The organism is Terrabacter aeriphilus (assembly GCF_039542985.1).
Classification (GTDB): domain Bacteria; phylum Actinomycetota; class Actinomycetes; order Actinomycetales; family Dermatophilaceae; genus Terrabacter; species Terrabacter aeriphilus.
Window position 1 is genome coordinate 505,908 of the sequence record NZ_BAABIW010000006.1, and the last position, 54,795, is coordinate 560,702.

Consider the following 54,795-nt stretch of genomic DNA (forward strand, 5'->3'; position numbering starts at 1 on the left):
TGCTGCTGCAGCTCGCCGACGAGCCGGCTCCGCCGGGGGCCGGTGGGCTCGTCAGTTCCCTGACCCGGCTGTGCTCGGCGCTCGTGCGGCACCTGCCCGCGTCCGGATCGGGGATCAGTCTCGTCGGCGAGGGGCAGGGGTCGGCCGGGATCGCCGCGGCGGCCGGGCCGGAGAGCCGTCGCCTCGAGGAGCTGCAGTTCACGCTGGGGGAGGGCCCCTGCCTCGACGCGCACGCCGCCCGTCGCCCGATGCTCGAGCCCGACCTCGCCGGTGCGGGGTCGACGCGGTGGCCGGTCTACGGGCCACGGGCCGCACAGCTCGGCGTGGGCGCGGTGTTCGCGTTCCCGCTGCAGGTCGGGGCGGCCCGGGTCGGGGTGCTCGACATCTACCGCAAGCAGGCCGGACCGCTGTCCGACGAGGCGCTGGCGACCGGCTTCACCTTCGCCGAGGTGGCTCTGCGCCTGCTGCTGCAGGGGCAGGCGGAGGCCCCGGACGGGCAGGCGCCGGCGGCGTTGACCGATGCGCTGGCGTACCGGATGGAGGTCTACCAGGCGCAGGGGATCGTGATGGTGGACCTGCAGTGCGGCGCCGACGAGGCGTTGGCGCGCCTGCGTGGCCATGCCTTCGCCACCGGGCGGGACATCACCTCGGTCGCGCGCGACGTCATCGACGACACGCTGCACCTTCCCCGGGACGCCCCTCCGGAGCGCCACGCCACCGACGGACCCGGGAGCCGTCCATGACCGTCCACGACCGCCCGCCGGGGTCCACCGTCGGCATCACCTGGCCGCCACCGTCGACCCGCTTCCACCTCCACTGCCACCTCCACTGCCAAACCGCCGAGAGAGGCGCTGAGCGCTCATGATCGCCATCGACAAGCTGACCGACGTGTTCGTCGCCGTCGCCGACACCCTGGTCGCCGACTTCGACATCATCGAGTTCCTCGAGCTGGTCGCGCAGAAGGCCGCGACGATCAGCGCGGCCACCGCCGCAGGGATCGTGCTGGGTGACCCGACGGGCAGGCTGCAGTTCGTGGCCGCCTCGGAGGAGTCGGTCCGTCTGCTGGAGGTGATGGCGGTGCAGAGCGAGAGCGGGCCGTGCCAGGACTGTTTCCACGCCGGTGAACCGGTCATCAACCCCGACCTGCGCGAGGGCGAGGCGCGGCGTCGCTGGCCGGCGTTCGCCGACCTCGCCACCTCGATGGGATACCAGTCGGTGCACGCGCTGCCGTTGCGCCACCACGGGACGGCGATCGGGGCCCTCACGCTGCTCAGCGTCGGTCCCCACCCCCTCGAGGACGCCGACACCAAGGTCGTCCAGGCCATCGCCGACATCGCCACCATCGGCATCCTGCAGGAGCGCTCGCTCCGCGCGAGCAGCGTCCTCACCGAGCAGCTGCAGTTCGCCCTGGTCAGCCGGATCAGCATCGAACAGGCCAAGGGCATCCTCTCGCGCATCCACGCCACGAGCATCGACGAGGCGTTCACCATCCTGCGCTCCTACGCGCGACGATCGGGCCTCGGGCTGAGCGCCGTCGCCACCGACGTCGTCACCCACCCCGAGCGTCATCCGTCCATCACGAGGACGTCAGCGGCGCGCGGCGACCGGTGAGCCGGGCTCGCGCGAGCCCACCGGCCGCGGGGCCGAACGACCGCCGAGCGAGCCGGGGGTACAGAGGTCCATCGACAGTCACCCACGGGGACGCCGACCGCGTCGAGCAGGTGCAGGAGGCGGCGCGCCCCCCGGTCCGACGATGACCGAGCACGACCAGCTCATGACGCCCCAGGAGGTGGCGGTGGCCCTCCGGGTCGACCCGCGGACCGTGGCGCGCTGGGCGCGCACGGGTCTGCTGCACCCGGTGTTCACCCTCGGCGGTCATCGCCGCCACCGCGCGAGCGAGGTCCTCTGCCTCCTGGAGGAGGCCGGGCCCCCTCGTTCCACGTCTGAGGCAAAATTGGTTCGTACCAGTTGTCGGGATGCTCTGGACTCATCGACTCGCCTGGCCCTAGTCTCTCGATATTGGTCCGTACCACTTGAGGGAGAAGCGCATGAAGGCGAAAGCCACCGGGTTGGTGATGCTCACCGCGGTGGGCGTGGCGTTGGCCGGCTGCACGCCGAGCACGGGAGGCGGCGGCTCGAACGCTGCCGCCGGTGACGAGGGGAACGGGCAGGGCACCGTCAAGATGGTGCTGTGGCCCGGCCCCGAGGGTGACGCGATGAGCAAGGTCGTCGCCGCCTACAACGCCGGGCAGGGCCAGCAGGACAAGGTCAAGGTCGACATGACGCTCCTCTCGCGCCAGGACACCTTCTCCAAGGAGTCCACGCTGATGGCCGCCAAGTCGAGCCAGCAGGACATCTACTTCGTCGCGAGCTACAACGTCGGGCAGTTCTCCAACGCGCTCGAGCCGCTCGGCGACGTCGACGCGAGCAACTACTTCCCGGTGGCCGTCGACGGCCTCAAGTACGAGGGCAAGCAGTTCGCGCTGCCGCTCGACGTCAGCAACCACTTCCTGCTCTACCGCAAGGACCTGCTCGACACCTTGCTGTCGGACAAGGGCCAGTGGGGGGCGTATGCCGCGGTCGCCCAGAAGGCCCTCGGCGAGAAGCGCGACCCCAAGCCGGCCGAGCAGTGGGACTGGGACGACTACGTCGCCATGTCGGCGTGGTTCAGCAAGAACGCCAACCCGTCGTCGCCGACGCAGTACGGCACGATCCTGCAGGCCAAGAACCTGCTCTACAACACGATGATCTGGGACGACGTGCTCTGGGGCGAGGGTGGGGGCTGGACGGGCTCCGACGGCAAGGCCGCCCTCGACAGCGAGGCGGGACTCAAGGCCGTCAACGTCTACCGTTCGATCTACACGAACGGCTGGACCTCCAAGGACAGCTCGCAGGCCGAGTTCCCCGAGACGCAGGCGGCCCTCAAGGCCGGCAGCGCCGCGTTCGCCCTCCAGTGGTCGGCCGGCTTCGCCGAGCTCAACGACCCGGCGAAGTCGCCGAAGGTGGCCGGCAAGATCGCGATCGCGCCGGTGCCCGGGCAGAAGACCCACGTCCACGCCCTTGCCGTCGCGCTCAACAAGTACTCGGGCAACAAGGCCGCCGCCAAGAAGTTCCTCGGCTACCTCGCCACGACCGACGCGATGACCGCCTACGCCAAGGCCGGTGGCATCCCGCCCGTGCCGAGCGTGCTCAAGGCGAACGCGTCGATCAACCCCGCCTTCGACAAGATCTCCGAGTCGATCGAGAAGTACGGCTACTCCGTGCCCGTCTTCCCGAACACGTTCCAGGCCTACAGCAAGATCGCCGAGGCGCTGAGCGGCGCCTGGGTCGGCCAGGGTGACGCCAGGACCGCGCTGCAGACCGCGAACGCCGACCTGCAGAAGCTGCTGGGCTGACGGAGGCCGGTCGGGGCCCGTCCTCCGCGCGGCCCCGACCGGCCCCGATCGGCCTCGACCGGTCCTTGTCGACCCTCGAATCGGCCCATCCTCGAAGGAGATCCATTGTCATGGCTGCCACCACGGCCTCGCGCGGCGTTGCCGCGAAGTGGGTGCTCGGCGCGCCGCTCATCCTCTTCACCGCCGTCCTCGTCGCCTACCCGGTGTTCCAAGGCGTGCAGACCGGCTTCTTCGGGCTCTCGTTGCAGGACCCGGAGATCCCGTTCACCGGCCTCTCGAACTTCACCGAGGTGCTCACCGACCCGGGCTTCCTGTCCGCCGCCCGCTTCACGATCGTCTTCGCTCTGATCGTGACGGCACTCGAGACGGTGCTCGGCTTCGCCCTCGCGCTGCTGATGAACCGCCAGTTCCCCGGCAAGCGCGTCTTCTTCACGATGCTGCTCGTGCCGATCATGATCGCGCCCGCCCTCATGGGCGTCATGTTCCGCCTCCTGCTCAACGGCGACATCGGGCTCGTGCCCGAGCTGCTCCGCGGCGTCGGCCTCGACATCTCGCTCTTCGCGCCCGACACCGTCGTGCCGCTGCTCGTCGTGCTCGACGTGCTGCAGTGGACGCCGTTCACCTTCCTCATCATGTATGCCGGCCTGCAGTCCTTCCCGACGGACGTGCTCGAGGCGGCTCAGATCGACGGCGCCGGGCGCTGGCGCACGCTGCGCTCGATCGTGCTCCCGATCATGCGGCCGATCATCTTCGCGGCCGTCTTCCTACGGCTCATCGACGCCATCCGCACCTTCGACGTCATCTACGTCCTCACCGCCGGTGGGCCCGGCACGAGCACGACCACGATGAGCATCTACATCTACAAGACCGCTTTCGAGTCAGGTCAGTTCGGCCTCGCGGCCGCGGCCTCGACCATCGTCATGATCGCGCTGGTGCCGTTCGTGCCGCTCCTCGTCAAGCGCATCGTCACCTCCGGGAAGGAGGCCTCGTGACCGCCACCTCCCGCCCCCGGCTCTGGTGGACCACCGTGGCCGTCGGCATCGTCGCGGTCGTCGTCAACCTGCCGTGGTTCAACGCCCTCCTCGTCAGCGTCAAGTCCGACGGCGACATCTCGCGGGGCGCGCTCACGCTGGGCACGCCGACCGGCGACCACTACGCGAACGCGCTCGGCGCGGCCGGCTACGACTTCCCGCGCTTCTTCCTCAACTCCGGGCTCATCGCGCTCGGTGCCGTCGCGCTCGTCCTGGCCATCGCCGTGCCGAGCACGTATGCGGCCATCCGCCTCGGTTTCGGGGGCCGCTTCATCCTCAACGCGTCGAGCGCCCTCCGGCTGCTCCCGGCCATCTTCTTCGCCGTGCCGTACTTCCTGCTCATGTCCAACCTCGGCCTGCTCGACTCGGTCGTCGGGCTGATCCTGGCCAACACCTTCCTCAACCTGCCCCTCGCGATCATCCTGCTCGGTGCGGGCTTCCGCGACGTGCCGGTCGAGCTCGAGGAGGCCGCGGCCGTCGACGGCGCCAACACCTACCGCATCCTGTGGTCGGTGCTGCTGCCGATCCTCGCGCCGACGCTCGTCGCCGTCTCGGTGCTCGTCTTCATCTTCTCGTGGAACGACTACCTCTTCGCGCTCGTGCTCTCCTCGTCCGAGGCGACGCCGATCACGCTCGGTGCGGCCAACTTCGTGACGAGCACCGGCATCCGGTGGGGTGACATCTCGGCGACGACGATCCTCTCGACGCTCCCGCCGGTGCTCTTCGCGGTCTTCGCGCAGCGCTTCCTCGTGAGCGGGCTCTCGGCCGGGGCGGTGAAGGGATGACGATGGTCGAGGATGGCGCCATGACGCGTCCCAAGTACGAGCTCGTGGCCGACGAGCTGAGCCGCCGGGCCGGCGACCTCGCGGCCCACGACGCCCTGCCGTCCGAGCGTGAACTCATGCAGCAGCTCGGCGTCAGCCGCATGACGGTGCGACGGGCGATCGAGCAGCTCGTGCGCCGCGGCCTCGTCTACCAGGTGCAGGGCTCCGGCACGTTCGTCGCCGACCCGGCCGTCGTCACCAAGACGCTGCGCCTGACGAGCTTCACCGAGGACATGGAGCAGCGCGGCCTCACCCCGACGACGACCGTGCGGTCCACCGGCTCCACGGGTGCCTCCGCAGAGATCGCCCGTCGGCTCGGGATCGAGCCGGGGGAGGAGGTGTTCGTCCTCGAGCGCCTCCGACTCGCGGACGGCACCCCGATGGCGCTCGAGCGGGTTCACCTGCCCGCGCTCGGGATCGACTGGGCCTCGGTCGATCCCGGCACGTCGCTCTACGCGCAGATGGCGGCCGAGGGGTGGACGGTCGAGCGCGCGGCGCAGACGATCGAGGCCGTCAACCTCGACCGCGAGACCGCCCACGCCCTCGACCAGGCCGTCGGGGCGGCAGCGCTACGGGTCACCCGGGTCACCTACACCGAGGCCGGTCGACCGGTCGAGCACGCCATGACGATCTACCGCGGTGACCGCTACGGCTACGACCTCGTCATCAGCCGGGACGCCGGATGATGCTCGTCGCCGACATCGGCGGGACGAAGATCGCCGTCGCCAGGGCCGGTGACGACGGCGAGCTCTGCTCGGACGTGGTGTCGGTCCCCACGCCGGCGTCGCGGGGCGCGGCGGCCGTCGTGGCCGCGACCGTCACCGCCCTCCAGCAGGTGCGCGCCCCCGACGACACGGCGTTCGGCATCGCGACCGCAGGAGTCGTGGACACGGCGACCGGCACGGTGCTGGGCGCCACGAGCAGCATCGCGGGGTGGGCGGGGACGCCGCTCGCCGCGCAGGTGGGCCAGGCGCTCGGGCTGCCGGGGTGGGTCGTCGGCGACGGCAACGCCTTCGGCACCGCCCTCGCCGCGGAGCACGGGGCCCGGTCGCTCGTCGCGCTCGTGGCCGGCACCGGCATCGGCGGCAGCCTCGTCGTCGACGGCGTGCCGCTCACGGGTGCGCACCACGCCGGCGGCCACTTCGGGCACGTCGTCGCAGCCGAGGCGCACGGCCTGCCCTGCCCGTGCGGCGCGACCGGCCACCTCGAGGCGGTCGCCTCCGGCCACGGCATCCTCGCCTGGTACCGCGCGAACGGTGGCGACCCCGGCGTGGTGAGCGCGCACGAGCTGTCCCGGCGGCCGGACGACGCGGCCGCGGTCGCCGCGCTGACGACGGCCGGCGCGGCCCTCGGCGCCGCGGCGGCGTCGCTGGCGAACGCCCTCGACCCCGAGATCGTGGCCGTCTGCGGCAGCGTGACCCGGGCGGGCGCGGTGTGGGAGACCGCCCTGCGTGGTGCCTACGCGGACACCCTCATGCCCGCCTCGGCGGGCACTCCCGTCGTGATCGCCGACGCCGGCCCCAGGACGGCCCTGCGTGGCGCCGCCCTCCACGCACTGGGGAGGATGGCACCGTGACCACCCACCCCCTGCCCGACGTGCTCCGCGCGCTGGAGGGGCAGCTCGTCGTCTCGTGCCAGGCCTATCCCGGCGAACCGATGCGCTCGCCGCAGATCATGGCGGCCGTCGCGCTCGCCGTCGTCCAGGGCGGGGCACGCGCAGTGCGCGCCCAGGGCATCGACGACCTCCGAGCCATCCGGCCCCTCGTCGACGTCCCCCTCATCGGCCTCGTCAAGCGGGGCGACAGCGGCGTCTTCATCACCCCCACCGTCGACGACGCCGTCGCCTGCGCCGCGGCCGGCGCCGACGTCGTGGCCCTCGACGGCACCCCCCGTGACCGTCCCGACGGTCGGCCGCTGCGCGACAGCGTCGAGGCGGTTCACCGGGCGGGCGCCCTGGTGATGGCCGACTGCGGCAGCCTCGGCGACGCCCTGCACAGCGTGGCGGCCGGCGCCGACTGCGTCGGCACGACGCTGGCCGGCTACACCGGCGAGCGGCCGGCGACGGCGGGCCCGGACCTCGAGCTGCTCGCCCAGCTCGCCGCGACGCTCACCCTCCCGGTCATCGCCGAGGGCCGGGTGCGCCACCCCGACGACGCGGCCGCGTGCCTCGCCGCCGGTGCGTATGCCGTCGTCGTCGGAACGGCGATCACGCACCCGACGCGCATCACGAGGTCGTTCATCGACCACCTGGCCGCCGCACGCCGCCCGCACCGAGAGCCGGTCGACTCCGGCGCCGAGAACGCCTGAGGAGCGACACCATGGACGTCGGAATCGCCGGATCCGCCCGGGAGGCGGCAGTTCTGGCGGCGGACCTCGTCGCTGCCGCCGTCGTCGCCTCGGCGAGCCCGGTGCTGGGCGTCGCCACCGGGTCGAGCCCCATCGGCATCTACGACGAGCTGGCGGGTCGGGTGGAGCGGGGCGAGCTCTCGCTCGCGAGGGCATCCGCCTTCATGCTCGACGAGTACGTCGGACTGCCGGCCGGGCACCCGCAGGCCTATCGCGCCGTCATCGATGCGATCTTCACGCGCCAGGTCGACATCGACCCGTCACGGGTGCACGGCCCCGACGGCGGCGCGACGGACGTCGAGGGTGCCTGTGCCGCCTACGAGTCGGCGATCCGCGATGCGGGCGGCGTCGACGTGCAGATCCTGGGTGTCGGCACCGACGGCCACATCGCCTTCAACGAGCCCTCGTCGTCGCTGGCCTCGCGCACGCGGATCAAGACGCTGACCCGGCAGACGCGGCTCGACAACGCGCGCTTCTTCGGCGGCGACCTCGACGCGGTGCCCACGCACTGCCTGACGCAGGGCGTCGGCACCATCCTGGAGGCCCGCGAGATCGTCGTCGTCGCGACGGGCGCCGCCAAGGCGGAGGCGGCCCGGCAGATGGTCGAGGGCCCGGTGAGCGCTCGGTGGCCGGCGACCGCCCTCCAGCTGCACCCGCGCGTCACGGTGCTCCTCGACCCCGAGGCCGCCGCGCGCCTCGAGCTCGCGGACTACTACCGCGAGGTCTGGGCGAACAAGCCCGACTGGCAGCGCCCCTGACCCGAGGAGGTCGGACAGGCCCGACGGGGTCGGACCCGAGGCGCCACGGCGCGGAGGCCCGCAGCTCAGGCGTCGTCGCAGCGCAGCCAGTGCTCGAGGGTGCCGTCCTCGTGCCCGTCGACCGCCAGGGCCCACACCAGCACTCCGGCCGCGAACGGGCCGACCGGGGCCGAGCGCGCGACGGCGTCCCGGGCCGCCGCGAACCCCGGCGCGTCGCGCGGGCGGCGGTAGCGCAGCTGCGGCGAGTCGAGCACCAGGTCGCGAGCGGCCGCGGGAAGGGAGTCGACCGTCGCCGGACGCCGGCGAGCCACCTCGAGCCGGCGCCGCGCGCGCCGCAGACGGACGACGCCGCCGACGATCAGGCCGACGCCCCTGCCACCAGGACGACGACCGCCCCGAACGCGAGCCCGCCACCGGCGAACAGCCCAGCCCACCCGGACGCCACGAGGCGGCCACGGCCAGCGCGCCGGCCAGCAGCACGGCGGCCACGGCGAAGGGCCGGGCGAGCCGCCGACGGGACGCGTCGAGCCGCGCCCGCTCCTGCTCGTGGAGGCGGGCGGCCCACTCCCGCACGGCGTGCGAGGGGAAGGTGCTCGACGGGGGAGGGTCGCCGGTCGCCGGCGAGGCGTCGAGCGCCCCTGTCGCGGACGGGGTGCTGCGGTTAGCGTGGCGAGGGGTACGCATCCGTGGGTGGCGCAGCACCGCCCGCCCGGACCCGGCGTCCCGACGGCGACGCAGCACGCACGGTGCAGCCACCACGACCACTCACCACGACCACTCACCACGACCATCCACCACCCGGAGGAGAACCGCATGAGCCTCGACCGACCGGTCGCCCCCAACCCCTACGAGCTGCTGCCGGCGGTGGCGTCGTTCGACGTGACGAGCACCGACGTCACCGACGGCGCGCCGCTCGCCGACGCGCAGGTCGCCGACGCCGGCAACACCTCGCCGCAGCTGTCCTGGAGCGGCGCCCCGGAGGGGACCCAGAGCTACGTCGTCACGTGCTTCGACCCGGACGCGCCGACGCCGTCGGGCTTCTGGCACTGGGTGCTCGTCGACCTCCCGGCGGACGTCACGTCGCTCGACACCGGCGCCGGCGCGGAGTCGGGGTCCTTGCCCGGCAAGGCTTTCCACGTGCGCAACGACGGTGGCTCGTCGGGTTTCATGGGGGCTGCGCCGCCGGAGGGTGACATGCCGCACCGCTACTTCTTCGTCGTGCACGCGGTCTCGGAGCCGACGCTCGGCGTCGACGACTCGGCGTCGCCCGCCGTCGTCTCGTTCAACCTCGCCTTCAAGACGCTGGGCCGGGCCGTCCTGCACGGCACCTACCAGCACTGAGGCGCAGGCAGCGTCGAGCAGCCGGAGCAGGTGTGCCGTCAGCCCGGTAGCCGGAACCGGCCCGCCCGGGGCGTCCAGCCCACGGGCGGGTCCTCGCCGGTGACGCCGTCCACGGCCTCGCGGAGCAGGTCCGCGTGGCCGGCGTGCCGGCCGTACTCCTCGACGAGGTCGAGCAGCAGGCGTCGCAGGCTCGCGTGTCGCCCGTGCGCGCCCGCGTGCACGGGCTGCTCGAGGCCACCCGACGCGAGCACCGCGGCGAGCCGCGCGCGGGAGCGCTCCACGGCGGCGTCGTAGAGGTCGTAGAGGTGCTCGGGGGAGTCCCGGGCCGCCGACTCGAGGTCCCAGTCGGTCGACCCGTCCCAGCCGTAGCCGGCCCAGGGCTCCCCGAGCGGCTCACCCGTCAGCTTGACGGTGTGGTGGAAGTCCTCGGCGGCCGCCAGGTGCTTGAGCAGGCCGCCGAGGCTGAGGCTCGAGGCCCCGACCGTCGTGGTCAGGCCGGCCTCGTGGAGGGCGTCGGCCTTCCACCGGAAGGTCGTGCGCAGCCGTTCGAGCGCGCCGAGCACCTGCTCCGTCTCGGTGCCCGCCAGCGGCGGCTCCCACGGGGTGAGGTCGGGTGCGCCGTCTGCGCCCGGGTTCGTCGTCATGCGCCGAGCGTAGGAACGGTCCCGGACGGAGCGCGTCCGGGACCGTTCCTACGCCCCGCAGAGCCCGTCGAGCGGGCCCGTACGAGGGCCGTGCGGGGGGCGTGCGACCGGCGAACGACCGGGCTCAGGCCGTCATCAGCTGGGCGGAGCCGAGGTGTTCGCGCAGCTCGGCCAGCACCCGGCGCAGCAGCCGGCTCACCTGCATCGCGCTCAGCCCCATCGTGTCGGCGATCTCCGCCTGGGTCATGTCGTGGGTGAAGCGCAGCTCGACGATCCGGCGCTCACGGGCCGGGAGCCGCCCGAGGGCGGTGCGCACGACGATGTCGTCGTCGAGCTGGGGGTCGCCCTCGCGGTCGCCGTGGGCGTCGACGAGGTCGAGCACCGGGCGCCCGCCCTCGGTCGTCGCGTCGAGGGAGGCAGGGCGCAGGTTCGACGACGCCACCTGGGCCTCGCGCACCTGCTCGGGGGTCAGGTCGAGCGCGGCCGCGATGTCGGCGCAGTCGGGCTCGTGGCCGAGGGTCTGCTCGAGGAGGTTGCGTGCGTCGGTGACGAGCTGCCGCCGCTCCTGCAGCCCGCGGGGCGGGCGCACGAGCCAGCCGTGGTCGCGGAAGTGCCGCCGGATCTCACCGGTGATCGTCGGCGTCGCGTAGGCCCCGAACTCCGTGGTCTGCGCGAGGTCGAAGCGCTGGATCGCCTTGAGCAGGGCGAGGAAGGCCACCTGCTCGAGGTCGTCGCGGTCCAGGCCGCGGCCGGCGTAGCGGTGGGCGAGGGAGCGTGCCAGCGGCATGTGCAACCGGGTCACGGTCTCGAGGGCGATCGCCTTCTCGGTCTCGCTCGTGCAGGTGCGGATCGTGTCGAGAAGCTCTCGGGTGCGGGCATCCTTGCGCGGGCCGCGCGACGGGTCGGTCATGAGTCCTCCATCAAAGGTGGCGGCGCTTGCTTGACCGACGTGACAGACCTTAGACAAAGCATGGACAGCGCGCAAGTACAGGGTCTGTCCAACGTTGTGCAGCACCCGGTCGACGGGTGTCCGGGTCGAGCGGTTGGGGCCGCAGCGACCCGCGCGCACCCGCGTGCGGACCCCGCAGCGGACGCGGGGCTAGCCTGCTGGGATGAGTGAGAGCGAGCACCGGGCCCCTCGGCGGCCCGCCTTCTTCAGCGAGGCCGCGCTCGAGGCCCACGGGCCCGCCTACGACCCGACGGAGCAGATCCACGTCGCGCACGAGACGGCGCTCGCCCTCGTCCACGCGGGGCGGGCCGCCGCCGACCCCGCGGTCACGGGCAAGCTCGTCGCCCTCGTCGACGACATCGGCCTCTCGACGCTGGCCGAGCTGTGGTCGCAGCGGCCCGCCCGGTCGCTGCCCGGTGCGCTGTGGCGCCTCTACGTCCTGCGCGAGTGGGTGCACCGCGCCCCCGAGGAGGCGAGCCGTGACTACGCCGCCGGCATCCGGTTCACCGGCCCGAACCACGCCGTGGCCGGTGCGGCCGAACCACCCGGGCCGGCGGAGATGAGCCGCGTCATCGACGAGGTCTTGCGCGGGGTCTTCGAGGGCGACCTCGCCGTCGCCCTCGAGCGTGCGGCGGCCTTCTGCCGCGTCGTCTCGGCCGGCCGCGCCGACACCTCGACCGGGGACGAGAGCGCCGAGCGGGCCGCGAGCGTGCTCGCCATGGCGCAGGACCTCAGCGTGTGCGCCCACCTGTGGCGCACCGGGGCCCTGGGCTGAGCGACCCGACGCGCCGGCGACGGACTTCGCCGATCCCTTTGGCGATCCGCTGCGGCGCGTTTATCCTTGCTCGTGCGTCGGGTCGCGGTAGCCCCGGGTCCCAAATTTCGCCGCTCCGAGCGGCCCTGTGCCGAGAGGCGCTCCCGACCCGACGCGACCCCCTCGCCGGCAGCGGTCGGTCGCAGCCGGCACGCCACCTCCTTCCCGGAGCCACCTGGTTCGCGGCTTCGCCGCACGAACGGGCCGGGTGCCCCCTAGATTGAGCGCATGACGCCCGAGGAGGAGCGGTCTGCCGACCTGCTGGATGTCGAGCTGGCCGATGAGATCGAGCTCGTGAGCGACCTCGTGGTGGCGGCCTCGTCGAGCCCGCGCCACTTCACCCCCGACGAGGTCGACGAGCTGCTCGGCATCGGCGGCGAACCCGTCGGCCCGGCCGTGGGGAACGCCGCCGAGGCGCCCGCCGGTGCCGCCTCCGGTGCCGCCTCCGACGCCGGCCCCGGCACCCCGACCGCGAGCGCGTCCGTCGTCGACCCGGCCTCGTGACGCCGCCCCGTGCCCTCCTCGTGACACCGCGGTGAACGGGGGACGACGGCTCGGTTGCGTGGGAGCGTCTACTACGCCGTAGCATCTTCCCCGGACCAGACCTCGATCGACCGGAGCACCCCGTGGGTTTTCGCCTCACACCCCAGGACACGAGCTTTTTCTCCCTCTTCACCTCCTCCGCACAGCTGCTCGTCGAGGCCACTCGGGAGCTGACCCGGTTCCTCGAGGTCGAGCCCTCGAAGCGGCAGACGGTGGCCGAGCGGCTCAAGGAGCTCGAGCACGCCGCCGACGACGCGACGCACGAGCTCATCAACAAGGTGAACAGCTCGTTCATCACGCCGTTCGACCGCGAGGACATCCACAACCTGGCCGCGTCGCTCGACGACTGCATGGACTACATCGAGGAGACCGCCGACCTCATCGTGCTCTACCGCATGGGTGAGATCCCGGAGGGCCTCGCGGAGCAGTTCGAGATCCTCGCCCGGATGGCCGAGGTGACGGCCGAGGCCATGCCGCGGCTGCGCTCGATGAAGGACCTCAAGAGCTACTGGATCGAGATCAACCGTCTCGAGAACCAGGCCGACTCGCTCCACCGCAAGATGGTGGCCGCGCTCTTCAACAACTCTCCCGACCCGATCAACGTGATCAAGGTCAAGGCCATCGTCGACGGCTTCGAGAACGCCGCCGATGCGTTCGAGAAGGTGGCCCACGTCGTCGAGGGCATCGCGGTCAAGGAGTCCTGACCCGCTGATGGACACGACCATCCCCGTCCTCGGGGTCGGTGCGGTCATCGCACTGGCCATGGGCTTCAACTACACCAACGGCTTCCACGACGCGGCCAACGCCATCGCGACCTCGGTCTCGACGCGGGCGCTGACGCCTCGGGTCGCCCTCGCCATGGCGGCCGTCGCCAACCTCTTCGGTGCCTTCTTCGGCGCCAAGGTGGCCAAGACGATCGGCTCCGGCATCATCGAGCAGCCGCAGGGCGTCGACGGCCTCTGGCTCGTCGCGGCGGCCCTCGTCGGCGCCATCGGCTGGAACCTGCTGACCTGGTGGTTCGGCCTCCCGTCGTCCTCCTCGCACGCCCTCATCGGCGGGCTCGGGGGAGCGGCCCTCGTGGCCGGCGTCGCCGTGCAGTGGACCGTCATCTGGGAGAAGGTCATCATCCCGATGATCGCGTCCCCGATCATCGGCCTCGTCCTCGGCTACCTCGTCATGACGGCCCTCTTCTGGATCTTCCGCAACGCCAACCCGGGCCGGGTGACGCGCGGCTTCCGCCTCGCGCAGACGGCCTCGGCGGCCGCGATGGCCTTCGGCCACGGCCTGCAGGACGCCGCGAAGACCGCCGGCGTCGTCGTGCTCGCCCTCAACATCTCGGGGCACCACGACAGCGACAGCATCCCGATCTGGGTGCTCGTGCTGTCCGCCGTCGTCATCTCGCTCGGCACGTATGCCGGTGGGTGGCGCATCATGCGCACCCTGGGTCGCCGGATCATCGACCTCACCCCGCCGCAGGGCTTCGCGGCCGAGACGACCGCGGCCGCGATCCTCTACGTCGCCGGCCTCGCCTTCGGCGCCCCGATCTCGACGACCCACACGATCACGTCCGCGATCATGGGCGTCGGGGCCACCAAGCGCCTCTCGGCCGTGCGCTGGAGCGTCGCGGGCAACATCGTCGGCGCGTGGGTGCTGACCTTCCCCGGAGCCGGCCTCGTGGCCGTCCTCGCCTGGTACGTGACGTCCGTCTTCCGCTGACGACCCCCGTGCCATCCGCCCCCGGGCGGGTGGCACGACGAAGGGCCCCCGCGACCGTCCGGTCGCGGGGGCCCTTCGTCGTCGGGGGAGCGGGGGCTCAGCCGAAGCGACCGGAGATGTAGTCCTCGGTGGCCTGCTGCGTCGGGTTGTTGAAGATGCGCGTCGTGTCGTCGATCTCGATGAGCCGACCGGGCTCGCCGGTCGCCTTGAGGTTGAAGAAGGCCGTCCGGTCCGAGACGCGGGCCGCCTGCTGCATGTTGTGCGTGACGATGACGATGGTGAAGTCGTTCTTCAGCTCGTTGATGAGGTCCTCGATGGCGAGCGTCGAGATCGGGTCGAGCGCCGAGCACGGCTCGTCCATGAGGAGCACCTGGGGCTGCACGGCGATGGCGCGGGCGATGCAGAGGCGCTGCTGCTGGCCGCCGGAGAGGCCGGCGCCGGGCTTGGCGAGGCGGTCCTTGACCTCGTTCCACAGGTTGGCGCCCTTGAGCGAGGACTCGACGATGCCGTCGAGCGTCTTCTTGTTCTTGACGCCGTTGAGCCGCAGGCCGGCCGCGACGTTGTCGTAGATCGACATCGTCGGGAACGGGTTCGGGCGCTGGAACACCATGCCGACCGTGCGGCGCACGGTCACGGGGTCCATCGAGCTGGCATAGAGGTCCTGGTCGTCGAGCATGACCTTGCCCTCGACGCGACCGCCGGGGATCACCTCGTGCATGCGGTTGAGCGTGCGCAGGAAGGTCGACTTGCCGCAGCCCGACGGCCCGATGAAGGCCGTGACGGACCGGGGCTCGACCGTCATCGAGACGCCCTCGACGGCCTTGAAGGCGCCGTAGTAGACGTTGAGGTCGGTGACGTCGATTCGCTTTGCCATGTTCGAGGATTCGCTTTCTCTTACTTCTTGACCGAGCCGTAGTGCGCGATGACCCGGCCGATGAGGTTGAGCAGCAGGACGAGGAGGATCAGGGTGAGGGCGGCGCCCCACATGCGCTCCGCGGCGGTCGACAGGGCGAAGTCGCCGCGGTCCTGGTTGATCATCATCGGCAGCGTCGGGAAGTTGCCGTTGAACAGGTCGCGCTGGAAGTTCTTCGTGTACGGCGCGAGGATGAGCAGCGGCGCCGTCTCGCCCATGACGCGGGCGATGCCGAGCAGCACGCCGGTGACGATGCCCGAGAAGGCCGTGCGCAGCACGACCTTGACGACCGTGACCCACTTGGGCACACCGAGGGCGTATGCCGCCTCCCGCAGCTCGTTGGGCACGAGCTTGAGCATCTCCTCCGTGGAGCGCACGACGACGGGGATCATGAGCAGCACGAGGGCCAGCGAGGCGGCGAAGCCGGAGCGCCCGATGCCGAAGGTCGTCACCCACACCGCGTAGATGAACAGCGCCGCGACGATGGACGGCACGCCCGAGAGGATGTCGACGGTGAAGCTGATGGCCTTCGCGAGCCGGCCCCGGCCGTACTCGACGAGGTAGACGGCCGTGAGGATGCCGATGGGCACGGCGATGAGCGCCGTGAAGCCGACCATCGTCAGGGTGCCCTCGATGGCGTGCCGCGCGCCGCCGCCGAAGTCGTCGGAGTTGACGTTGCGCTGGTTGCCCGTCCACCACGTCGAGGTGGTGAGCATGTGGGCGCCCTTGGCCACGACGGTGCCGAGGATCCAGACGAGCGGCACCATGGCGAGCGCGAAGGCGGACCACATGACGACGCGGGCGAGCACGTCCTTGGCCGCGCGGGCCCGGTGCGGGCTGCGCATCTCGGCGAGGGCGTCGCGGCCCGGGCGGTCGCCCGGCGGGGTCGCGGCGTCGTCGACGACGCCGGGGGCGTCGCCGGGCGCGCGGCGGTCGGTCGCGGTGCTCATTCGGTGAAGGCCTTCCTGCGCTCGATGACGACGCGGGCGATGCTGTTGACGATGAACGTCAGCACGAAGAGGACGAGGCCGGCGGCGATGTAGGCGCCCGTCTTGCCGGGGTTGCTGAACTCGGCCGCGTTGTTCGCGATCTTCGAGGCGAACGTCTCGCCGCCGTTGAAGAGCGAGAACGTCCACTTCGCCCCGTCGGGCAGCGCCGAGACGAGGAAGGTGACGGCGATCGTCTCGCCCAGGGCCCGGCCGAGCGCCAGCATGGCGGCCGAGATGACGCCCGGCCGGCCGAACGGCAGCACCGCGGTGCGGATCATCTCCCACTGGGTGGCGCCCAGGGCGAGCGCGCCCTCCTGGTGCGCGACCGGCGTCTGCGCGAAGACCTCGCGCGACAGCGCCGTGACGATGGGCAGCACCATGATCGACAGGACGATGCCGATGAAGAAGATCGTGCCGCCGGAGATGCCGGCGGGCGCGAAGATCGGGACCCAACCGAGCGTCTCCTCGATCCACGTCTGCACCGGCTTCCACACCGGGAAGAAGGTGATGAGGCCCCAGAGGCCGTAGACGATCGAGGGCACCGCGGCGAGGAGGTCGACGAGCGTGGCGGCGGGGCGGCGCAGCCAGCTCGGGGCGTACTGCGTCAGGAAGAGCGCGACCGCGACCCCGACCGGCACGGCGATGAGCATCGCGATGGTCGAGGCGGCGACGGTCGTCCAGAGGAACTCGAGGATGCCGAAGCCCGGCTGCTCGCCGCCCGGCGCCCACACCCGGCTCGTGAAGAAGTTCTCCGAGTTGTTGCGCAGGGCCGGCACGGCCTGCACGACGAGGAAGGCCGCGATGAGGGTGACGACGGCGATGACGACGATGCCGGACGCGGTGGCGGCGCCACCGAAGATCCGGTCCCCGAGGCGACCCGTCGACGCCTGGTCCGCGTGCAGCGGCGGTCGGCCCTCGGGCCCGGGAGACTGGTCCGCGGCGGACACGCCCGTGACGGTGGACACGTGCTGGCCCCCTTCCTTCGGTTGCGGTGAACCCGCAGGGGCGGACGCCGGGTGCGGCGCCCGCCCCTGGGTCGGGCGGTGAGTCAGGAGATCGCGTCGACCGCGGTCTGCACCTTGGTGGCGACCTCGGCGGGCAGCGGGGCGTAGCCCTTGGACTCGAGGCCCTTCTGCACGTCGTCGGAGGCGAAGGTCTTGAGGAAGCTCTTGACCTTCTTGCCCGTCTCGGCGTCGGCGTACTTCGAGCAGACGATCTCGTACGTCACGAGGACGATCGGGTAGGCCCCGGCCTCCTTGGTGGCGTAGTCGATCTTGAGGGCGAGGTCGTTGCCCGTGCCGGTCTGCTTCGCCGTGGCGATCGTCTTGCCGGCCGACTCGGCGGTCAGCTCGACCGGGCCCGCGCCGGTGTCGATCTGGGCCATCTTCAGCGAGTTCTGCTGGGCGTAGGAGAGCTCGACGTACGTGATGCCGCCGTCCTGGCCCTTCGTCGCGGTGGCGACGCCGGCGGACTTCTCCTTGCCCTCACCCTTGCCGGTCCACTTCTTGCCGGTCTCGTAGGACCAGGCGTCGGGGGCAGCGGCCTTGAGGTACTTCGTGAAGTTCTCGGTGGTGCCCGACTCGTCGGAGCGGAAGAAGACCTTGATGGGGGTGGCCGGCAGGGTGACGCCCTTGTTGAGGGCGGCGATGGCCGGGTCGTTCCACGTCGTGATCTTGCCGTCGAAGATCTTCGCGGCCACCTCGGCGTCCAGCACGAGCGTGTCGACGCCCTGCACGTTGTAGGCGATGGCGATCGGGCCGGTGACCATGGGGAGGTTCCAGGCGTCCGAGCCGCACGAGGCCTTGGCGTCGTCGGCCTCGACCTTGCCGTCCTTCGGCTCGGTCTTGAGCGCGGAGTCCGAGCCGGCGAAGTCGACCTGCTTGGCGATGAACTGCTTGATGCCGGCGCCCGAGCCCGTGGGCTGGTAGTCGATGTTGGCGTCGGCGCAGGCCGTCTGGTACGCCTTGATCGCCTCGTCGATGGCGTTCTTCTGGGCCGAGGAGCCCTCCGCCTTGAGGTCACCGCTGAAGCAGTCGCCACTGGCCGTCGAACCGGCGGCGGTGGAGCCCGCGCCGGGTGCGGTGCCGTTGTTCTCGGACGCGCAGGCCGACAGCGCCAGGGCGCCGGACAGGGCGACGGCGCCGATGGCGCTGAAACGCGAAACAGACACGAGTGTGATCCCTCTCGATGGGGTGTTCCTGAGGTGTTCCGGATGGTGGGGACGAACCTCTGGCAGCGCTGCCGGACGTCTCGTCCACGGCGAACATAGGTGCGCCGGGTGACCGTTCGTCCATCTGCGGTGAACGCCGGGTGAACGGCGGGCGACGACTTGGGACGGGCCCCGTACTGGGGGTGCGCGTGGGGTCACCCCGGCCCACGATGGAGGGTTGGGATCAGGTGTCGATGCGCTCGACGTCGACGATCCGGGCGTCCGCCCCCCGGCCGACGAGGTGGCACACGAGCACCTCGCCCTTGCCCATGGCCGAGGAGGCCGCCGCCTCCAGCCGGTCGGCCGCGGCGCGGCCGCGCTCGGGGGTGGGCCCCACCCGCTCGGCGAGCAGCGTGAGCAGGGTCGGCAGCACCGGGCCGTGGCTGCACAGGGCGGCGGGGTCGCCCTTGTCGAGCAGGCGCTCGAGCTGGGTCACCGCGCCGGCGGAGGACGCGGCGAAGCCCTCCTCGGACAGCGCGTCGCGGGCCCGCACGCGCAGCCCGCGCGACACGGCATACGGCTCGACGGTGGCGACGCAGCGGACCGACGACGACGAGACGACCCGGGTCACGCCGTAGGCGCCGAGGGCGGCCGCGACGGTGCGGGACTGGGCGAGGCCCACCGCGTCGAGCGGGCGCAGCCGGTCGTCAGCCGCCCACTTGCCGCGGGGCCTCGCCTTGGCGTGGCGCACGAGCGCGAGGGGCCAGGTGCGCAGCTCCCCGGCGCGCTCGGCGCGCACGAGCGCGAGCAGCTGCTCCCGGTCTCGGGCGTAGTCGAGGCGGTCGTGCGCGGTGCGCACGTCGACCCACGCGACCTCGTCGATCTCGTGCTCCAGCTCGCCGGTGCCGCCGGTGACGCGCGCGGCCCAGTAGTGCACCCGCTTGGTCGCCGGCCCGCCCGTCGAGTCGAGCACGGGGTACTCCGCCGACGGCAGCGGCACGCCGAGCCGGACGACCAGACCGGTCTCCTCGAAGGTCTCGCGGGCCGCGGCCACGCACGGGTGCTCACCGCGGTCGAGCTTGCCCTTGGCCCACGACCAGTCGTCGTACTTGGGGCGGTGGACGAGGGCGACCTCGAGCCGTCCGTCGCGGCGGCGCCAGGGCAGGGTGCCGGCGGCGGGGATCACGGAGGCCACGCGTGCCAGTCTGCCCGATCGGCGCCGTGCGGTCGCCCCGACGTCCCGAGGGGCGGTATGCCGTCAGCTGAGCAGGTCGGCGATCGCACGCTCGAGCGTGGGGTGGGCGAAGGTGAACCCCGCGTCACGGAGGACGTCGGACGTGCAGTGTCGCCCGGTCAGTCCGAGCGCCGGGTCGGTGCGCAGCGCGATGCTGCCGACCCGCACGGCGACGGTGGGCGTGGGCGGCGACGGCGGCCGGTGCAGGTGCCGGCGCAGGGCGGCCATGAGGTCGGCGTTGCGCACCGGGGTCGGCGCTGCGCCCACGACGACGCCGTCGGGCAGGGCGGGGCCCGACGGCAGGCCCAGGCCGCCCCGGACGACGGCCAGCCAGTCGTCGACGTGGATCCAGCTGAACCACTGGCGCCCGCCGCCGACCCGGCCGCCGAGCCCCAGGCGGGTGAGGCCGGTGAGGCGGTCGAACGCCGGGGACCCGGCCTGCAGGACGATCGAGGTGCGCAGCACGACGAGGTGGTCCGTGGCCGCGCCTTCCACGGCCGCCTCCCACGGCCGTGCCACTCCCGTCATCTGGGGCAGCGCGTCCGCGCCGGTGGGCAGCGGGATGCCCTCGGTGACGCGGGCCTCGCCGGCGTCCGACCAGATGGCCGTCGTCGAGCCCTGCACCCACGCGGCGAGCGGGCGGGGCAGTGCGCGGCTCGCCTCGACGAGGGCGCGCGTCGGGTCGACCCGCGACGTGCGCAGCTCGTCGACGGTCCGCGCCGTCGGGCGGGCGTCGACGAGGCGGCCCGCGAGGTTGACCACGGCGGTGCGGGCGGGCTCGGCGAGCTCACGGGTCCACGCCCCCTGCCGGATGCCGTCCCACTCGGTCTGCCGGTAGGGCAGGCGCGGGTCGCGCCGCCGGGTGAGGAGCACGACCTCGTGACCCCGCGCGGTGAGGTCGGCGGCGAGGCTGCGCCCCAGCGTGCCCGAGCCCCCGGCCACGACGACCTTGCGCAGGTCGCGGGAGGGGACGACGACGAGGGCAGCCAGCCGGGCGACGTGCTCGGGCCAGCCGTCGGCCAGCGAGCGGGCGACGCCGAGCACGACGGGCGTCGTGAGCGGGCCCGTCACGATCACACGCTGCCGGAGCAGCGTGCCGGTGCCGTCGGGGTCGACGGTCCACTCGACCCGCATCACCCCGCCGGGGTTGGGCTGCTCGACGACGAGGGTGCGGGGCGCGTCGAGGGTGACGACCCGCAGCGGCGGTGCGGTGCGGCCGTGCAGCTCGCGGGCCCAGCGCACGGACGGCAGGTAGGCGGCCGTGGCCCCGCTGCGCGGAGGGCCGTCGACGGTCACCTCGTGGATCGCCGCGCACCACTCCGGCCACCGGCGGGGGTCGCCGACGACCGCCCAGACGGCGTCGGGGTCGGCGGCGAGGTGCTGGGCGTGGGTGCGCTGCCAGGTCATGCCCACACCGTAGGGCTCAGTCGAGGCAGAACTCGTTGCCCTCGACGTCCTGCATGACGAGGCACGACTCGGTGAAGCCGTCGGCGCGCAGCAGCTGCACGCGGCGCGCCCCGAGCCGCTCGAGCCGGTCGCCCTCCGACTCGAGGGCCGCGAGGCGCTCGTCGCCGCGCAGGCCGGTGCCGACGCGGACGTCGAGGTGCACGCGGTTCTTGACGACCTTGCCCTCGGGCACCCGCTGGAAGAACAGCCGCGGCCCGGCGCCCGTCGGGTCGACGCACGCGAACGCCGACCCCTGGCGCTCGGCCGGCAGCGAGCGGTCGAAGGCGCCCCAGTCCTTGAAGCCCGGCGGGGGAGGCGGCACGACGTAGCCGAGCACCTCACACCAGAACCGGGCGACCCGCTCGGGGTCGGCGCAGTCGACGGTGACCTGGACCTGCCTGACGCTCGCCATGCCGCCCACCTTAGGGGCGCGGTCAGCGGCGACGGGCCTTGCGGCGTCGCTTGTCGTGGCGCTCGATGAGCTTCTCCTGCAGGTCGTCGAAGGGCTCGCCGGACTCCGACTGGTGGTGCCGGGTCCACCGGCCGTCGGAGCCGAGGTCCCAGCGCGAGGTGGTCTCGGCGAAGGCGAGGTCGATGAGGTCGGCGAGCTCGACGACGTGGGCGGGCTCGGAGATCCGCACGAGCGCCTCGACGCGACGGTCGAGGTTGCGGTGCATCATGTCGGCGCTGCCGATGTAGACCTGCGGGTCGCCGCCGTGGTCGAACCAGAAGACCCGCGAGTGCTCGAGGAAGCGCCCGAGGATCGAGCGCACCCGGATGTTCTCCGACAGGCCCTCGACGCCGGGACGCAGCGCGCAGATGCCGCGCACCCAGATGTCGACGTGCACGCCGGCGATGCTCGCGCGGTAGAGCGCGTCGATGAGCGCCTCGTCGACGATCGAGTTGGCCTTGATGACGATGCGACCGGGCGGGGCGTCCTTGCGTCGGGCCTCGTGGAGCTCGATCTCGTCGTCGACGAGGTCGATGAGACCCGAGCGCACCGACCGCGGCGCGACGAGCAGCCGCTTGAACTTGCTCCGGGGGGCGAAGCCCGAGAGCAGGTTGAACAGGCGCGAGAGGTCCTCGCCGACCTGCGGGTCGGTGGTGAAGAGGCCGAAGTCCTCGTAGACACGGGCCGTCTTCGGGTTGTAGTTGCCGGTGCCGATGTGGCAGTAGCGCACGAGGCCCTCGGACTCCTGGCGCACGACGAGGCACAGCTTGGCGTGGGTCTTGAGGCCGACGACGCCGTAGACGACGTGCACGCCCGCCTCCTCGAGCTTGCGCGCCCAGGAGATGTTGTTGACCTCGTCGAAGCGGGCCTTGATCTCGACGACGGCGAGCACCTGCTTGCCGGCCTCGGCGGCGTCGATGAGGGCGTCGATGATGGGGGAGTCGCCGGAGGTGCGGTAGAGGGTCTGCTTGATCGCGAGGACCTTGGGGTCGTTCGCGGCCTGCTCGATGAAGGCCTGCACGGACGTCGAGAACGAGTTGTAGGGGTGCTGGACGAGGACGTCCTTCTGCCGCACCGCCGCGAGCAGGTCGATCGCCTTGGCGCTCTCGGTGGGCGCGAAGTCGGGGTGGCTGCGGGGGAAGAACTTGGGGAACTCGAGGTCGCTGCGGTCGACGTCGGCGATGGTGAACAGGCCGCGCAGGTCGAGCGGCGTCGGCAGCCGGTAGATCTCGCGGTCGCTGATCTGCAGCTCGCGGGCGAGCATGTCGAGCACCTTGGGGTCGATGTCGTCCTCGACCTCGAGGCGGATCGGCGGCCCGAAGCGCCGGCGCGTCAGCTCCTTCTCCAGGGCCGTCAGCAGGTTCTCGGCGTCGTCCTCCTCGACCTCGAGGTCCTCGTTGCGGGTGACCCGGAAGGAGAAGTGCTCCTGCACGAGCATGCCGGGGAAGAGCTGGTCGAGGTGGCTCGCGATGACGTCCTCGAGCGGCACGAAGCGCTTGCGCTCGACCTCGGCGTCGACGTCCTCCTCGACGAGGATGAAGCGGGGCAGGCTCGGCGGCACCTTGACGCGCGCGAAGTGCTCCGAGCCCGTCTTCGGGTTCTGCAGCAGCACGGCGAGGTTGAGCGAGAGCCCCGAGATGTAGGGGAACGGGTGCGCCGGGTCGACGGCGAGCGGGGTGAGCACCGGGAAGACCCGCTCGGCGAAGAAGAAGTGGAGCGGCTCGCGGTCGTCCTCGTCGAGGTCGTCCCAGCGCACGATGGTGATGCCCTCGTCGCCGAGCGACGGCCGCACGTCGTGCTGGAACACGGAGGCGTGCTGCTGCATCAGCTCGTGCGCGAGGCGGGCCACCCGCTCGAGCAGCTCACGCGGCTCGAGGCCGGCCGCGGTGCGCACGGCGAGGCCGGTCGCGATGCGGCGCTTGAGCCCCGCCACCCGCACCATGAAGTACTCGTCGAGGTTGTTCGCGAAGATCGCGAGGAACCGGGTGCGCTCGAGCAGGGGCACGGCCGGGTCCATCGCGAGCTGGAGCACCCGCTCGTTGAACTGCAGCCACGACAGCTCGCGCTCGAGGTAGCGGTCGGCCGGCAGGTCGTCGTCGCCGTCGGACTGACCGCCCTGGCCGACGAAGCGGCCGTTCGGGGCCCGCGCGGGCACGCGCCGGGTGGGCACCGTGCTCGTGAACGAGCTGACCTCGGCCGCCTCGGAGGTGTCGGAGAGCTCGGACGCCTCGGGCGTGGCCGAGCCGTCCGTCTGGATCTCGAGGTCGGTGGAGGTGAGGCTGCCGGTGCTCATGACCCCATCGTGGCACCGTTGGGTGACGAGGAGGTGAAGTCGTCCGGGCGCGCGAACTGGCGGTGCAGCTCGACGTCCTCGAAGCCGAGCCCGCGGTAGGTGCGCACGGCGGCGACGTTGTCCTCGTCGACGTAGAGCACGACGCGCTCGAGACCGCGCGAGCGCAGGTGGTCGAGGCCCAGCACCGTGACGACCCGGCCGAGGCCCTGCCCCTGCCGGTCCGGTGAGACCGCCACGACGTAGACCTCGCCGACGCTGCCGTCCGGCGGGTCGACCTTGGTCCAGTGCGAGGCCGCGAGCACGTCGGGGTCGTCGTCGGGCACGACGAGGATCAGCCCCGCCGGGTTCCACCACGCCTGCTCCATCCGCTGGTCGAGGTCCGCCCGGCGCAGCGAGCCCTGCTCGGGGTGGTGCGCGAAGGCGGCGGCGTTGAGGGCCAGCCACGCCTCCTCGTCGCGCCCGGGCTCGAAGGAGCGCACGGCATACCCGCTCGGCACCGCGGCGGCGGGCCAGGGCGTGCCCGCCCGGAGCGACCGGCCCATGACGTGGAGCGAGCGCACCGGCCGGAGGCCGCCGGCAGCGGCGAAGGCCGCGGCCGCCTCGGCGCCGGCCCCCGTGGCGTGGCTCCACACCCGCGCGTCGGCGGGCAGCCGCCCCAGCAGCGCGGAGCCCACGCCCCCGCGGCGCGCCCGCGGGGAGACGACGAGCTCCGCCGACGGGTGCGGGTCCGCGCGGCGGCACTGCGCGTAGCCGAGCAGCTCCCCGTCGGCGCCGAGCGCGAGCAGGTGGTCGACGCCGTCGTGCTCCCGGGCGCGCACGGAGAGGCGGAACTGCTCCGAGAGCGGCTCGGACCCGTCGGCCCGGGCGGCCTCAGCGGCCAGGGCGAGCACGGCCTCGGCCTCGCGGTCGGTGAGCGGCTGGGTCTCGTCGCGCTGGGCGACCGTCGGGCGCGGCATACGGCGATTCCACCACAGGCTCCGCCCGGCGCGACGGCCCCGCGGGTGGCCGGGTGCCGTTCACCGAGCCGACACCGTCCAGCGCCCCACCCGGCCCCGCGCGCCGCTAGCCTCCCTCTCGTGCCGCGGAGGCACGCACCGGAGTGAAAGAGGAAGCACATGACCCGAAAGACTCGCCGCATCACGGGAGTCGCGTTCGCCGCCGTCTGCGCGGCGGCCGTGGCGGCCCCGGCGCTCGCCGCGCCCGCGACGCCGATGCACGGTGGCGGCCACGGCGGCCACCACTGGCCCTGGCCCGTGCCGAGCCGCTACGCGGACCTGCAGATCCTGTCGTTCAACGACTTCCACGGCAACCTCGAGGCCCCGAGCGGCTCGAGCGGCCGGCTCCAGACGGGTCCGGCGACGACCGACACGACGAACGTCGGCGGTGTCGAGTACCTCGCGACGCACCTCAAGCAGGCCCGCATCGGCCACAAGAACACCGTCACGGTGGCCGCCGGCGACATGGTCGGCGCCTCGCCGCTGCTGTCGGCCGCCTTCCACGACGAGCCGACCGTCGAGTCGCTCAACACGCTCGGTCTCGACATCACGGCCGTGGGCAACCACGAGTTCGACGAGGGCTACAAGGAGCTCCAGCGCCTCCAGCGCGGCGGCTGCATCGACGACGGCGACGGCGCGAACAACCAGAACTCCTGCCCCGCAGGCCGGTTCAAGGGCGCCGACTTCCAGTACCTCGCCGCGAACGTCGTCGAGAAGCGCACCGGCCGCACGATCCTGCCGTCCTACGCGATCAAGCGCTTCCCGAACGGCGCGCGCGTCGGCTTCATCGGCATGACCCTCAAGGACACGCCCTCGATCGTCACCGCCTCGGGCATCGCCGGCCTCGAGTTCAAGGACGAGGTGGCCACGGCCAACGCCCTCGTGCCCAAGCTCAAGCGCCAGGGCGTCAACGCGATCGTCGTGCTCGTGCACCAGGGCGGCACCCCGCCGGCCAGCACGCCCTACGACTACACGTGCAAGGGCGGCGGCACGCTGTCGGCCGACTCGCCCATCATCCCGATCGTCAAGAACCTCCGCCCGGAGATCGACATGGTCATCTCGGGACACACCCACCAGCCGTACGTCTGCGCCATCCCCGACTCGAACGGCAAGCCGCGTCTCGTGACGTCGGCGTCGTCGTTCGGGCGCCTCTACAACGACACCGAGGTGCGCTACGACCGCTGGACGCAGGACCTCGTGCGCCCGACGGAGGCCGACTCGCGCAACAACCTCGTGACGCGCACCGTCGCGGCCGACCCGGCCCAGACCGCGCTCATCGCGAAGTACAAGGAGCTCGTCAAGACCATCGCGAGCAAGATCGTCGGCACCATCTCCGCGGACGTCACGAAGACGCAGAACGTCGCCGGGGAGTCGCAGCTCGGTGACCTCATCGCCGACGCCCAGCTCGCCGACCCGTCCGTCGTGACGGGCGGGCAGACGCCGGTCATCGGGTTCATGAACCCCGGCGGCATCCGCGCCGACCTCACCTACGCCAACAGCCCCTACGGCGAGCCGGCCGGCAAGGTCACCTTCGAGGAGGCGTTCACGGTCCAGCCGTTCAACAACTACCTCGTCTCGATGACCCTGACGGGCCAGCAGGTCTACGACGTGCTGAACCAGCAGTGGGCCGGGGCCAACGCCGGCACCGCGGCCAAGGTGCTGCAGGTGAGCAAGGGCTTCAGCTACACGCACAACGGCTCGAGCGTCGTCGACGGCACCGTCGCCCTGAACGGCACGCCCATCGACAAGGCCGCGTCGTACCGCATCGTGACGAACAACTTCCTCTCCGACGGCGGCGACAACTTCCCCGCCTTCCGTGACGGCACGGGCAAGTACTTCGGTGGCCTCGACATCGACGCCTTCGCGAACTACCTGACCGGCCTCGAGGGCCAGGGTGGCTACACCCCGGGCCCGCTGACGCGCATCACCAAGGCGCCGTGACCTGACGGCGCACCCGCGCCGCCGCCGTGGACGGCCCGGCTCCCTCGTGGAGCCGGGCCGTTCGTGCGCCTGGGTCCGTATGCCGGGTCGGCCCGGCGTGCGGGTGGGTCGCCTCAGGCGTCGGCGGGCTGCGCCTTCGCCGGTGCCTTCGCCGGTGCCTTCGCGGGTGCGGGGGCCGGTGCGGCGGCCTCGGGGCGGTCCGGGACGAGGCGGTAGCCGACGTTGCGCACGGTGCCGATGAGCGCCTCGTGGTCGGGGCCGAGCTTGGCGCGCAGCCGGCGCACGTGCACGTCGACGGTGCGCGTGCCGCCGTAGTAGTCGTAGCCCCAGACCTCCTGGAGCAGCTGGGCCCGGGTGAACACCCGGCCGGGGTGCTGCGCGAGGTACTTGATCAGCTCGAACTCCTTGTAGGTGAGGTCGAGCGGGTTGCCCCGGAACCTCGCGGAGTAGGACGACTCGTCGATGACGAGGTCGCCCGAGGTGATCGGCACGTCGAGCGCGGCGTCGTCGTCCTGGCCCTTGGTCAGCGCCAGGCGGAGCCGGGCGTCGACCTCGGCGGGCCCGGCCGTGTCGAGGATGACGTCGTCGAGGCCCCACTCGGCGGTCAGGCCGGCGAGGCCACCCTCGGTGAGGACGGCCAGCAACGGTGCCGCGATGCCGGTGGTGCGCAGCACCCGGCAGAGCGAGCGCGCGCTCGCCAGCTCCCGGCGCGCGTCGACGAGCACCGCGTCGCAGTCGGGGGAGTCCACGAGGGCGGCGGCCTCGGCCGGGAGGATGCGCACCGTGTGGCTCAGCAGGCCGAGGGCAGGCAGCACCTCGGCGCTCGGGGCGAGCGCGTTGGTGAGCAGCAGCAGTCGGGCCATCTCATGCAGGATAGGCGAGACTGGTCACGTGCGGACCGGACCGCACCAACCCTGAGACGGAGTGAGATGACCTCGACGACGCCCGCGCAGCAGGCGCCCGACGACGCGGACCCGACGGCGGTCGGGGCCGTGACGGTCCGCTACTGGGCCGCCGCCCGTGCCGCGGCCGGCCGTGACACCGAGCTGCTGCCCGGCACGACCGTGGGTGCGGTCGTCGACGCCGCCGTGGCCCTGCACCCGGAGCTCGAGCGGGTCGCGCAGGTCGCGACGTTCCTGCTCGACGGCGCCAAGGTGGGCCGTCACTCGGCCGTCGCGGCGGGCGCGACCGTCGAGGTGCTGCCGCCCTTCGCCGGCGGGTGATGCACAATGACCGGCGTGCCTGACACCGCCGCCGCCGTCCGGATCCGTTGGGTCCTGCTCGCGGCGACCCTCGTCTCGGGCCTCGCGCTCCTGGCCGCCCAGGCGACGGGGTACGCCGGCACCGTCGCGGTGACCCTCGCCCTCGCCCTCGTCGTCGCCTGGGGCTGGCCGCGGATCACCGGATCGGCCACCCCGTCGGCCACGTCCGGGGTGCTGGCCGTCGCCGCGGTCGCGATCGTCCTCTCCGCCCGCGACGCCGGGCTGCGCTGGTTGCCCGCGGCCGTCGCCTTCGGGCTCGTGCTCGCCTTCTTCGGCCAGCTGGTGCGCCGCTCGGGTCGGGAGGGCCTCGTGCTGACGCTCCTGTCGTCGTTCGGCGGCCTCGCGGTCACGGCCTCCGGGGCGACCGCCGTGGTCGCCGCCCAGAGCGACCGCGGTCGGGCCGTCGCCGTCGTGGCGCTCGCCGCCGTGGTGGCCGCCGTCCTCGGCGACCTCCTCGCTGCCGCCCCGGCCCTGCGCGCCCGGCCCGGCGCCGTCGGCGCCGTGGGCCTCGTCGGCACCGCGGTCGTGGCGTCCGTCGTGGCCGCCGTCGTGTCGACGCGGTTCGACGAGGTGGGTCCGGGCACGGCCCTCGCGATCGGCGCCGCCGTCGGCGTGGTCTCGTGGGCGCTGCGCAGGGTGCTCGCCCTCGAGCCCGAGCTGCCGACGCTGCGCGGCCAGCTGGCCGCCGGCGCCGCCTCGGTGCTCGCCGTCGGCGCCGTCATCAACCTCGCCACCGCCCTCACCTGACCCCCACGCCACCGTCGAGGGGCCACCCTTCGTGGGTCCGCCACCGTCGAGTGGCCACTCTCTGCGGGTCCGCCACCGTCGAGGGGCCACTCTTCGTGGGTCCGCCACCGTCGAGGGGCCACCTGTGGTGGGTGCCGTCAGTAGACGAGCGCCTGGGCCCCCGGCGCCATGACCTCCTCGACGAACACCGCGGCGCCCTTGATCACGGCCCCGTCGACGAGCTGCTCCTGCGCGAGCTCCCGGCGGGCCGCGCACTGCGTGCACACCGTGAGCCGGCCACCCGCGAGCACGGCGTCGCGCAGCTCGCCGAGCGGGGCGGCATGCGCGAGCTCGAAGGCCTCGGCGCGGCCCGGGACCGCCATCCACGTCGACTCGCCCGTCAGCCACAGGGACACGTCGACGCCGCTGGCGACGGCGGTGGCGGCGACGGTGAAGGCCTGCGAGAGGCGCTCGGGGGCCTCGGTGCCGGCGGTGACCTTGACGACGAGCGAGCGTGCGGGGGAGTCCATGCCCTCAGGCTACGATCGGGCGCATGTTCAACCTCGACCAGGACATCCCGGAGCCGCTGCGACCCCTCGCCTGGCTCATCGGACGCTGGGAGGGCGCGGGCGTCGTCGGCTACCCGACGATCGAGTCGGCGCACTTCGGCCAGGAGATCGAGGTCACCCACGACGGCCGTGGCTTCCTCAAGTGGGAGAGCCGCGCGTGGATCCTCGACTCCGAGAACGGCGCCAAGGTGCGGCCGGCAGCGGTCGAGTCGGGCTTCTGGCGCCCGCTCGAGAACGGCGAGGTCGAGCTGCTGCTCGCGCACCCCACCGGCATCCTCGAGCTCTACTACGGCGCCATGGAGCCGGCGAAGATCCAGCTCAAGACCGACGGCGTGCTGCGCGCGCCCGGCGCGAAGGAGTACAACGCGGCGACGCGGATGTACGGCCTCGTCGAGTCGCAGCTGATGTGGGTCATGGACATGGCCGCCGTGGGCCAAGAGCTCCAGAGCCATGTGTCCGCCACCCTCAAGCGCGTCGAGTGACCCACCCCATGACACCGGAATGAGGCGTATGCCGTGAGTGTTCCACCCAGCATGAGCGACCTGGAGCTGCCCACCCGACCGACGACGAGGAGCCCCCTGCTGTCGCGGCCGGGAGCCGTGGCGGGCGAGGGCCTCGAGGCTGGGGTGGCGCTTCACTACGGCGACCCGATGCGCGAGCAGCGCCTCCTCGAGGAGGGCCTCGCGGTCGTCGACCTCTCGAATCGCGACGTCGTCACCGTGACCGGCCCCGACCGGCTCAGCTGGCTCCACTCGCTGACGACGCAGCACCTCCTCGGACTTCAGCCGCGCCAGTCGCGCGAGGCCCTCATCCTCAGCCCCAAGGGCCACGTCGAGCACTCGCTCCACCTCGTCGACGACGGCGAGACGACGTGGGTCACGACCGAGCCCGGTGCGGGTCAGGCCCTCGTCGAGTGGCTCGAGAAGATGCGCTTCATGCTCCGCGTCGAGGTCGCCCTCGTCACCGACGACTGGGCGGTGCTCGGCGAGCCGCACGACAGCGAGTCGGTCGACGGCGAGCCGCTCGCGTGGCGTGACCCGTGGCCCGACCTCGTCGGTGACACGACGGCATACGGCCCCGAGGACGGTCACCCCGGCGTCGACCGCTCGTGGCGCGAGGTCATCGTGCCGCGGACGGATCTCGCTGCGGCCGTGGGGGATCGGCCGTTGGCCGGGCTCTGGGCAGCCGAGGCGCTGCGCATCGCGGCGTGGCGTCCGCGGCTCGGGGTCGACACCGACCACCGCACGATCGTCCACGAGCTCGACTGGCTGCGCACCGCGGTGCACCTGCAGAAGGGCTGCTACCGCGGGCAGGAGACCGTGGCCCGGGTCCACAACCTCGGGCGCCCACCGCGGCGCATCGTCTTCCTCCACCTCGACGGGTCGGGTCACGTGCTGCCGGCGCAGGGGAGCGAGGTCCGAGCCGGTGACCGGGTCGTCGGCCGCGTGACCTCCGTCGGGCGCCACCACGTCGACGGGCCCATCGCGCTCGCCGTCATCAAGCGCAACACCGACCCCGCTCTCGAGCTCCTCGTCGACGACTCGTCGGCGGCGCAGACGACGATCGTCGCCCCCTGACCGGCGGCGCCGCGCGGCGCTGGCAGGATGGGCCGCATGAGCCCTGCACGCACCGCCGCGAGCACCCTGATCACCGTCGCGCCCACGGGGGCCGAGAGCGCCAAGGCGGACGTGCCGGCGCTGCCCACGACGCCGGAGGAGCTCGTCGAGACCGCGATCGCCTGTGAGCAGGCGGGCGCCGCGCTCATCCACATCCACGTGCGTGACCGCGAGCACCAGCCGACGCTCGAGGCGGCCTTCCTCGAGGAGGCCGTCGTCGGCGTGCGTGAGGCGACCGACCTGATCGTGCAGCTCTCGACCGGCGGGGCGATCACCGACCCGCTCGAGAAGCGGCTCACCGTGCTCGACGCGAACCCCGACTCCTGCTCGCTCACCTGCGGCACGACGAACTTCGGCGACGGCGTCTTCCTCAACCCGTGGGGCTTCATGGTCGACCTCTACCGACAGGCGCAGGAGCGGCAGGTCGTGCCGGAGTTCGAGCTCTTCGAGCTCGGCCACGTGCACGCGCTGCGGCGGCTCATCGACGAGTGCGGCCTGCCCTACGGCGGCAAGGTGCACGTCGACTTCGTCACCGGCGTGCCGGGCGCGATGCCGGGCACGCCGCAGGCGCTCCTCGCCGGCGTGGCGATGCTGCCGCCCGAGGTGACGAGCTGGTCGGCGACGGGCATCGGCCGTGCGCACCTGCCGATCGTCGCAGCCGCGCTGTCGGCCGGCGGGCACCTGCGCGTCGGCATGGAGGACAACCTCATGTATGCCAAGGGCCGCCCCGTCGCGCACAACCGCGAGCTCGTCGCGCGCGCCGCCGAGATCGCCACGGTCATGCAGCGCCCGCCGATGACGACCGCCCAGGCGCGGGAGACGCTCGCGATCAGGGACCGCCGCACCCGCTGACCGTCACTGTGGCGGGACTCACGCTGCCCAGAGTTTGCAATCTGCTTGCTGTAGTTAGCACAATGGAGGCATGAGCAAGCTGCCGCTACCCGACCTCGGGGCCTACCTGCGCGAACAGCGCGAGAGCGCCCAGCTGTCACTGCGTCAGCTCGCCGACATGGCCGGGGTCTCCAACCCCTACCTGTCGCAGATCGAGCGGGGGCTGAAGCGCCCGAGCGCCGAGATCCTCCAGCAGATCGCCAAGGGTCTGCAGGTCTCGGCCGAGTCGCTCTACGTCCGGGCCGGCATCCTCGACGAGCGGGCCGGCGACGACCCTGCCGCCGGCTCCGACGTCCTCTCCGCCATCGCCGCCGACCCGGCCCTCACGGACCGGCAGCGCGGGGTGCTCGTCGAGATCTACCGGTCGTTCGTCGGAGAGGACGCGACGAGCCCGCCGACCCTTCCGACCCCACCGACCCCACCGACCACCGCGTCGGGCGCACCGCGCCGACGCCTCGCGACCGGCAGTGCGGCCGGCGCCACCCCAGGACGCACCGAGCTCAACGAGAAGGAGCAGTGAGATGGCACTCACCGACAAGATCAGCAAGGCGATCAAGGACGCACAGAAGCAGGCCGAGGCGGCCGTCGCCGACGTGCGTGGACAGCTCGGCCAGATCGAGGGCCGCGTGCCCGAGGTGACGGTCGACCCGACGCCGTTCTACGCCGTCGTCGGCGCCGCCAACATGGCGATCGACACGGTGCGCACCGCGGGCGAGCAGCTCGAGGTCGCCCGCAAGCAGGCCAAGGGCGCCGACCTGCGCAAGGGCGCCAAGAAGGAGGCCGACCAGATGCAGAAGGACCTGCAGAAGCGCATCGCCGACCTCCAGACGCGCACCGCCGAGCTGCAGAAGCTGGCGACGACGTATGCCGAGCGCTTCGTCACGCAGGCCCAGGACCTCCCGGCGCGCGTCATCAACGAGGGCCTCGTGCTCGCGAGCAACGCCAAGGACCAGTACGACGCCGCCGCCGCCCGCGGCGAGAAGGTCGTCACCGACCTCCGCGCCCAGGGCGAGCGCACCGCGTACGACCTGGCCGAGAAGGGCACGGCCACCGTCACCCGCGGTCGTCGCGTGGCCGAGACGGCCGTGAACGAGGGCGAGAAGGTCGCCCAGACGCTGCTCGACGTCGTCGCCGAGGACGCCTCGCAGCTCGGCTCGCGCGTCGAGGCCGCTGCGGACGCCGTCGAGTCGGCTGCCGCCCCGGTCGCGCCGAAGCGGACCGCCAAGCACGAGAAGGCGATCCGCAGCTCGGCCGCGCAGAAGTCCGCCGCCACGCGCAAGGCGAACGCCGTCGAGGCGACGACGACCCGCAAGGTCGCCGCCCGCAGCTCCGCCACGACCGACGACGCCAACGCCACGGTGGCCCGCAAGGTCGCCCCGGCCAAGCGCGCGGCGCGGAAGACCGCGAAGACGACCGCGAAGAAGGCCGCCTCGGCCACGGGCACCGCCGCCGGGGCCACGAAGCAGGCCACGAAGAAGGCCACGCCGGCCAAGCGCACCGCGAAGAAGACGTCGGCCTCCAGCTGACCGACGCGCGCTGAGCCCCGCTCGCCGAAGGGCCGCCACCCGCACGGGTGGCGGCCCTTCGGCAGTCCCCGGCCCTCCGGCATACTGCGGGGCGTGTCCGATCACCTCGCGCCCACGTCCTCCTCCGTCAGCCCGGCGCTCTCCGCCGCCCCCGTCGTCGCCCACGTCGTGCGGGCAGGCTTCGTCGAGTCGGTGCACCACGGCACCGCGGTCGTCACCGCCCCGGACGGCAGCATCGAGCTCGAGATCGGCGACGCGAGCGGCCCCGTCTTCCCGCGCAGCTCGAGCAAGCCGCTGCAGGCCCTCGCCATGGTGCGCCACGGCCTCGACACCGACGGCCGGCTGCTCGCCCTCGCGTGCGCGAGCCACTCCGGCGAGGACTTCCACGTCGAGGCCGCCCGCGAGATCCTCGCCGGCGCCGGCCTCTCCGAGACCGACCTGCAGAACACGCCCGACTACCCCTACGACGAGGCGGCCCGGATCGCCTGGATCGCCGGCGGCCGGCCCAAGCAGTCGATCGTGCAGAACTGCTCCGGCAAGCACGCGTCGATGCTCGCGACGTGCGTGCGCAACGGCTGGGACCTCGCCACCTACCGCGACCCGTCCCACCCGCTCCAGGTCGCGGTGGCCGACGCCGTGCGCGACCTCACCGGCGCCGAGCCGGCGGCGGTGGCGGTCGACGGGTGCGGCGCGCCGATCCACGCCGTGCCCCTGTCGGGGCTCGCGCTCGCCTTCGGCCGGCTCGCAGCCGCCACCGAGGGGCCGGAGGCGAAGATCGCCGCCGCCGTCCGGGCCTTCCCGGAGTACCTCGGTGGCACGACCCGCGACGTCACGGCCCTCATCCGTGGGGTCGACGGCCTCGTCGCCAAGGACGGCGCCGAGGCGGTCTACGCGGTGGGGCTGCCCGACGGGCGGGGCATCGCGGTCAAGGTCGCCGACGGCTCGTCGCGGGCCCGCAGCGTGCTGCTCGCGGCCGTGCTGCGCCGCATCGGCGTCGGCACCGAGGAGGTGCTCGCGGTGCTCGAGCACGAGCCCGTGCTCGGCCACGGCCAGCCCGTCGGCTCCGTCGTGGCCGTCGGGGTCTGAGCCCGTGCGGGCCGTGCTCCAGCGCGTGACGAGCGCCCGCGTCGAGGTCGCGGGCGAGGTCGTCGGCGCCATCGAGGAGCCCGGGCTGCTCGCCCTCGTCGGCGTCACGCACGACGACGGCCCGGCGCAGGTGGAGCGGATGGCCCGCAAGATCGCCGAGCTGCGCATCCTGCGCGACGAGCAGAGCCTGCTCGACGCGGGCGCCCCCGTGCTCGTCGTGAGCCAGTTCACGCTGTACGCCGACACGCGCAAGGGGCGACGCCCGTCGTGGGGAGCCGCCGCGACGGGTCCGGTGGCCGAGCCGCTCGTCGCGGCCGTCGTCGACGCGCTCCGGGCGCGCGGACTCACCGTCGAGACCGGCCGGTTCGGCGCGATGATGGAGGTCTCGCTCGTCGGGGACGGACCCGTCACCCTGGTCGTCGACGCCTGACCCGCCGCGGTGCGCGGGTTACGCTCTCCCCATGCAGCTCTACGCCGGCTACCAGAGCATCGTCACCCTCATCATCGGGGTCGTCGCCCTCGGGTGCGAGATCTTCGCCTTCGTCGACGCCCTGCGCCACCCGGAGAACGCCTACGCGGCCGCCGGCAAGCGCACCAAGAACTTCTGGTTGCTCATCACGGGCGTGGCCCTGCTCTTCGGCTCGATCTCGGTGTTCAACCCGATCGGGCTGCTCGGCCTCATCGCCTTCGTCGGCGCCGCCGTCTACCTCGCCGACGTGCGCCCGGCGCTCCGCCAGGTGCGCGGCCTCGGAGGGCGTTCGACCAACGGATGGTGAGTCCGGCCCGCGCATGACGTGGGCGCGGCGGCGCATACGGCACACTGGTGCACTCACAACCGATTGGAGAACCATGTCCGACCAGCAGGTTGCCGCTGCAGTCGCCGACCACGAACTCGACGCCCACGAGCACCACCACGAGTCGCACCCGCGCCACACGGCCGACGAGTACGACCTGGGCAACCGCAACCCGACGGAGGACATCTTCGTCGCGGAGCGGCCGTGGGGCGAGTTCCAGCAGTTCGTCTCCAACGAGCAGGTCACCGTCAAGATCATCACCGTGCAGCCGGGTCACCGGCTCTCGTTGCAGCGCCACGACCACCGCGGCGAGATGTGGCAGGTGCTCGACGTGCCGATCGACGTCACCGTGGGTGAGCGCACGTGGAGCGCGCAGCCGGGCGAGACCGTGTGGGTGCCGCGCAACTCGATCCACCGCATGGGCAACTCGGGTGAGCGGGCCGGTCGCCTGCTCGAGGTCGGTTTCGGCCACTTCGACGAGGCCGACATCGAGCGCCTCGAGGACGACTACACCCGCTGAGACTTGCGGTCGCACCGCGACCGATCACGTATGCCGCCGGGCCCGGCCCGGCGGCATGCTGCTGCCCGCGGCCGGCGGGGTCAGTGACCTGACCGGGTCCGACGGGCACGGCCGACCGTGCTGCAGCCGTCAGCCCGCGCGGGTCGCCCCACCCGGGACGGGCAGCTCGGCCCAGACGATCTTGCCGCCGGGGAGGGGGCTGGAGCCCCAGTGCCGCGCGAGCGCCGCGACGATCTCGACGCCACGGCCGTCGACGGCCTCGACGCCGGCGTCGCGCCGCGAGAGGGGGAGCTCGCTCGCGTCCTCGACGCCGATGCGCAGGCCACCGCGGCGCTGGTCGACGACCGCCCGGAACGGTGAGTGCGCGTGGCGCAGGGCGTTCGTGGCCAACTCGGAGACGATGAGGGCGGCGTCGGCGGCGACCTCGTCGTGGCCCCACGCCCGCAGCACGTCGACGACGAAGTGGCGCGCGGCCGGCACCGACTCGGGCGCGGGGAGGTAGACCCGCGAGCAGGCGTGCCCCGGCCCGTCACCCGTGCGGTCGTCACCGACGGCAGCACCCCGGCCGGCCACGGCGCGGCCGGTTCGCGGGGCGGCGGCACGGTAGGCCGGGGGCAGCAGGTCGGTGTGCAGGTCGCAGATGCGCCGCACGTCGACGAGCTCGGCCTGCTCGAAGCTGTCGGTGGGATAGGAGCAGAGCAGCGAGAAGTCGTGCCGGCGGAGCAGCTCGTTCCAGTGCAGCTCGAGCTCGATGGCGGCCTCGACCTCGCCGACCGCCCAGAGCAGGGCGACCATCTCACCGAAGATGCGCACCGGTCGGCTGCCGGCCCCGGCCCGCTCGAGCGCCTCGCTGACGAGCGGGGTGAGTCGGGCCAGGTCGAGGTGGCCGTCGACGAAGAAGCGCCGCAGGGTGTCCTCGGCGTCGAGCACGAGGAACCGCCCCGACACGCTCTCGGCGTCCGGGTCGTGGCCCAGGGCGCGCAGTCGCGCGTCGACGGCCGTGCGGTGCGCCCCGGTCGCAACGACGATGACGCACTCGTCGGCGGCCCAGCCCGTCGCGACGAAACTCGCGACCGCGTCGATTCCGTCGGTGTCGAGTGCATAGAAGGTCACTGCATGGCCCCGCCGCCACGGGGTCACGCCGCCAGGCGACATGCGGATCATCGTACGCCGGTCCGCGCACGCGTGGCTGAGCGGTTTGCGCCGCGTCCCGACGGCATACGTCGGGGGTGCGCCCCGAGTGGTCGAGCGAGGTCACCCGCTCGGCTCAGGGGGCGGCGGCAGGGACGGGCGCCGCCGGCGACGCGGGCGCGACGGCGGGCCAGGCGACCGTCAGCTCGCCGACGCGCCACCGGGACGGCCCGTCGAGCAGCGGCCACGACCGCGCGACGTCCGCGGCGGCGGCCAGGAACCGCTGCCGGGCACCCCAGGACGCCTGCGCGGCGCTCCGGGCCCAGGCCCGGTCGAGGTCGGTGAGGAAGGCGTGGACCGGCTCGCCGGGCACGTTGCGGTGGATGAGCGCCTTGGGCAGGCGCTCGGCGACGTCGGACGGACGCTCGAGCCCGCGCAGGCGGAGCGAGATGGTCAGGCTGACCGGGCCGGTGGCCTCGACGGCGACCCACGCGGAGCGCCGGCCGATCTCGTCGCACGTGCCGTCGACGAGCAGGCCGTCCGGCGCGAGGCGCTCCTGCACGCGCTGCCACGCCGCCGGCACCTCGTGCTCGGCGTACTGGCGCAGCACGTTGAAGGCTCGCACGACGGTCGGGCGCGCACCGTCGTCGAGGGGCACCTCGAAGCCACCGAGCCGGAAGGTCAGGCCCTCGTGCTCGAGCGCCCGGCCGGCGGCCACGCGCTCGGGATCGATCTCGATGCCGACGACCTGCACGTCGGCCCGCACCGGCCGGAGCCGCTCGTGCAGCTCGACGGCCGTCACCGGCGAGGCGCCGTAGCCGAGGTCGACGACCACGGGCGGCGTCGGGCTGCGGCGCAGGCGCCAGCCCTGCGGGCCGGCGATCCACCGGTCGCAGCGGCGCAGGCGGTTCGGGTTCGTCGTGCCGCGCGTGATGGTGCCGACGGGGCGCTGGCGGGGAGGCACCGTCGCAGGCTACGCGGACCCCCGCGGTTCGAGGTATTCCACGGTCACCGGCGACCGTGGAATACCTCGAACCGGCCGTGTGGTTGAGTCGAGGAGCAGCCGCAGACGGGCGGCGGACGAGGCGGGAGCAGGGATGCCGGTGGCGCAGGACCCCAGGCGGGTGGCCATGATCAGCGTGCACACCTCCCCGCTCGAGCAGCCCGGCACGGGCGACGCCGGAGGCATGAACGTCTACGTCGCCGAGACCGCCCGGGAGCTGGCCGCGCGCGGCGTCGAGGTCGACATCTTCACCCGCCGCACCTCGAGCGAGACCCCGGTCGAGGCCGAGCTGGTGCCCGGCGTGCGGGTGCGCCACGTGACGGCGGGCCCCTACGAGGGTCTGGCCAAGGAGGACCTCCCCGGCCAGCTCTGCGCCTTCTCCGCCGGCATCATGCAGGCCGGCCTGTCGGTGCCCGAGGACCACTACGACCTCGTGCACTCGCACTACTGGCTCTCGGGCCAGGTCGGCTGGCTCGCCGCGGACCGCTGGCGGGTGGCCCTCGTGCACACGATGCACACCATGGCGCGGGTCAAGAACCGCCACCTCGCGACGGGCGACGCCCCCGAGCCGCGCGGCCGCGAGATCGGCGAGGTGCAGGTCGTCGAGGCGGCCGACCGCCTCATCGCCAACACCGACGACGAGGCGCGCGAGCTCATCGAGCTCTACGACGCCCCGCCGAGCACGGTCTCGGTGGTCCCGCCCGGCGTCGACCTGTCGACCTTCACCCCGGGCGACCGGGGTGCGGCCCGGCGCGAGCTCGGCCTCCCGCCCGACGGCGAGGTGCTGCTCTTCGTCGGCCGCATCCAGCCGCTCAAGGCGCCCGACGTGCTGCTCCGGGTGGCCGGCGAGCTGCTCGTGCGCGACCCCGCCCTCCGGGCCCGGCTCACCGTGGCCGTCGTCGGCGGCCCGAGCGGCAGCGGCCTCAGCCGACCGCACGAGCTCGAGGAGCTGGCGCGGACGCTGGGCATCGAGGACGTCGTCCGCTTCGTGCGGCCGGTCGACCGGGCCCGGCTCGCCCAGTGGTACCGCGCCGCCGACCTCGTGCTCGTGCCGAGCCACTCCGAGTCGTTCGGCCTCGTCGCGGTCGAGGCGCAGGCCTGCGGAACCCCGGTCGTCGCGGCGCGGGTCGGGGGACTGCCGACCGCGGTCGGCGACGCCGGCGTGCTCGTCGACGGGCACGCGACCGCCGACTGGGCCACGGCCGTCGACGGCCTGCTCCGGGACGCCCCACGGCGGCTCGAGCTCGGGGCGGCCGCCGTCGCGCACGCGGCCCGCTTCGGCTGGGGCGCCACGACCGACCGGCTCCTCACCGTCTACCGTCAGGCCATGCGCGAGCGAGCGAGCGGCACCGCCGAACCATCCGTCGACGAGCCCCTCGCGCTGGCCGGCGTGCCGACGGCGGTCATCCCGTGAGCGCGCCGGCGACGGCGGAGGGCACCGGCCCCGCGGCCGACGCGGCGGCCCGCCTGACGGCATACCTCGGCTCGGTGGGTCTCGAGTGGGAGCTCGGCGGCCGTCCGGGGGAGTTCGTCGTGACGCTGCCCGGCGAGAAGAAGCTGAAGACGGTCGTCTCGGTGCTCGTGCGCGACCGCACGACGAGCCTCAGCGCGTTCGTCATCCGCAACCCCGACGAGAACCACGAGGCCTTCTACCGCACCCTGCTGCGCAAGAACCTCCGGCTGCAGGGCGTCGGCTACGCCATCGACGGCGACGGCGACGTCTACCTGCGGGGCGAGCTGCCCACCGTCGCGGTCGAGGCCGACCAGCTCGACCAGCTCTTCGGCATCGTGCTCTCCGCGAGCGACGACGTGTTCAACGAGCTGCTCGCGCTCGGATTCCTCGGCTCGATGCGCAAGGAGTGGGCCTGGCGGGTCTCGCGCGGGGAGTCGACGCGCAACCTCGACGCCTTCCGTCACCTGCTGGACGACGCCGCCGACGGCTGAGCGGCGCTCGCTAGGCTGGCGGGCATGACCTACACGCTCGTCCTCGTCCGCCACGGCGAAAGCGACTGGAACGCCAAGAACCTCTTCACCGGCTGGGTCGACGTCGACCTCACCGACAAGGGCCGCGCCGAGGGTGTGCGCGCCGGTCAGCAGCTGAAGGACGCCGGCATCCTGCCCGACATCGTGCACACCTCGCTGCTGCGCCGGGCGATCACGACCGCGAACCTCTCCCTCGACGCCGCCGACCGGCACTGGATCCCGGTCAAGCGCGACTGGCGCCTCAATGAGCGCCACTACGGCGCGCTGCAGGGCAAGGACAAGAAGCAGACGCTCGAGCAGTTCGGCGAGGAGCAGTTCATGCTGTGGCGCCGGTCCTACGACGTGCCGCCGCCGCCCATCGAGGCCGACGACGAGTTCTCGCAGCACGGCGACCCGCGGTATGCCGGCCTCGGCGACGCGATGCCGGCCACCGAGTGCCTCAAGGACGTCGTCACCCGACTGATGCCCTACTGGGAGAACGAGATCCAGACCGACCTCGCCGACGGGCTGACCGTCATGGTCGCCGCGCACGGCAACTCGCTGCGCGCGCTCGTCAAGACGCTCGACGGCATCTCCGACGACGACATCGCGGGGCTCAACATCCCGACGGGCATGCCGCTCGTCTACGAGCTCGACGCCTCGTTCAAGCCCGTCACCCCGGGTGGGCGCTACCTCGACCCCGAGGCCGCCCGCGCCGCGGCCGAGGCCGTCGCCAACCAGGGCCGCTGACCGGCCCCCAGCACCGTCGAAAGGCCACTTCGTGCGGGTGGTCGAACATCGAAAGGCCACTTCTCGTCGCGAGAAGTGGCCTTTCGACGTGTCCCGACCCGCAGAGAGTGGCCTCTCGACGGTTAAGGATGGGGTCAGGCGGGGGTGCCGCGCTCGATCTGGGTCATCACGTCGGCGTCCTCGTCGTCCTCGTGGTCGAAGCTGACGTCGGAGTCGTACTCTCCCGTGACGAGGTAGACGACGCGGCGCGCGACCGACACGGCGTGGTCGGCGAAGCGTTCGTAGTAGCGCCCGACGAGCGTCAGGTCGAGGATCGAGCTGCGCGACCAGCTCGTGTTCTCGTCGAGCAGCGCGGCGAAGAGCTCGCGGTGGAGGTCGTCCATCGCGTCGTCGTCCTTCTCGAGCGCGATGGCCGCGGCGACGTCCTTGCTCGCGATGATCGAGCCGCACTTGGCGACGATGGCCTCGGCCACCTGTCCCATCTGGAGGATGTGCGCGCGCAGCTCGGGCGGCACGGCCGAGTCGGGCGTGCGCAGCCGGGCGACCTTGGCGACGTGGCGGGCGAGGTCGCCCATCCGCTCGAGGTCCGAGCTCATGTGCATGGCCGTGACGACGATGCGCAGGTCGGTCGCGACGGGCTGCTGGCGGGCCAGCAGGTCGATCGAGAGCTCGTCGAGCTCGACGCGGATGTCGTCGAGCTTGCGGTCGGCCTCGATGACCGACTCGGCGAGGTGCACGTCGGCGTCGAGCAGCGCGATCGTGGCGCGCGAGATGGCCGACCCGGCGAGGCGGGTCAGCTCGACGAGCTGGTCCGAGATCTTGTCGAGGTCCTCGTGGAACTGGTCGCGCATGGTCTTCCTGTCGGTCGCGGTCGGGCCGGGCTGCGGGACAGCCTGCCACCCGCGGGGCGAGCGTGGCTGCGATCGCGCGCGGGACGGCATCCGTCGTGGGGCGTGCGCCCCGTGCTGCGAGCAGGCTCGCAGGGGATCGTGAATGGGTGGGGGCGCTCAGGTGAACAGTCGGTTCGCGCCGCGCACGACGCACCCCGGCATGGTTCGAGCGTGCGCGGGCGATGCGTACGCTGAGTGACGTGGACCCGACGACCGCGGCAACGCTCGGTGGCATCGCCGGCCTCGCCCTCGGCGGCGTGGCGCTGGTCGCCGTGCGTCTCTCCGACCGCTCGACCGCGGCCGAGGCGCCGGCCCCGGCCGACCCGCCGCTGCCACCCGGCGTCGGCGAGGTCATCGCCGTGCTGCGCTCGAGCGGCATCCTCGTCGACTCCTCCGACCGCGTCGTCAACAACTCCCCGGCCGCCGTCGCCCACGGGCTCGTGCGCGGCCAGGAGCTCGTGCACCCCGAGCTGCTGCACCTCGCCCGCTCCGTGCGGCGCGACGGCGTCATCCGCGAGGCCGAGCTCACCCTGCAGAAGGGCATCGGCGAGGGGCGCCTCGTCGTCGCGGCGCGCGTCGCACCGCTCGGCGCCGACCACGTGCTGCTGCTCGTCGAGGACCGGTCCAAGGCCGCCCGCGTCGAGGAGATCCGCCGCGACTTCCTCGCCAACGTCAGCCACGAGCTCAAGACCCCGGTGGGTGGCATCTCGCTGCTCGCCGAGGCCATCGTCGACGCGCACGACGACCCGGAGGCGGTGGAGCGGTTCGCCCGGCGGATCAGCGTCGAGTCGACCCGCCTGACGCGCCTCGTCAAGGAGATCGTCGAGCTCTCGCGGCTGCAGGGCGCCGACGTCATCAAGGACCCCACCCTCATCGACGTCGGAGCCTGCGCGCAGGACGCGGTCGAGCGGAGCCGACTGCTCGCCGAGGAGCACCGCATCGAGCTCGTCACCGCCGTCGAGGAGGGCTGCGAGGTGTGGGGCGACGCCGAGCTCGTCACGACCGCCGTCAGCAACCTCGTCGGCAACGCCGTCGCCTACTCGGAGAACGACACCCGCGTCGGGGTCACGGTGCGGCGCGGCCGGCCCGGCCTCGTCGACGTCTCGGTCACCGACCAGGGGCTCGGCATCGCACCGGACGAGCAGGAGCGCATCTTCGAGCGCTTCTACCGCGTCGACTCCGCGCGCTCGCGGGCCACCGGCGGCACCGGCCTCGGCCTGGCGATCGTCAAGCACGTCGCCGACAACCACGGCGGGCACGTCTCGGTGTGGTCGGAGCAGGGGCGCGGGTCGACCTTCACGATCGAGCTGCCCGCCGCCAACGCCTCCGCGCCGATCGAGCCCGCCCGGTCTGCGGAGCCTGCCCGGCCGGCAGAACCCACCGCCGAGCCCGCCGAGCCCGCCGAGCCCGCCGAGCCCGCCGAGCCCGCCCAGCCCACCGGCACCCGACCGTGACCCACCCCGACCCGAACCGTCCGAGCCACCCACCGCACGCTGCGCTGCCCGACCGAGAGGCCTGACTTGAGCCGCATCCTGATCGTCGAGGACGAGGTGTCGTTCTCCGACCCGCTGTCCTACCTGCTGAAGAAGGAGGGCTACGACGTCGCCGTGGCCGAGACCGGCCCCGACGGCCTGGCCGAGTTCGACAAGAACGGCGCCGACCTCGTGCTCCTCGACCTCATGCTCCCCGGGCTCTCGGGCGTCGACGTGTGCCGCGCGCTGCGGCAGCGCTCGTCGGTGCCGGTCATCATGCTGACCGCCAAGGACAGCGAGATCGACAAGGTCGTGGGCCTCGAGATCGGCGCGGACGACTACGTGACCAAGCCCTACTCGAGCCGCGAGCTGCTCGCCCGGGTCAAGGCCGTGCTGCGCCGCCTGGCCGAGCCCGAGGACCTGCTCCCGTCGACCCTCGAGGCCGGCCCGGTGCGCATGGACGTCGAGCGCCACACGGTGAGCGTGCAGGGCCGCTCGGCCTCGCTGCCGCTCAAGGAGTTCGAGCTGCTCGAGATGTTGCTGCGCAACTCCGGCCGGGTGCTGACGCGGATGCAGCTCATCGACCGGGTGTGGGGGAGCGACTACGTCGGCGACACCAAGACCCTCGACGTCCACATCAAGCGCCTGCGGGCCAAGATCGAGCCCGACCCCGCCAACCCGGTGCACATCGTCACGGTGCGTGGCCTCGGCTACAAGTTCGAGGCCGCCTGACGCCCTGCCGCAGGCCCCACCCGGACGACGCACGACGGCCGGCCCACCGTGGGGTGGGCCGGCCGTCGGCTGCGTGGAGCGGGGTGGAGGGGCGTGGGCTCAGCTGCCCGTGGGCGCCGGCGTCACGGTGGAGTAGAAGTCGGTGGCCGGCAGCAGCGGCACCTGCGCGACGGCCGTGCCGCCGGTGTTGGAGATGACCGTCACCGGCACGAGCGCGCCCGGCTTGCCCTTGACGTCGCTCAGCTGCAGGCCCTTGTCGGCCAGGTTGACCTGCTGGCGCGGCGAGAGCTCCACCTCGGAGCCGCTGGGCGGCGTCGTGGCGCTCGGGTCGCCCTGCGGGGCGATCTGCACGGTCATCGACTCGTCGCCGAGGTTGACCGCCGACCCGCTGATCATCGCGGTGCCGTTGCCGTCGCCGACGAGGACGAGGTCACGCAGCGCGAGGTCCCCGACGGTGACGGGCACGCCGTCGGCCGGGACGTAGGCCACGTCGGTCTGGACGGGGGAGTTGACCTGGCAGCCGGCCGTGACGACGGCGAGGGCGACGCCGGCGAGGACCGCCGGGACCCGACGGCGGGACGGTCGGCGCGGGGTCAGGGCGGGGATTCGACGCTTCACGGGCGACAGCCTACCGGCGGGCGGTCGCGCACACCCGCGCACCCGCCCGCAAGCCACGTGCGGGCCCCCGCGGGCGCGCCGGCAGGGGTGCGCCCAGCACGCCGACGGCGGATCTGTCAAGACGGCAAATCCGGCGTCCTCGACGGTCGCACCGGCTCTGACCTGCGCAGATGCCGGATCCTGAGATCGCGATGTGCACGTTCTCGTGATAATCTGGAGGTCGCGAAAGGGGAAAACAGCACATGGTTTTCAAGGTCGGCGAGACGGTCGTGTACCCCCACCACGGGGCTGCACTGATCGAAGAGATCAACACACGCACGATCAAGGGAGAGGACAAGCTCTACCTCAAGCTGAAGGTCGCCCAGGGTGACCTGACGATCGAGGTGCCTGCCGAGAACTGCGACCTCGTGGGTGTCCGCGACGTCGTCGGGCAGGAGGGCCTCGACCGCGTCTTCGAGGTCCTGCGCACGCCGCACACCGAGGAGCCGACCAACTGGTCGCGTCGCTACAAGGCGAACCTCGAGAAGCTCGCGTCGGGTGACGTCATCAAGGTCGCCGAGGTCGTGCGCGACCTCTGGCGTCGTGACCAGGACCGTGGCCTGTCGGCCGGCGAGAAGCGCATGCTCGCCAAGGCCCGTCAGATCCTCGTCTCCGAGCTCGCGCTCGCGGAGAAGACCGACGAGGAGAAGGCCGAGACGATCCTCGACGAGGTCCTCGCGTCCTGATTCGAGCGGGATCCTGAACAACGAGACCGGAGCCGGTCGCGTCGGCGTCATCGTCGTCGCGGCCGGCTCCGGTTCGCGTCTGGGGGCCTCGGTGCCCAAGGCGTTCGTGCCCCTCGCCGGGGTGCCCCTGCTGGGGCACGCCCTGCGGGGGGCGCTGTCGTGCACGGCCGTCGCCGAGGCGGTCGTCGTGGCGCCCGCCGCGCACCGCGCCGAGGCGCAGGCCCTCGCCGAGCAGGTATGCCGTGAGCTGGGGTCCACCGTGCCCGTGACCGTCGTCGTCGGCGGGGCCGAGCGCGGCGACTCCGTGGCCGCGGGCCTCGCCGAGCTCGGCGAGGCCGTCGAGGTCGTGCTCGTCCACGACGCCGCGCGGTGCCTGACCCCGGTCGCGGTCTTCGACCGGGTCGTCGCGGCGGTGGCCGCGGGCGCGGGCGCCGTCGTGCCCGGCACCGTCGTCGTCGACACGGTCAAGCAGGTCGACGAGCAGGGGCTCGTCGTCGCGACTCCCGACCGGGCCACACTGCGGGCGGTCCAGACCCCGCAGGGCTTCCGGCGCGACCTGCTCGAGCGGGCGCACGCCGTCTCGAGCGACGCCACCGACGACGCGGGGCTCGTCGAGCGCCTCGGCGAGCGGGTCCTCGTCGTCGACGGCGACCCGCGGGCCCTCAAGGTGACGACCCCGGCCGACCTCGAGGCCGCCGCCCGCCTCCTCGCCACCTGACCCGTCCCGTCCTCCCCGGTTCGATGTATCCGGCGGTCACGGGTGACCGCCGGATACATCGAACCGGGGGAGTGCCTATCCTCGGCAGCGTGACCCATCACAGCCTCGCGCAGACCCAGCCCCTCGCCCTCGTCACCGGTGGCGGCACCGGGATCGGGGCGGCCGTCGCGCGGCGGCTCGCGGCCGACGGCTTCGAGGTCGTCGTGGCCGGCCGGCGCCGCGAGAAGCTCGACGAGGTCGTCGCGAGCGTCGTCGACGCCGGGGGCAGCGCCCGCGCCGTGGTCATGGACGTGACCGACCCGGCATCCGTGCTCGGGGCCGTCGCGACGCTGGGTCGGTGCGACGTCGTCGTCAACAACGCGGGTGGGGCGCTCGGGGTCAGCCGCGTCGAGGACGGCGACCCCGACGAGTGGGAGCGGATGTACGCGACGAACGTCGTCGGCACGATGCGCGTCACCCAGGCCGTGCTGCCCCTGCTGCGCGAGTCGGCGCGGGCGACCATCGTCGACATCAGCTCCATCGCGGGCGAGCGGGTCTACGAGGGTGGCGCCGGCTACGTCGCGGCCAAGCACGGCACCTCCGTCGTCTCCGAGACGCTGCGCCTCGAGCTCAACGGCGAGAACATCCGGGTGATCGACCTCCGTCCCGGCATGGTGCGCACCGAGGAGTTCTCGCTCACGCGCCTGCACGGCGACCGGGCGGCGGCCGACAAGGTCTACGCCGACGTCGACCGGCCGCTCGTGGCCGACGACATCGCGGCCTGCGTCGGCTTCGTCGTGGGGCTGCCGCAGCACGTCAACATCGACACCATGGTCGTCAAGCCGGTGGCCCAGGCGGCCCCGCACAAGATCCACCGCGGCCCGATCGACTGGAAGGACGCCCGGTGACGCCGGTGCCGCTCGTCGGCGTCGGCGTGGACGTGCACGCCTACGCCCCCGAGGGGTCCGAGCGCGAGCTGTGGGTGGCCGGCCTGCACTGGCCGGGCGAGCGCGGCCTCGACGGGCACTCCGACGCGGACGTCGCCGCGCACGCGGCCTGCGACGCGATCTTCTCGGCCGCGGGCATCGGCGACCTCGGTGCGCACTTCGGCACGTCGCGTCCCGAGCTGGCCGGCGCCTCCGGCGTCACCCTGCTCGCCGAGGCCGCGCGGCTCGTGCGCGAGGCCGGCTTCGAGATCGGCAACATCGCCGTCCAGGTCGTCGGCAACGAGCCCAAGGTGGGCACCCGGCGCGCCGAGGCGCAGGCCGCGCTCGGGGCCGCCGCCGGTGCGCCCGTCTCGGTGAGCGGCACGACGACCGACGGCCTCGGCCTCACGGGCCGCGGCGAGGGTGTCGCCGCCATCGCGACCGCCCTCGTGGTCCCCGTTCCGCGCTGAGTCCGGCGATCCGGCGCGGGTCCCGCGACAGGTCGGGGGACCGAACCCGCACCGTGCGGCCGGGCACGGGTCGCGGGCGCGCGTTGCGTCCGGGAGGCCGGGACGTTTGGGTAGGTCATGGAAGGCCCCCACGGGCCGTACGTCCGCACGATCCACAGGAGTAGTCATGCCGCAGACCGTCAAGGGTGTCATCAGCCGCAGCAAGGGAGCCGACGTCGAGGTCGTCGACGTCGTCGTGCCCGACCCGGGGCCCGGCGAGGCGGTGGTCAAGATCGAGACCTGCGGCGTGTGCCACACCGACCTGCACTACCGCGAGGGCGGCATCAACGACGACTACCCGTTCCTGCTCGGCCACGAGGCCGCCGGCTACGTCGAGGCCGTCGGTGAGGGCGTCACCGACGTCGCTCCCGGCGACTTCGTCATCCTCAACTGGCGCGCCGTGTGCGGTCAGTGCCGCGCCTGCGCCAAGGGCCGGCCGTGGTACTGCTTCGCCACCCACAACGCCACGCAGAAGATGACCCTGACCGACGGCACCGAGCTGACGCCGGCCCTCGGCATCGGCGCCTTCATCGAGAAGACCCTCGTGGCCTCCGGCCAGTGCACCAAGGTGCCCGAGGCCGACGCCGCCGCGGTCGGCCTGCTCGGCTGCGGGGTGATGGCCGGCTTCGGCGCGGCCGTCAACACCGGTGGCGTCACCCGCGGCGACTCGGTCGCCGTCATCGGCTGCGGCGGGGTCGGCAACGCGGCCATCGCCGGTGCCCAGGTCGCCGGGGCCACGACGATCATCGCGGTCGACGTCAGCGACGCGAAGCTCGAGCAGGCCCGGCACTTCGGCGCGACGCACACGGTCAACAGCAAGGAGACCGACGCCGTCGAGGCGATCCGCGAGCTCACCGGCGGCAACGGCGCCGACGTCGTCGTCGAGGCGGTCGGCCGGCCGGAGACCTACGAGCAGGCGTTCTACGCGCGCGACCTCGCGGGCACCGTCGTCCTCGTCGGGGTGCCGACCCCCGACCAGCAGGTGACGCTGCCGATGATCGACATCTTCGGCCGGGGCGGGTCGCTGAAGTCCAGCTGGTACGGCGACTGCCTGCCGAGCCGCGACTTCCCGATGCTCGTCGAGCTCTACAAGCAGGGCCGCTTCGACCTCGACGCCTTCGTCAGCGAGCGGATCGGCCTCGGCGACATCGAGGCGGCGTTCGAGAAGATGCACGCCGGCACGGTGCTGCGCTCGGTGGTCGAGCTGTGACGACCTCGGGCGCCTACGAGCAGGTCACGCCCTCGCCGGGCGGGGTCCGCATCGACCACACGACGACCTCCGGCACCTTCAGCCTCGACGGCGGCACGTGGGACGTCGAGAACAACGTCTGGGTGGTCGGCGACGACGCCACGTGCGTCGTCGTCGACGCCCCGCACGACGCCGGGCCGATCCTCGAGCTCGTCGGTGACCGCCGGCTCACGCACGTGCTGCTCACGCACGCGCACGACGACCACGTCACCGTGGTGCCCGAGCTGCTCGCGGCCCACCCGGGCGCGGCGGTCGCGCTCCACCCGGCCGACCGGGAGCTGTGGGACCGCACGCACCCCGACCTCGCCCCGACGCAGGACCTCGCCGACGGCGACGTCGTGCAGGTCGGCGACGTCGAGCTGACGGTGCTGCACACCCCGGGCCACGCCCCCGGCGCGTGCTGCTTCCACGCCCGCGACCTCGGGGTCGTCCTCACGGGCGACACGCTCTTCCAGGGCGGGCCGGGCGCCACCGGGCGCTCGTTCTCCGACTTCCCGACGATCGTCGAGTCGATCCGCGAGAAGCTGCTCACCCTGCCGGTGGAGACGACGGTGCTCACCGGCCACGGCAGCGCGACGACGATCGGTGCCGAGAAGCCCGACGTCGAGGAGTGGATCCGCCGGGGCCACTGACGCGCGGTCCGCGCCACACGGCATGCGCGAGCGGGCGTATGCCGTGTGGCCGTGCCGGGCCCCACCCGCGGGCTCAGGTGCGGGGCGCGTCGCGCAGCAGGCTGATCTTCTGCCAGATCTTGCGGCTCATGCCGGTCGTGAGGTTCTCGATCTCGCTCACCGTGTCGAGCACGAGCGCGTCGGTGGACTCCTCGGCGCACAGGGCCGCCGCCTTGGAGGTCAGCGAGAGCAGCTCGGAGCAGTAGTCGAGGTAGAGCGCGTAGTCGCGCACCGACATCGTGCGCGGGCTCACCACCTCGTCGCCCGCGACCGTGGCCGGGCGCGGGTCGGGCAGCAGGGCGGCGGGGTCCTTGCTCATCTGGTGCATGTCGATGATGTGGGCGAGCGAGCGCAGGTGGTGCAGCCGCCGGATGAGGTCGTTGCGCACGACCCGGTCGGCGAGCGAGAGCAGGAACCAGATCGCGATGCCCGCGAAGACGAGGTCGTTGATGAGGCTCTCGACGACCGGCAGCCACTCGAACGCGGCGATCGACCCGGCCCGGTCGACGGCGTCGCGCACGGCGATGCCGACGGCGAGCACCGACACCGCGAGCACGACGACGATGAGCGCGCGCGAGGTCCAGACGAGGCTCGCGCGGCGCGCGGGGGCCCGGCGGCGCCGGTCGAGGAGCGAGTCGACGACCCGGCCGAGCTCCTCCGTGGCCGCGCGCAGCCCGGGGTGGCGCGGGAGGTAGCCGTCGATGCGCTCGCCGAGGTAGGCGATGACCGCGCGCACCTCGTGGCCGTCGAGTCGCTCGTAGCTCGTGAGCCGCGGTTGCGCCATGGGGCGAGCGTAGCCGCGGGGCGCGCGGGGGGAGGGGCGATCACGGGCGGGCCGGACGGCATCCGTGCTCGGGGTGCGGCTCGGTGCGCGCGTGGTCGGCTCGCGCGTGGTCGGGCGCCGGCCGACGCGCCGATAGACTGCGGCGGGTGAGCCTACGACTGTTCGACACCGCGACCCGGGAGCTGCGCGACTTCACGCCGCGCGAGGCGGGCAAGGTCGGCATGTACATCTGTGGCCTCACGACGCAGGGCGCCCCGCACATCGGGCACATCCGTTTCGCCGTCGCCTTCGACGTGCTGCGCCGCTGGCTCGAGACCGGCCACGGCTACGACGTGACGCTCGTGCGCAACGTCACCGACATCGACGACAAGGTGCTGCGCAAGGCCGCTGAGTCGGGCGAGGCGTGGTTCGCCCTCACGTACCGCAACGAGCGGCTCACCGCCGCCGCCCTCGACGCGCTCGGCGTCGTGCCCGCGACGTACGAGCCGCGCGCGACGGGCCACGTGCCCGACATGGTGACCCTGATGGAGACGCTCGTCGAGAAGGGCCACGCGTATGCCGCCCCCGACGGCAGCGGGGACGTCTACTTCGACGTGCGCTCCTGGCCGGAGTACGGCTCGCTGACGGGGCAGTCGATCGACGACATGGCGAACGCCGACGACGCCGACCCGCGCGGCAAGCGCGACCCGCGCGACTTCGCCCTGTGGAAGGGCCGCAAGGCCGACGAGCCCGAGAGCGCCTCGTGGCCGACCCCGTTCGGCGCGGGCCGCCCGGGCTGGCACCTCGAGTGCTCGGCGATGGCCCGGCGCTGGCTCGGCGACGAGTTCGACATCCACGGTGGCGGCATCGACCTGCGCTTCCCGCACCACGAGAACGAGCAGGCGCAGTCCCGCGCGGCCGGTCTCGGCTTCGCCCGCTACTGGCTCCACAACGCGTGGGTGACGGTCAAGGGCCAGAAGATGGGCAAGTCGCTCGGCAACGCCCTCGAGGTCGCGCACCTGCTCGAGGTGACGCGCCCGATCGTGCTGCGCTACTACCTGACGGCCGCGCACTACCGCTCGACGATCGAGTACCACGCGGGCTCGCTCGAGGAGGCCGCCGGCGCCGTCGAGCGCATCGAGGGCTTCCTGGAGCGTGCGGCCCGTCGCGGCGCCGTCGTGCCGGTGGACGCGGGGCAGCTGCCCGCCGCGTTCGTCGAGTCGATGGACGACGACCTGGGCGTCAGCGGGGCGCTCGCGGTCGTGCACGACACCGTGCGCGCCGGCAACAGCGCCCTCGACGAGGCCGACGACGAGGCCGCGCTCGCCGCAGCCGGCGCCGTCGTGGCCATGACCGACGTGCTCGGCATCAACCCGCTCGCCGCGCACTGGGGCAGTGGCGGTAGCCGCGAGGACGCCGCGGCCGAGCTCGCCCTCGAGGCGCTCGTGCGGGCCCAGCTCGACGCGCGGCAGACGGCGCGGCAGGAGCGCGACTTCGCGCGCGCCGACGAGATCCGCGACGCCCTGACCGCCGTCGGCATCGAGATCACCGACACCCCGTCCGGCGCCCAGTGGACGCTGGCCCGGCCCGCGCGCCCCGACGAGCCGGCCCACCCCACCACCAGCAGCGACACCCACGCCACCACCGTGCCGGCCCCCGGGGCCGAGAAGGACCAGGGCTGACATGCCAGGCAACTCCCAGCGCCGCGGCGCGATCCGCAAGAACACCAAGGGCGCGACCGTCGGCTCGGGCGGCCAGCGTCGCCGCGGTCTCGAGGGCAAGGGCCCGACGCCCAAGGCCGCCGACCGCGAGTACCACCCCGCCCACAAGCGGGCCAAGGTGGCGGCGAAGCGCTCGGGGTCCTCGGCCGGCGGCCGCGGCCCGTCGCGCTCGTCGTCGCGCTCCAAGGCCTCGAGCGAGATGGTGTACGGCCGCAACTCGGTGGTCGAGGCCCTGCGCGCCGACGTGCCCGTGTCGACGATGTACGTCGCGACCCGCATCGACACCGACGACCGCGTGCGCGAGGCGCTCAAGATGGCGACCGAGCGCGGGCTCGCGATCCTCGAGACCCCGCGCGGCGAGCTCGACCGCCTGACCGACGGCGGCGTGCACCAGGGCCTCGCGCTGCAGGTGCCGCCCTACGAGTACGCGCACCCGAGCGACCTCGTCGACCCCGAGATGCCCGGCATCCCGCTCGTCGTCGCGCTCGACGGCATCACCGATCCGCGCAACCTCGGCGCCATCGTGCGCTCCGTCGCCGCCTTCGGCGGTCACGGGGTCGTCGTGCCCGAGCGGCGCTCCGTCGGCATGACGGCCTCGGCGTGGAAGACCTCGGCCGGCGCGGCCGCCCGCATCCCCGTGGCGCGCGCGAGCAACCTCACCCGCGCGCTCGAGGAGTTCAAGAAGGCCGGCTTCTTCATCCTCGGCCTCGACATGGAGGGCGACGTCGAGCTGCCCGACCTCGCCCTCGCCACAGAGCCGCTCGTCATCGTCACCGGCTCGGAGGGCAAGGGCCTCTCCCGCCTCGTGCGCGAGACGTGCGACCAGATCGTCTCGATCCCGATGAGCTCGGCCGTCGAGTCGCTGAACGCCGGCCTCGCGACCGGCGTCACCCTCTACGAGATCGCCCGCCAGCGCCGCCGCTGACGCGCCGAGCAGGTATGCCGTGGGGCCGCGCCCCACGGCATACGTGCTCGTGGCGTGGTCGGGACAAGCGGCTCGGTGGCGTCCGGGAACTCTGCGACCCGCCCCGACGCTGGTCAGAGGGTGCTCGATAGAGTGCCGAGCAGGACGCACTACGGCACGTCGTAGGCGCTGACGGGCTGCGACGGGCAGCCGCACCGAGCGAAGGACTGGATTCGTGGCGAAGAGCAACCGCGCCGAGACGGCCGCCCGAGCGGCTCAGCTGCGGGCCCAGGAGGCCCGCAAGGAGCGTCAGCGCAAGCAGGTCATCGCGGCCGTCGTGGCGGTGGTCGTCGTCATCGCCGCCGTCGTCATCGGCGTCGTCGTCTCGAACCAGCCCAAGCCCGTGCCGGCGGCCACCGGGGGAGCGGCTGCGCTCGCGACCCTCGAGAAGCTGCCGGAGTCGGTCTTCGACAGCGCGCCCGCGCCCTCGCCGCAGCAGGCCCCGGCCAAGCTCGCCGGCGGCACGGCCCTCACCGAGGACGGCAAGCCGAAGGTGCTCTACATCGGCGCCGAGTACTGCCCGTTCTGCGCCATGGAGCGCTGGGCCCTCATCGGGGCGCTGTCGCGCTTCGGCACCTTCACCGGCGTCGGGCAGACGACGAGCTCGAGCACCGACGTGCACCCCGACACCCCGACGTTCTCGTTCAAGGGCTCGACGTTCGCGAGCGACGTCGTCGCGTTCCAGGCCGTCGAGACCCAGGACCGCGAGGGCAAGCCGCTCGAGACCCTCGACGGTGAGAACCTCGCGCTCTTCCAGAAGTTCAACCCCGGCGGCGGCATCCCGTGGATCACGTACGGCGGCACGCACGCCACCGACGGCGCCACGGTCGACGCGAACGCCTTCGAGGGCAAGACCTACGACCAGATCATCGCCGGCATCAAGGACCCCACCTCCGACATCGGCAAGACGGTCACCCCGGCCATCAACGTCATCACCGCGCAGATCTGCGCGCAGACCGACAACAAGCCGGCGAACGTCTGCACGAGCCAGGGCGTCTCCGCGGCGTCCGTGCTGCTCAAGCGGTGACGTCGTGAGCCCGCTGCGCGACGACGTCGAGGTGACCGGCAGCGCCGGCCCGGGGCCGGGCCTGCGGGCGCGGCCGGGGTGGCTCGCACCCGTCTCGGCGGGGCTCTCGGTCGTGGGGCTGCTCGTCTCGGCCTACCTGACCTTCGAGCACTTCACGGCGAACGCGACCCTGGCCTGCAGCATCGGCGGGGTCGTCGACTGCGCCAAGGTGACGACGAGCGCGTGGAGCACCTTCCTCGGCGTCCCGGTCGCGCTGCTCGGCCTCGTCTTCTTCGTCGGCTCGCTCGCCCTCACCGTGCCGGCCGCGTGGCGCCGCCCCGAGCGGTGGCTCGACGCCGCCCGCCTCGGGTGGCTCACGGTCGGGCTCGCGATGGTGCTCTACCTCGTGTGGGCCGAGCTCTACCGGATCAACGCGATCTGCCTCTGGTGCACGGCCGTGCACGTCGTGACGTTCCTGCTGTGGATCGTCGTGCTCTTCGGCCAGATCCTCTCCGGCCCCGCCGACGAGGACGCCCCGGCGGCCTGAGCCACGCTGCCGGCCGGGCGATCAGTCGAAGCGGCTGATGACCGGCATCTCCTCGGTGTCGACGCCGAGGACGGCCTTCTCCTCGGGCTTGGCCGGCAGGACGGTCGCCACGTAGTCGCGCAGGGCGTCCTCGATGGGGGTGTCGTGGCCGGCGCGCTCGCTCATGTACCACCGGTGCTCGAGCACCTCGTGGAAGATCTCGGCCGGCTCGAGCCGGCCGGTGAGGTTGCGGGGGACGGCCCGCACGACCGGCTCGTAGATCTTCGCCAGCCAGTCGTGGGCGACGATCTCCTCGTCGTCGTTCTGGCGGTCGGTCGCGGCCGCGTAGGCGTCGAGGTCGTTGAGCAGGCGTCGGGCCTGGTTCTCGCCGACGTCGAGCCCGGTGAGGCGCAGCAGGCGGCGCGAGTGGTGGCCGGCGTCGACGACCTTCGGCGTGATGACGATCTCCGTGCCGCCGATGTCGGTCGTGATCGACAGCTCGTCGACGTCGAACCCGAGCTCGTTGAGCCGCCGGATCCGCTCGTCGACGCGCCACCGGTCGCCGAGCTCGAAGCGCTCCGTGCCGGTGAGGGCCTCCCAGAGCGTGTGGTACCGCTCGATGATCGAGGCCGACACCTCGAACGGGTCGGCGTGCTCCTCGAGGAACCCGCCGGCCGCGAGGTCCATCAGCTCGCCGGCGATGTTGACGCGCGCGATG

Annotated in this window: 62 protein-coding genes (2 of these 62 running past the window's edge); 42 read left to right on the forward strand and 20 right to left on the reverse strand. The window is 72.9% G+C overall.

The annotated features are described in order from the left end of the window. The 10 genes from ABD979_RS04600 to nagB all read left to right on the forward strand — a co-directional run. Positions 1-743, forward strand: the 3' portion of a protein-coding gene (locus tag ABD979_RS04600; RefSeq protein ID WP_345506261.1) for a GAF and ANTAR domain-containing protein. The gene continues 31 nt to the left of window position 1, outside the view; 743 of the gene's 774 nt are visible here — the last part of the coding sequence; its start codon lies beyond the left edge, outside the window; its stop codon occupies positions 741-743. A 118-nt stretch (positions 744-861) separates the two neighbouring features. Continuing rightward, positions 862-1,611: a GAF and ANTAR domain-containing protein gene (locus ABD979_RS04605; protein WP_345506262.1), complete on the forward strand. Its 750-nt coding sequence runs from the start codon at positions 862-864 to the stop codon at positions 1,609-1,611. Between the two features lie 163 nt (positions 1,612-1,774). After that, the gene (locus ABD979_RS04610; RefSeq protein WP_345506345.1) at positions 1,775-2,155 is read left to right on the forward strand and encodes a helix-turn-helix domain-containing protein; all 381 of its coding nucleotides are present in this window, start codon (positions 1,775-1,777) and stop codon (positions 2,153-2,155) included. Beyond that, positions 2,049-3,395 carry an ABC transporter substrate-binding protein gene (locus ABD979_RS04615; protein WP_345506263.1) on the forward strand — a complete coding sequence of 449 codons (1,347 nt, stop codon included), beginning with the start codon at positions 2,049-2,051 and terminating at the stop codon, positions 3,393-3,395. The genes ABD979_RS04610 and ABD979_RS04615 overlap by 107 nt, the downstream gene beginning before the upstream one ends. A gap of 110 nt (positions 3,396-3,505) precedes the next feature. Beyond that, positions 3,506-4,387 (forward strand): carbohydrate ABC transporter permease, encoded by an 882-nt coding sequence (locus tag ABD979_RS04620; RefSeq protein WP_345506264.1) that lies wholly within the window; start codon positions 3,506-3,508, stop codon positions 4,385-4,387. Further along, positions 4,384-5,211, forward strand: coding sequence for a carbohydrate ABC transporter permease (locus tag ABD979_RS04625; RefSeq protein ID WP_345506265.1), 828 nt, complete (start codon positions 4,384-4,386; stop codon positions 5,209-5,211). Before ABD979_RS04620 ends, ABD979_RS04625 begins: the two co-directional genes overlap by 4 nt. Positions 5,212-5,231: 20 nt before the next feature. Then, the gene (locus ABD979_RS04630; RefSeq protein WP_345506266.1) at positions 5,232-5,936 is read left to right on the forward strand and encodes a GntR family transcriptional regulator; all 705 of its coding nucleotides are present in this window, start codon (positions 5,232-5,234) and stop codon (positions 5,934-5,936) included. Further along, positions 5,933-6,826 carry an ROK family protein gene (locus ABD979_RS04635; protein ID WP_345506267.1) on the forward strand — a complete coding sequence of 298 codons (894 nt, stop codon included), beginning with the start codon at positions 5,933-5,935 and terminating at the stop codon, positions 6,824-6,826. The genes ABD979_RS04630 and ABD979_RS04635 overlap by 4 nt, the downstream gene beginning before the upstream one ends. After that, positions 6,823-7,557: an N-acetylmannosamine-6-phosphate 2-epimerase gene (locus ABD979_RS04640; RefSeq protein WP_345506268.1), complete on the forward strand. Its 735-nt coding sequence runs from the start codon at positions 6,823-6,825 to the stop codon at positions 7,555-7,557. Before ABD979_RS04635 ends, ABD979_RS04640 begins: the two co-directional genes overlap by 4 nt. An 11-nt stretch (positions 7,558-7,568) precedes the next feature. Beyond that, positions 7,569-8,354, forward strand: coding sequence for a glucosamine-6-phosphate deaminase (nagB, locus tag ABD979_RS04645; RefSeq protein ID WP_345506269.1), 786 nt, complete (start codon positions 7,569-7,571; stop codon positions 8,352-8,354). Between the two features lie 65 nt (positions 8,355-8,419). On the opposite strand, the gene ABD979_RS04650 is transcribed toward nagB, so the two are convergent. Continuing rightward, a complete protein-coding gene (locus ABD979_RS04650) occupies positions 8,420-8,665 on the reverse strand; it encodes a hypothetical protein (protein WP_345506270.1) in 246 nt (81 codons plus the stop codon). Positions 8,666-9,167: 502 nt separating this feature from the next. On the opposite strand from ABD979_RS04650, the gene ABD979_RS04655 reads away from it, so the two are divergent. Continuing rightward, on the forward strand, positions 9,168-9,695 hold the full coding sequence (locus ABD979_RS04655; RefSeq protein WP_345506271.1) for a YbhB/YbcL family Raf kinase inhibitor-like protein: 528 nt from the start codon (positions 9,168-9,170) through the stop codon (positions 9,693-9,695). Between the two features lie 38 nt (positions 9,696-9,733). On the opposite strand, the gene ABD979_RS04660 is transcribed toward ABD979_RS04655, so the two are convergent. After that, positions 9,734-10,339: a mycothiol transferase gene (locus tag ABD979_RS04660; protein WP_345506272.1), complete on the reverse strand. Its 606-nt coding sequence runs from the start codon at positions 10,337-10,339 to the stop codon at positions 9,734-9,736. A gap of 124 nt (positions 10,340-10,463) precedes the next feature. After that, the gene (locus tag ABD979_RS04665; protein WP_345506273.1) at positions 10,464-11,249 is read right to left on the reverse strand and encodes a sigma-70 family RNA polymerase sigma factor; all 786 of its coding nucleotides are present in this window, start codon (positions 11,247-11,249) and stop codon (positions 10,464-10,466) included. A 202-nt stretch (positions 11,250-11,451) separates the two neighbouring features. On the opposite strand from ABD979_RS04665, the gene ABD979_RS04670 reads away from it, so the two are divergent. The 4 genes from ABD979_RS04670 to ABD979_RS04685 all read left to right on the forward strand — a co-directional run bounded on the left by ABD979_RS04670 (position 11,452) and on the right by ABD979_RS04685 (position 14,361). After that, positions 11,452-12,063 carry a hypothetical protein gene (locus ABD979_RS04670; RefSeq protein ID WP_345506274.1) on the forward strand — a complete coding sequence of 204 codons (612 nt, stop codon included), beginning with the start codon at positions 11,452-11,454 and terminating at the stop codon, positions 12,061-12,063. 267 nt (positions 12,064-12,330) lie between these two features. Then, a complete protein-coding gene (locus tag ABD979_RS04675; RefSeq protein WP_345506275.1) occupies positions 12,331-12,606 on the forward strand; it encodes a hypothetical protein in 276 nt (91 codons plus the stop codon). A gap of 122 nt (positions 12,607-12,728) precedes the next feature. Beyond that, positions 12,729-13,349 (forward strand): DUF47 domain-containing protein, encoded by a 621-nt coding sequence (locus ABD979_RS04680; RefSeq protein WP_345506276.1) that lies wholly within the window; start codon positions 12,729-12,731, stop codon positions 13,347-13,349. Positions 13,350-13,356: 7 nt separating this feature from the next. Beyond that, positions 13,357-14,361: an inorganic phosphate transporter gene (locus ABD979_RS04685; protein ID WP_345506277.1), complete on the forward strand. Its 1,005-nt coding sequence runs from the start codon at positions 13,357-13,359 to the stop codon at positions 14,359-14,361. 97 nt (positions 14,362-14,458) lie between these two features. Here ABD979_RS04685 and pstB read toward each other — a convergent pair whose 3' ends face one another. From pstB to mshD, 9 genes are all read right to left on the reverse strand, one after another. After that, positions 14,459-15,235, reverse strand: coding sequence for a phosphate ABC transporter ATP-binding protein PstB (pstB, locus tag ABD979_RS04690; protein ID WP_345506278.1), 777 nt, complete (start codon positions 15,233-15,235; stop codon positions 14,459-14,461). A 20-nt stretch (positions 15,236-15,255) separates the two neighbouring features. Next, entirely contained in the window at positions 15,256-16,224 is a 969-nt protein-coding gene (gene pstA / locus ABD979_RS04695; protein ID WP_345506279.1) for a phosphate ABC transporter permease PstA, read from the reverse strand. Next, positions 16,221-17,228: a phosphate ABC transporter permease subunit PstC gene (gene pstC, locus ABD979_RS04700; RefSeq protein WP_345506280.1), complete on the reverse strand. Its 1,008-nt coding sequence runs from the start codon at positions 17,226-17,228 to the stop codon at positions 16,221-16,223. The genes pstA and pstC overlap by 4 nt, the downstream gene beginning before the upstream one ends. Before the next feature lie 83 nt (positions 17,229-17,311). Beyond that, positions 17,312-18,433 carry a phosphate ABC transporter substrate-binding protein PstS gene (gene pstS / locus ABD979_RS04705; protein ID WP_345506281.1) on the reverse strand — a complete coding sequence of 374 codons (1,122 nt, stop codon included), beginning with the start codon at positions 18,431-18,433 and terminating at the stop codon, positions 17,312-17,314. 223 nt (positions 18,434-18,656) lie between these two features. Continuing rightward, entirely contained in the window at positions 18,657-19,607 is a 951-nt protein-coding gene (locus ABD979_RS04710) for an NUDIX domain-containing protein (RefSeq protein ID WP_345506282.1), read from the reverse strand. Between the two features lie 63 nt (positions 19,608-19,670). Beyond that, positions 19,671-21,053 (reverse strand): DUF1731 domain-containing protein, encoded by a 1,383-nt coding sequence (locus ABD979_RS04715; protein ID WP_345506283.1) that lies wholly within the window; start codon positions 21,051-21,053, stop codon positions 19,671-19,673. 16 nt (positions 21,054-21,069) lie between these two features. Further along, the gene (locus tag ABD979_RS04720; protein ID WP_345506284.1) at positions 21,070-21,504 is read right to left on the reverse strand and encodes a VOC family protein; all 435 of its coding nucleotides are present in this window, start codon (positions 21,502-21,504) and stop codon (positions 21,070-21,072) included. 22 nt (positions 21,505-21,526) lie between these two features. Beyond that, positions 21,527-23,836, reverse strand: a complete 2,310-nt coding sequence (locus tag ABD979_RS04725; protein ID WP_345506285.1) for an RNA degradosome polyphosphate kinase — start codon at positions 23,834-23,836, stop codon at positions 21,527-21,529. Further along, positions 23,833-24,792, reverse strand: a complete 960-nt coding sequence (mshD, locus tag ABD979_RS04730; protein ID WP_345506286.1) for a mycothiol synthase — start codon at positions 24,790-24,792, stop codon at positions 23,833-23,835. The genes ABD979_RS04725 and mshD overlap by 4 nt, the downstream gene beginning before the upstream one ends. Positions 24,793-24,951: 159 nt before the next feature. Here mshD and ABD979_RS04735 point away from each other — a divergent pair, with 159 nt between their 5' ends. After that, entirely contained in the window at positions 24,952-26,772 is a 1,821-nt protein-coding gene (locus ABD979_RS04735) for a bifunctional metallophosphatase/5'-nucleotidase (RefSeq protein WP_345506287.1), read from the forward strand. A gap of 113 nt (positions 26,773-26,885) precedes the next feature. Here the strand turns inward: ABD979_RS04735 and ABD979_RS04740 are convergent, their stop codons facing one another. Further along, positions 26,886-27,635: a response regulator transcription factor gene (locus tag ABD979_RS04740; protein WP_345506288.1), complete on the reverse strand. Its 750-nt coding sequence runs from the start codon at positions 27,633-27,635 to the stop codon at positions 26,886-26,888. A gap of 66 nt (positions 27,636-27,701) precedes the next feature. Here ABD979_RS04740 and ABD979_RS04745 point away from each other — a divergent pair, with 66 nt between their 5' ends. Then, on the forward strand, positions 27,702-27,995 hold the full coding sequence (locus tag ABD979_RS04745; protein ID WP_345506289.1) for a MoaD/ThiS family protein: 294 nt from the start codon (positions 27,702-27,704) through the stop codon (positions 27,993-27,995). A 15-nt stretch (positions 27,996-28,010) separates the two neighbouring features. Beyond that, complete coding sequence (locus tag ABD979_RS04750; protein WP_345506290.1) at positions 28,011-28,781, forward strand: hypothetical protein; 771 nt, start codon at positions 28,011-28,013, stop codon at positions 28,779-28,781. Positions 28,782-28,918: 137 nt separating this feature from the next. Here ABD979_RS04750 and ABD979_RS04755 read toward each other — a convergent pair whose 3' ends face one another. After that, positions 28,919-29,290: a DsrE family protein gene (locus tag ABD979_RS04755; RefSeq protein WP_345506291.1), complete on the reverse strand. Its 372-nt coding sequence runs from the start codon at positions 29,288-29,290 to the stop codon at positions 28,919-28,921. 23 nt (positions 29,291-29,313) lie between these two features. Here ABD979_RS04755 and ABD979_RS04760 point away from each other — a divergent pair, with 23 nt between their 5' ends. From ABD979_RS04760 to ABD979_RS04800, 9 genes are all read left to right on the forward strand, one after another. Next, the gene (locus ABD979_RS04760; RefSeq protein ID WP_345506292.1) at positions 29,314-29,811 is read left to right on the forward strand and encodes a heme-binding beta-barrel domain-containing protein; all 498 of its coding nucleotides are present in this window, start codon (positions 29,314-29,316) and stop codon (positions 29,809-29,811) included. A gap of 51 nt (positions 29,812-29,862) precedes the next feature. Next, positions 29,863-30,906, forward strand: coding sequence for a CAF17-like 4Fe-4S cluster assembly/insertion protein YgfZ (gene ygfZ, locus ABD979_RS04765; protein ID WP_345506346.1), 1,044 nt, complete (start codon positions 29,863-29,865; stop codon positions 30,904-30,906). 36 nt (positions 30,907-30,942) lie between these two features. After that, positions 30,943-31,797, forward strand: coding sequence for a beta-keto acid cleavage family enzyme (locus ABD979_RS04770; RefSeq protein WP_345506293.1), 855 nt, complete (start codon positions 30,943-30,945; stop codon positions 31,795-31,797). Between the two features lie 70 nt (positions 31,798-31,867). Continuing rightward, positions 31,868-32,356 (forward strand): helix-turn-helix domain-containing protein, encoded by a 489-nt coding sequence (locus ABD979_RS04775; protein WP_345506294.1) that lies wholly within the window; start codon positions 31,868-31,870, stop codon positions 32,354-32,356. 1 nt (position 32,357) lies between these two features. Further along, on the forward strand, positions 32,358-33,362 hold the full coding sequence (locus ABD979_RS04780; protein WP_345506295.1) for a hypothetical protein: 1,005 nt from the start codon (positions 32,358-32,360) through the stop codon (positions 33,360-33,362). 93 nt (positions 33,363-33,455) lie between these two features. After that, positions 33,456-34,448: an asparaginase gene (locus tag ABD979_RS04785; protein WP_345506296.1), complete on the forward strand. Its 993-nt coding sequence runs from the start codon at positions 33,456-33,458 to the stop codon at positions 34,446-34,448. A gap of 4 nt (positions 34,449-34,452) precedes the next feature. After that, the gene (dtd, locus tag ABD979_RS04790; RefSeq protein ID WP_345506297.1) at positions 34,453-34,878 is read left to right on the forward strand and encodes a D-aminoacyl-tRNA deacylase; all 426 of its coding nucleotides are present in this window, start codon (positions 34,453-34,455) and stop codon (positions 34,876-34,878) included. A gap of 31 nt (positions 34,879-34,909) precedes the next feature. Further along, positions 34,910-35,224 carry a DUF2516 family protein gene (locus tag ABD979_RS04795; protein WP_345506298.1) on the forward strand — a complete coding sequence of 105 codons (315 nt, stop codon included), beginning with the start codon at positions 34,910-34,912 and terminating at the stop codon, positions 35,222-35,224. A 73-nt stretch (positions 35,225-35,297) separates the two neighbouring features. Then, on the forward strand, positions 35,298-35,762 hold the full coding sequence (locus ABD979_RS04800; protein ID WP_345506299.1) for a phosphomannose isomerase type II C-terminal cupin domain: 465 nt from the start codon (positions 35,298-35,300) through the stop codon (positions 35,760-35,762). A 129-nt stretch (positions 35,763-35,891) separates the two neighbouring features. Here ABD979_RS04800 and ABD979_RS04805 read toward each other — a convergent pair whose 3' ends face one another. Both ABD979_RS04805 and ABD979_RS04810 read right to left on the reverse strand, forming a co-directional pair. Further along, positions 35,892-36,875 (reverse strand): MEDS domain-containing protein, encoded by a 984-nt coding sequence (locus tag ABD979_RS04805; protein WP_345506300.1) that lies wholly within the window; start codon positions 36,873-36,875, stop codon positions 35,892-35,894. A 154-nt stretch (positions 36,876-37,029) separates the two neighbouring features. Next, positions 37,030-37,857, reverse strand: coding sequence for a class I SAM-dependent methyltransferase (locus ABD979_RS04810; RefSeq protein ID WP_345506301.1), 828 nt, complete (start codon positions 37,855-37,857; stop codon positions 37,030-37,032). A 166-nt stretch (positions 37,858-38,023) separates the two neighbouring features. On the opposite strand from ABD979_RS04810, the gene mshA reads away from it, so the two are divergent. Genes mshA through ABD979_RS04825 form a run of 3 tightly spaced genes read left to right on the forward strand, consistent with a single transcriptional unit; the run spans position 38,024 to position 40,608 of the window. Beyond that, positions 38,024-39,310 (forward strand): D-inositol-3-phosphate glycosyltransferase, encoded by a 1,287-nt coding sequence (gene mshA / locus ABD979_RS04815; protein ID WP_345506302.1) that lies wholly within the window; start codon positions 38,024-38,026, stop codon positions 39,308-39,310. Next, a complete protein-coding gene (locus ABD979_RS04820) occupies positions 39,307-39,840 on the forward strand; it encodes a type III secretion system chaperone family protein (protein ID WP_345506303.1) in 534 nt (177 codons plus the stop codon). Before mshA ends, ABD979_RS04820 begins: the two co-directional genes overlap by 4 nt. A 24-nt stretch (positions 39,841-39,864) precedes the next feature. After that, positions 39,865-40,608, forward strand: a complete 744-nt coding sequence (locus ABD979_RS04825; RefSeq protein WP_345506304.1) for a phosphoglyceromutase — start codon at positions 39,865-39,867, stop codon at positions 40,606-40,608. 134 nt (positions 40,609-40,742) lie between these two features. On the opposite strand, the gene phoU is transcribed toward ABD979_RS04825, so the two are convergent. Then, the gene (gene phoU / locus ABD979_RS04830; RefSeq protein WP_345506305.1) at positions 40,743-41,459 is read right to left on the reverse strand and encodes a phosphate signaling complex protein PhoU; all 717 of its coding nucleotides are present in this window, start codon (positions 41,457-41,459) and stop codon (positions 40,743-40,745) included. A 239-nt stretch (positions 41,460-41,698) separates the two neighbouring features. Between phoU and ABD979_RS04835 the strand changes: the two genes are divergently transcribed. Continuing rightward, positions 41,699-42,952, forward strand: a complete 1,254-nt coding sequence (locus tag ABD979_RS04835; protein WP_345506306.1) for a sensor histidine kinase — start codon at positions 41,699-41,701, stop codon at positions 42,950-42,952. Positions 42,953-43,018: 66 nt separating this feature from the next. Continuing rightward, entirely contained in the window at positions 43,019-43,702 is a 684-nt protein-coding gene (locus tag ABD979_RS04840) for a response regulator transcription factor (RefSeq protein WP_345506307.1), read from the forward strand. A 99-nt stretch (positions 43,703-43,801) separates the two neighbouring features. Here ABD979_RS04840 and ABD979_RS04845 read toward each other — a convergent pair whose 3' ends face one another. Further along, complete coding sequence (locus ABD979_RS04845) at positions 43,802-44,320, reverse strand: hypothetical protein (RefSeq protein ID WP_345506308.1); 519 nt, start codon at positions 44,318-44,320, stop codon at positions 43,802-43,804. A gap of 242 nt (positions 44,321-44,562) precedes the next feature. On the opposite strand from ABD979_RS04845, the gene ABD979_RS04850 reads away from it, so the two are divergent. The 6 genes from ABD979_RS04850 (at position 44,563) to ABD979_RS04875 (ending at position 49,058) form a co-directional block, all read left to right on the forward strand. Beyond that, positions 44,563-45,045, forward strand: coding sequence for a CarD family transcriptional regulator (locus tag ABD979_RS04850; RefSeq protein WP_030199704.1), 483 nt, complete (start codon positions 44,563-44,565; stop codon positions 45,043-45,045). Positions 45,046-45,136: 91 nt separating this feature from the next. Then, a complete protein-coding gene (gene ispD, locus ABD979_RS04855) occupies positions 45,137-45,763 on the forward strand; it encodes a 2-C-methyl-D-erythritol 4-phosphate cytidylyltransferase (protein WP_425583910.1) in 627 nt (208 codons plus the stop codon). Positions 45,764-45,852: 89 nt separating this feature from the next. Further along, positions 45,853-46,650, forward strand: a complete 798-nt coding sequence (locus ABD979_RS04860) for an SDR family oxidoreductase (RefSeq protein ID WP_345506309.1) — start codon at positions 45,853-45,855, stop codon at positions 46,648-46,650. Next, positions 46,647-47,138 (forward strand): 2-C-methyl-D-erythritol 2,4-cyclodiphosphate synthase, encoded by a 492-nt coding sequence (gene ispF / locus ABD979_RS04865; protein ID WP_345506310.1) that lies wholly within the window; start codon positions 46,647-46,649, stop codon positions 47,136-47,138. The genes ABD979_RS04860 and ispF overlap by 4 nt, the downstream gene beginning before the upstream one ends. A 166-nt stretch (positions 47,139-47,304) precedes the next feature. Further along, positions 47,305-48,387 (forward strand): S-(hydroxymethyl)mycothiol dehydrogenase, encoded by a 1,083-nt coding sequence (locus tag ABD979_RS04870; RefSeq protein ID WP_345506311.1) that lies wholly within the window; start codon positions 47,305-47,307, stop codon positions 48,385-48,387. Beyond that, positions 48,384-49,058, forward strand: coding sequence for an MBL fold metallo-hydrolase (locus ABD979_RS04875; RefSeq protein ID WP_345506312.1), 675 nt, complete (start codon positions 48,384-48,386; stop codon positions 49,056-49,058). The genes ABD979_RS04870 and ABD979_RS04875 overlap by 4 nt, the downstream gene beginning before the upstream one ends. A gap of 73 nt (positions 49,059-49,131) precedes the next feature. On the opposite strand, the gene ABD979_RS04880 is transcribed toward ABD979_RS04875, so the two are convergent. Continuing rightward, complete coding sequence (locus ABD979_RS04880; protein WP_345506313.1) at positions 49,132-49,881, reverse strand: hypothetical protein; 750 nt, start codon at positions 49,879-49,881, stop codon at positions 49,132-49,134. A 146-nt stretch (positions 49,882-50,027) separates the two neighbouring features. Between ABD979_RS04880 and cysS the strand changes: the two genes are divergently transcribed. The 4 genes from cysS (at position 50,028) to ABD979_RS04900 (ending at position 54,098) form a co-directional block, all read left to right on the forward strand. Further along, positions 50,028-51,542 carry a cysteine--tRNA ligase gene (cysS, locus tag ABD979_RS04885; RefSeq protein WP_345506314.1) on the forward strand — a complete coding sequence of 505 codons (1,515 nt, stop codon included), beginning with the start codon at positions 50,028-50,030 and terminating at the stop codon, positions 51,540-51,542. 1 nt (position 51,543) lies between these two features. Continuing rightward, positions 51,544-52,506, forward strand: a complete 963-nt coding sequence (gene rlmB, locus ABD979_RS04890) for a 23S rRNA (guanosine(2251)-2'-O)-methyltransferase RlmB (protein WP_345506315.1) — start codon at positions 51,544-51,546, stop codon at positions 52,504-52,506. Between the two features lie 214 nt (positions 52,507-52,720). Then, a complete protein-coding gene (locus tag ABD979_RS04895; protein WP_345506316.1) occupies positions 52,721-53,572 on the forward strand; it encodes a DUF929 family protein in 852 nt (283 codons plus the stop codon). A 4-nt stretch (positions 53,573-53,576) separates the two neighbouring features. After that, the gene (locus tag ABD979_RS04900) at positions 53,577-54,098 is read left to right on the forward strand and encodes a vitamin K epoxide reductase family protein (protein WP_345506317.1); all 522 of its coding nucleotides are present in this window, start codon (positions 53,577-53,579) and stop codon (positions 54,096-54,098) included. Positions 54,099-54,119: 21 nt separating this feature from the next. Here ABD979_RS04900 and ABD979_RS04905 read toward each other — a convergent pair whose 3' ends face one another. Further along, positions 54,120-54,795 carry the 3' portion of a DUF4032 domain-containing protein gene (locus ABD979_RS04905; protein ID WP_345506318.1) on the reverse strand. It continues 569 nt past the right edge of the window, so the window shows 676 of its 1,245 coding nt (coding positions 570-1,245); the start codon falls outside the window, past its right edge — the gene reads right to left on this strand; it ends in the stop codon at positions 54,120-54,122.

Excerpts from the sequence above, each read along its gene's own strand:
- ABD979_RS04605 (WP_345506262.1), top strand. The coding sequence starts at position 862 with ATGATCGCCATCGACAAGCTGACCGACGTGTTCGTCGCCGTCGCCGAC.
- ABD979_RS04610 (WP_345506345.1), top strand. The coding sequence starts at position 1,775 with ATGACGCCCCAGGAGGTGGCGGTGGCCCTCCGGGTCGACCCGCGGACC.
- ABD979_RS04615 (WP_345506263.1), top strand. The coding sequence starts at position 2,049 with ATGAAGGCGAAAGCCACCGGGTTGGTGATGCTCACCGCGGTGGGCGTG.
- ABD979_RS04620 (WP_345506264.1), top strand. The coding sequence starts at position 3,506 with ATGGCTGCCACCACGGCCTCGCGCGGCGTTGCCGCGAAGTGGGTGCTC.
- ABD979_RS04630 (WP_345506266.1), top strand. The coding sequence starts at position 5,232 with ATGACGCGTCCCAAGTACGAGCTCGTGGCCGACGAGCTGAGCCGCCGG.
- ABD979_RS04635 (WP_345506267.1), top strand. The coding sequence starts at position 5,933 with ATGATGCTCGTCGCCGACATCGGCGGGACGAAGATCGCCGTCGCCAGG.
- nagB (WP_345506269.1), top strand. The coding sequence starts at position 7,569 with ATGGACGTCGGAATCGCCGGATCCGCCCGGGAGGCGGCAGTTCTGGCG.
- ABD979_RS04655 (WP_345506271.1), top strand. The coding sequence starts at position 9,168 with ATGAGCCTCGACCGACCGGTCGCCCCCAACCCCTACGAGCTGCTGCCG.
- ABD979_RS04660 (WP_345506272.1), bottom strand. The coding sequence starts at position 10,339 with ATGACGACGAACCCGGGCGCAGACGGCGCACCCGACCTCACCCCGTGG.
- ABD979_RS04665 (WP_345506273.1), bottom strand. The coding sequence starts at position 11,249 with ATGACCGACCCGTCGCGCGGCCCGCGCAAGGATGCCCGCACCCGAGAG.
- ABD979_RS04670 (WP_345506274.1), top strand. The coding sequence starts at position 11,452 with ATGAGTGAGAGCGAGCACCGGGCCCCTCGGCGGCCCGCCTTCTTCAGC.
- ABD979_RS04675 (WP_345506275.1), top strand. The coding sequence starts at position 12,331 with ATGACGCCCGAGGAGGAGCGGTCTGCCGACCTGCTGGATGTCGAGCTG.
- ABD979_RS04685 (WP_345506277.1), top strand. The coding sequence starts at position 13,357 with ATGGACACGACCATCCCCGTCCTCGGGGTCGGTGCGGTCATCGCACTG.
- pstB (WP_345506278.1), bottom strand. The coding sequence starts at position 15,235 with ATGGCAAAGCGAATCGACGTCACCGACCTCAACGTCTACTACGGCGCC.
- pstA (WP_345506279.1), bottom strand. The coding sequence starts at position 16,224 with ATGAGCACCGCGACCGACCGCCGCGCGCCCGGCGACGCCCCCGGCGTC.
- ABD979_RS04715 (WP_345506283.1), bottom strand. The coding sequence starts at position 21,053 with ATGACCTGGCAGCGCACCCACGCCCAGCACCTCGCCGCCGACCCCGAC.
- ABD979_RS04720 (WP_345506284.1), bottom strand. The coding sequence starts at position 21,504 with ATGGCGAGCGTCAGGCAGGTCCAGGTCACCGTCGACTGCGCCGACCCC.
- ABD979_RS04725 (WP_345506285.1), bottom strand. The coding sequence starts at position 23,836 with ATGAGCACCGGCAGCCTCACCTCCACCGACCTCGAGATCCAGACGGAC.
- mshD (WP_345506286.1), bottom strand. The coding sequence starts at position 24,792 with ATGCCGCGCCCGACGGTCGCCCAGCGCGACGAGACCCAGCCGCTCACC.
- ABD979_RS04735 (WP_345506287.1), top strand. The coding sequence starts at position 24,952 with ATGACCCGAAAGACTCGCCGCATCACGGGAGTCGCGTTCGCCGCCGTC.
- ABD979_RS04740 (WP_345506288.1), bottom strand. The coding sequence starts at position 27,635 with ATGGCCCGACTGCTGCTGCTCACCAACGCGCTCGCCCCGAGCGCCGAG.
- ABD979_RS04745 (WP_345506289.1), top strand. The coding sequence starts at position 27,702 with ATGACCTCGACGACGCCCGCGCAGCAGGCGCCCGACGACGCGGACCCG.
- ABD979_RS04755 (WP_345506291.1), bottom strand. The coding sequence starts at position 29,290 with ATGGACTCCCCCGCACGCTCGCTCGTCGTCAAGGTCACCGCCGGCACC.
- ABD979_RS04760 (WP_345506292.1), top strand. The coding sequence starts at position 29,314 with ATGTTCAACCTCGACCAGGACATCCCGGAGCCGCTGCGACCCCTCGCC.
- ygfZ (WP_345506346.1), top strand. The coding sequence starts at position 29,863 with ATGAGCGACCTGGAGCTGCCCACCCGACCGACGACGAGGAGCCCCCTG.
- ABD979_RS04770 (WP_345506293.1), top strand. The coding sequence starts at position 30,943 with ATGAGCCCTGCACGCACCGCCGCGAGCACCCTGATCACCGTCGCGCCC.
- ABD979_RS04775 (WP_345506294.1), top strand. The coding sequence starts at position 31,868 with ATGAGCAAGCTGCCGCTACCCGACCTCGGGGCCTACCTGCGCGAACAG.
- ABD979_RS04780 (WP_345506295.1), top strand. The coding sequence starts at position 32,358 with ATGGCACTCACCGACAAGATCAGCAAGGCGATCAAGGACGCACAGAAG.
- ABD979_RS04795 (WP_345506298.1), top strand. The coding sequence starts at position 34,910 with ATGCAGCTCTACGCCGGCTACCAGAGCATCGTCACCCTCATCATCGGG.
- ABD979_RS04800 (WP_345506299.1), top strand. The coding sequence starts at position 35,298 with ATGTCCGACCAGCAGGTTGCCGCTGCAGTCGCCGACCACGAACTCGAC.
- mshA (WP_345506302.1), top strand. The coding sequence starts at position 38,024 with ATGATCAGCGTGCACACCTCCCCGCTCGAGCAGCCCGGCACGGGCGAC.
- ABD979_RS04825 (WP_345506304.1), top strand. The coding sequence starts at position 39,865 with ATGACCTACACGCTCGTCCTCGTCCGCCACGGCGAAAGCGACTGGAAC.
- phoU (WP_345506305.1), bottom strand. The coding sequence starts at position 41,459 with ATGCGCGACCAGTTCCACGAGGACCTCGACAAGATCTCGGACCAGCTC.
- ABD979_RS04850 (WP_030199704.1), top strand. The coding sequence starts at position 44,563 with ATGGTTTTCAAGGTCGGCGAGACGGTCGTGTACCCCCACCACGGGGCT.
- ABD979_RS04870 (WP_345506311.1), top strand. The coding sequence starts at position 47,305 with ATGCCGCAGACCGTCAAGGGTGTCATCAGCCGCAGCAAGGGAGCCGAC.
- ABD979_RS04880 (WP_345506313.1), bottom strand. The coding sequence starts at position 49,881 with ATGGCGCAACCGCGGCTCACGAGCTACGAGCGACTCGACGGCCACGAG.
- rlmB (WP_345506315.1), top strand. The coding sequence starts at position 51,544 with ATGCCAGGCAACTCCCAGCGCCGCGGCGCGATCCGCAAGAACACCAAG.